Here is a 55,096-nt window from a genome sequence, read left to right on the forward strand (position 1 = left end):
TAATCTTTCTGCTTTTTTTTATTGTACAACTTTCCCTGGCTGACTAAACTACGATACAAAAAAAGCAGGTTTCACTATAGGTGAAACCTGCAATAAAATGTGACGATATGTGATTAGTGTGAATTCTTAGTAAGTTTTACAGACTTTCAGTTATAGAAATATGGTAAATCCAGTAGACAATATTATAACTGAATCAATTTTTTAGGTTGCAATCGGCCATTGAGACTCACAGCGCCGAGACCAATAAATTGTCCCTTATCATTTATGAGACAAATATCTACCGCTATCTCATGCAATAATGGTTCTTCTGTATCATTTTTACTATCATCAATACATGACTGTTGATCGATAGTCATTTTAATATAGCTTTGCAAATCATCAGTCAGCTGCTCAAATACATTTAAGCGTTGACCCATTTGTACACGTTCACACTGTTCTGTTGACAGCGTAAGCTCAGCATCAATATTGACACAAGCATCCACTGGCAATAAATGTGTCTGACGAATCGCTAATGCTAGCGCTTCTAAATCTGCTAAAGCAATGGCTTCGTCTATTTTGAAATCACCAACTTGTAGACGGCGCAATGCAGTCAAATGTCCTAGCGTGTGCAGCGTTTTAGCGATATCTTCTGCTAATACACGTACATAGGTGCCCTTGGAACAAGTCACCGTCAACTGAATCTGCTTATCATCGATAGCTTTTAGGTCGATTGCTTTGAGTACAATATCTCTTGGCGCACGCTCAATCTCTATACCCGCACGTGCATATTCATATAGCTTTTTACCGTCTTTTTTTAAGGCAGAGTACATCGGCGGAATTTGCTGCTGAGCCCCTAAAAATTGCTGAGCAACTTTGTTTAATAGTACCTCATCAAACGTTGGTATTACAGCCTGTGCAACAATTTTACCATCGGCATCACCAGTATCAGTTTGGCTACCAAGTAAAATAGTCGCTTGATAAGATTTATCAGCATCAAGCTGATAGTGACTAAATTTAGTCGCCTCTCCCAAACAAATAGGCAGTAAACCGGTTGCCATTGGGTCAAGCGTGCCAGTATGACCAGCTTTTTTACTGTCATGATTTGGTGATTTAAATAAATATTTCACCTTTGATACCACTTGCTGTGAGGTCATACCCTGAGGCTTATCTACTAATATAACGCCCGAAACTTTGGTTTTGGTGGGCGTTTTATTGGCATTCTTATCAGCTTGCGTAGAGGCTTTTGTAGAGACAATCGACATAATGGCTTTTTTACCCTTTTACTCTTGGTTTTCTTGCTCGTCAGACTCATTTAGCTCAGTTTTGGTGACGGCTTTACTAATTAAATCCATCATATAATTACCGCGAGCAGTGACTTCATCATAATGAAAACGCAAACGCGGCGTCGTACGAGTTTTTAGACTATGACTTAGTTCAGTACGCAAAAAGCCTGCTGCTTTATTGAGTACTTTAATACTCTCTTCATGATTTGACATAGTCATGGCATCATTGAGCTCTGGTTCCATAATAGTGACATAAATATCAGCATAACCTAGGTCTGGGCTGACTTTAACACTGGAGATGGTGACAAAACCAGTCAGACGCGGATCATTGACGGCGTCACGGATAAGGACAGCAAGCTCACGCTGAATCTGATCAGCTAAACGTTGTAAACGTTGGTTCATGGTATTACCTTGTTTTTAATATGGCTTATCTTTATTGATACTGAACCCAAAAAATACAATGAGCTGTATGCAACTCGCTTAGCCTGTAAAGAGTAGTACCTACACTTATTTTACTAGCTACTCTAATTTTTGGGAACGGTATTCTTAATAGATTGAATGAATAATATTTGTTAAAAAAGGCCTAGCAGGGTGTACCTGTTAGGCCTAAGTACAGCTGGATATTAAGAGGATATCGGACATGCTTAGCTGGTTAGGCGTATTGCATCATCGAATATCATTCTATCGAACAGCAACTTTAGATAGTACGTGCGAACTCTTGGATCTCAAAGACTTCGATTTTATCGCCATCTTCTACATCATAGCCACGAACGGCTAGACCACATTCCATACCAGTACGTACTTCATTGACGTCTTCTTTGTAGCGACGTAATGATTGCAATTGACCAGTAAAGATAACTTGGTCATTACGTAATACACGGATAGGCTTGTTGCGATAAATTGTACCTTCAACCACCATACAACCGGCAGCTGCACCAAACTTACTAGAGCGGAATACTTCACGAACATCCGCAACACCCAATATTTTCTCACGATGTTCAGGCGCTAACATACCACTCATGGCCGCTTTCACATCATCAATCAAGCCATAGATAACACTATAATAGCGAATATCCATGTTAGCTGCATCTGCTTTACGGCGGGCAGTTGCATCTGCACGGACGTTGAAACCTAACAATACTGCTTCACTAGATTCTGCCAATGTCACATCAGACTCAGAGATAGGGCCAACGCCTGAGCTAATGACTCTGACTTTAACTTCATCCGTTGATAATTCGTTCAGTGCTGCAAGTAACGCTTCAAGTGAACCACGAACATCTGTTTTTAAGACAATGTTTAAGAATGACACATTACCTTGTTCCATCTGATCGAACATACTCTCTAAACGCATCGCATTCTGGCGTTCCAGCTGACGCTCACGCTCACGGTTGGTTCTAAAGTCCGCAACTTCACGGGCTTTTTTCTCATCAGTGACGACTAAGAATTCGCTACCAGCAGCTGGCGTTTCAGGTAAACCTAAGATCTCTACAGGGATTGAAGGACCAGCTGATTTAATACGCTGACCATGTTCATCGGTCATCGCACGGACTTTACCATAATGCTCACCGGCTAAGACTAGATCGCCTTGTTTTAACGTTCCTTTTTTAACTAGAACACTAACGACAGGACCGCGACCTTTCTCAAGTCTTGACTCGATGACCACACCTTGAGCTGCACCATCTAACGGCGCTTCTAGCTCCATAAGCTCAGCTTGTAGGCTGATGAGTTCTAAAAGCTCGTCAATACCGTCACCGGTTTTGGCTGAGATGCGGGCCATCGGGGTATCGCCGCCCCACTCTTCTGAAACCACTTCTTTAGCCGTTAATTCATTCAGTACGCGATCAGGATCAGCACTAGGCTTATCCATTTTGTTGATAGCAACAATGATAGGTGTACCAGCGGCGCGAGCATGATCAATCGCTTCTGCAGTTTGTGGCATCATACCGTCATCAGCAGCGACAACGATTACAACGATATCCGTTGCTTGAGCACCACGTGAACGCATTGCACTAAAGGCCGCGTGACCTGGGGTATCAAGGAACGTGATAACACCACGATCCGTTTTCACATGGTAAGCACCAATATGCTGGGTAATACCGCCCGCTTCACCAGTCGCGACCTTCGTTGCGCGAATTTTATCTAATAGTGATGTTTTACCATGGTCAACGTGACCCATGATAGTGACAACCGGTGGACGCGTTTGCACGTTACTGCTGCGCTCATCAACGGCATCTTGTAAGTCGTCTTCAACTTTAGTATCACTAACTGGTACTGGGTTGTGACCCATTTCTTCTACGATTAGACTGGCTGTTGCTTGATCAATCGTATCGTTTTCGCGAGCAATCTCACCCATTTTCATGAGTAATTTAGTTACTTCACGGGCTTTCACTGCCATACGTTGAGCAAGATCAGAAACAGTGATTTGTTCGCTGATTTCTACATCATAAACAATTTTTTCGACAGGCTTTTCAAACTTATGCTGTGCCGACTGGCTTGAACGTAAACCGTTTTTACGGTTTTTAATTTCACGCTCGTCTTGATTCTTACGACGACCACGGCCACGGGCACTAGTGCTACTTGCGCCACGCTTGATTTCACGACGCTCTTTTTCAAACGATTCTTCTAGCGCATCACCCACCAAACCTTCTGCCAATGGTTCATCTTTACGAACTTCAGCAGCAGGCTGATCCGTATATTGACCGGCCATTTTACGCATTTGCTCAAGCGTACGTTTTTGCGCTTCTTCAGCTTGGGTACGACGTGTTTCTGTTTCAATCTCGCGTAAACGAGCTTCTTCTTTCTCACGCACTTCGCGAGCTTTACGCTCCGCTGCCGTTTCAACTTTTGGTTTGGTCGCAGCGACTTTCTTCTTAGGTTGTTCTTTCGGCTTGACCTCAACTGTGGTCTTACCGCCTTTTTTCACAACCACTGACGTTGAGATATCGTCGTTCTTATCATCAGACTTTTTGCTAGAGCCTAAACTTGCGCGCATCGCGGCTAGAGTAGCCGCCTGACGATCTTCAGATTTTTTCTTAGTAGCAGCACGGTCTTCAGCATCTTTAGCAGCACGCTCTTGCGATTCAATCATCGCTTGCTCACGTGCAGCCAAATCTTCAGCCATCTTTTCTGGATCAGGCTTTTCGAATACTTTCTTTTTACGCACTTCAACATTGACGCTCTTAGATTTACCTGAAGAGCCAGTCACGCGCGCGGTGCTAGTCGTCTTAGACTTAAGACTAATACGACGCTTGTCTTGCTGACCATGACTTTGCTTTAAATACGTCACCAACTTTTCCTGCTCAAGCTCGGTGACTAGGTCATCCTCTGCGCGAGCAGGCAGTCCAGCATCTACCAGTTGCTGTTTTACAGCACTTGCGGTTTTGCCTACCATATCTGCCAGTTCTTTGACGGTCTTATCTGCCATTTATTATCACCTACTGTCTATTATTTGCTATATGTTCAATTCAGTTGTTGGCTACAAATGATTGGGGTAAGGCTAGTATTTGTATTGCAGTCATACCAGCACTTTATTATCGATAGCATATCACCAAAAGACAGCGATATGCAGTTACCGCTTATTCATTGAACCAAGATTCCCGAGCTTTCATGATGAGTTTTCCTGCGGTTTCGGTATCTAAGCCTTCGATATCTTCTAAATCGAAGACGGCTTGTTCTGCCAAGTCATCAACCGTAATGATGTCTTTTTGTGCCATTTTATAAGCCCAACTGACCGTCATTCCTTCAAGATCTTGTAGTTCTTGACTTGGCTCTTTCATGTTTTGTTGTTTGACTAATTCGTCAGCGATGACCACTTCTTTAGCACGCTCTTGAATCATATCAATCGCTTCATCGTCTAAACCTTCGATATCATAAAAGGTTTCAACTGGCACATAAGCCACTTCTTCAATACTGGTAAAACCAATATCGACAAGCGCTTGTGCTAAGTCTTTATCCACTTCTAGACGTTCATAGAATAATTCGATAAAGGCTTTAGATTCGTTTTCTTGACGCTGCTGATACTCTTCTTCTAGCATCATATTAAGCTTATAGCCGGTCAGCTCAGAAGCCAAACGTACGTTTTGACCTTGTGAGCCAATCGCGCGCGCCAACTGATCATTGGTGCTAAAGATAATATCAGCGGTTTTGGTGTCTTCATCTAAAATAATACTGCTAACGTCAGCGGGCTCTAAAGAGCTGATGATAAATTGGGCTGGATCATCTGACCAAACCACCACATCAATACGCTCACCATCAAGCTCTTGCTGTACTGCTTGGATACGCGTACCACGCATACCGATACAAGCGCCAACAGGGTCGATACGATGATCGTTGGTCTTCACGGCTATTTTAGCACGAGTACCCGGCAAGCGAGCGACATTACGAATTTCAATGATTTGTTCTGCAATCTCAGGCACTTCTTTTTGCATCAGTGCCGAGAGCATTTCAGGATGGGTACGCGATAACAGTAACTGTGCGCCGCGGTTTTCACGGTTCACATGATATAAGATGGCATTGATACGTGACTTTGCACGTAGCTGCTCACGTGGCAACATTTGATCGCGTGAAAGATAACCTTCTGCGTTGTCACCTAAATCGATGATATAACCATCACGAGTCTGTTTTTTGACTTCGCCATACATCATTTCACCAACACGTGGCTCAAAAGCATCAGCGACAAGCGCACGCTCAGCTTCGCGAATTTTTTGGATGATAACTTGTTTGGCTTGTGTGGCCGCAATACGACCGAATTCGATCGACTCAATTTGCTCTTCTTTTATATCACCAATTGACCATTCGTCTTGATCAAGATCAGTAATAGCAAGCTGACAAGCAGGCATTTCATGGTCTTCGTCTGCAACCACTGTCCAGTAACGATAAGTATCATAATCGCCAGTCGTACGATCGATGGCAACCCGAACGGCCACTTCTGGCTGTTCGGTATATACTTTTTTCTTGGTCGAAACCACTAAAGCCTCTTCAATTGCTTCAAAGATATCTTCAGGATTTAAGCCCTTTTCATTACTGACAGTTTCTACTACCGTTAAGATTTCACGACTCATGCTATACCTGTCCTATCATTTTTAATTGACTTAAATTTTATAATTTGTGTATTACTGTATATTTTCACCATCAGCTATCTAAGCTATTTGGAGCGTAAAATACCAATTTATAATGAGTGACTTAACCTATCAAATTAAACTATCCATGTTTATAAATTAAACATTTTAATTAGCTAAGCATCTTCATAAATTAAATTGGCTTTATCGATATTACTTAATGCAATCTCGAACTGCTCACCGTCGGTGGCAGTTAGCTTTAAAGAGACGGCATCTATGCTATCTAATCTTCCCGTGGCTTTACGGCGCTTTTTGTCACCCTCGCCAATCGCTTGTATCAAACGCAAACTCACTGTTTGACCCACATAGCCATGCATCTGCTCATCTGAGAAAAAGGCACGGTCAAAACCAGGTGAAGATACTTCTAAAATAAACTCACCAGCAATCGGATCATGAACCTCAAGAATACCACTTACTTGGTGATTCACTGCTGCGCAATTTTCAATCGTTACCTGCTTATTCTGGGCTTGCTCTTCTGGTAACGCCTCAATATAAATACGCAACAAAGAGCGATTGCCTTGTGGTGCAAATTCTATGCCCCACAGCGCGACATCACAAGCAGCGACCGCAGGGGCAATAATACTGGTTAACTCTGTAACTTTGGTAGAAAGTTTCATAATCTATTAATAATGTCCTATTTACCTATCTGTTGTAGATGCATCGTCTTAATCGTATATCTATAACAGGCAGTATAATCGTTGTATATTGTATTTTTTACTACAAACCTAACCCGATATTATATGGATTTTGCTTCTTTATAAGGGCACAACCAATAGATATCAAGCTCAAAAGCTTAGTGCTATTATTATTCATAAAGCAAAACTATCAGCAAAAGAGTATGAAGTAGAAGATAGTGTTGCTTACGATCAATCGCGCAAATAGCGGATATCAACGTACTCTATAGGCATAGAGCTTAGCATAAATAGGATAGATACCGCGATAACACCGACTTTCAGATACAAAAAAACCCACAAGCATAATGGTGGGCTAATTGGCACTGACAGATTTAGTGTACAAAATATCAGTATAAAAAGTGGTAGCGGGGGCTGGATTTGAACCAACGACCTTCGGGTTATGAGCCCGACGAGCTACCAGACTGCTCCACCCCGCATCAATCTAGAACGCGTATTATAGGGAGGTTTTATAGAACTGTCAATCTTTATTTGAAAATAACTTAAAATAAAAATTTTACCTATATAACCACTCATTTAATACGATACAACTTTAAAAATTGGTGCGATTGGGGGGACTTGAACCCCCACAGCTTGCGCCACCACCCCCTCAAGATGGCGTGTCTACCAATTCCACCACAATCGCATTTTTCTGACTGCTCTGTTTTCTGACATCTCGTCTATCATAATTGATGCTTAAGGTAGGCATCGATAGATAAAGACTTATAAAAACAGAAAAGCATTGTAAATGTAACGTCTTAAAATAGCAAGAGCTGCCTGCTTAGAAAACGCTGTTTAAAGACGGCTACTGAGGATTTTGAGTCAAAGGACGCGGCGTTTGTGGTGCTGAAACTGGCGCATCTAGACGAAACTGATCTTCCGCTTGCTTACGAGCATGGACGGCGAGCGTCATACTGGTGATAAAAAATATGAGGGTCAGCACGGCTGTCGCACGAGTTAGGAAGTTTGCTGTGCCTGCTGCGCCGAATACTGTGCCAGAAGAGCCTGCGCCAAAAGAAGCCCCCGCGTCTGCCCCTTTGCCATGCTGTATCAAAATCAAGCCAATCATGGCTATTGCCACGATAATATGCAGGGCTAATATAAACGTATACATGGTGGCCTCTTTTGCCGCGTAATGACGACTGATAACGAAAAATAAATCGTAAGGTTTAATAGTAATAACGATCAGCGCGTGATGACGCCAAATCAATGCTATAAATAAGGCGCATTGTACACGATTGCAAGGGCACTGTTAAAGCCACTTTTGCCAACTGATAAAGACATTTTACGGATAAAGCAAATAATAAGTCTTTAATCCTTTTTTTTACTTATTAAGTATTGGCTCGACTAAAGGCGTTGGCAATCGCTAAAAAGCTCTCTGCTTTTAGTGAAGCGCCGCCAACCAATGCGCCGTCAATCATAGAATCTGCAGCAAAACTATCGGCATTATCAGCATTGACACTACCACCATATAAGACAGTAATAGCAGATAGCGACTTCGCAAAGCCTGCAACCGATTGCTTGATATGTTGGTGAGTCGCGCTAACCTCTGCCACGGTAGGCACTTTGCCAGTCCCAATTGCCCATACCGGCTCGTAGGCAATGATTAAACGAGTCGATAACGAATCAATAAGTTTTGGCTGCTGCGCGAGTAAGTCTCTGATAACCGATAATTGGCTGTCGATGACTTCCAACGTTTGCTGAGCATCATATTGTGCTTGGGTCTCACCGATACAGAATACGACGCCCAAGTCTTGCGTTAGTGCGTGAGTCACTTTTTGCAATAATTTATCATGAGACTCTTGATGATACTGACGGCGCTCAGAGTGACCAAGGATTGTCCACGTTGCGCCAGCGTCAGCAATTTGTTGCGCTGAACAATCACCTGTATATGCGCCAACAGTAGCACTATGGGCACTAATATCCTGCGCCGCGCACAGTGCTGAGGTGCCTTTTAAACGAGCACTGACAGTAGTTAAATGAATAAAACTTGGCGCTAACATTAACTGACAGCGAGCGGTAAACGCTGTATTAGCTTGCTCTGTCGCATTCATGGTAGTAAGTAAGTCATCTAGTAGCGCATTGACGTCATGGATCGTCGCTGGATTCTGCTTCCAATTTCCAATTATCCAAGCTTGCATTCTCATCTACCTTGTCTTATGTATGACTGCCAATGTGGCTAATATGCGCGCAAGTATAACAAATATTTCGCAAGTGCTATAGTATAGTGCGTCCAAAATCAAAACTGAGTTTTAACAGCTTTTTTAGTAGATTTCGCTAAGCGGATATTTTTAACTGCTCAAAAGCCCTTTACCCCTATAAAAACTTTAAGCTCACGTAAATTCCTATATGATGCTATCAATATAGAATAAAGTGCAGGCAATTAGTTATTTTTATATCTCAAACTATTTTTTAAAATCAATACCTTTAAATGAATACCTCAACATACACATCTTAAAAAAATCGCTTAAACATCATCGCTAGATTGGCTGTTATTTGAACGTGATAAACAGATAGCCTGTGGTTTAGGTAAATATATCGCATATTCGGTATCGAGTAAGGAGAAGTCTTAATGTCTATCACAACCAGTAAATACGGTGGCTTAGTGCAGCAGCTGATCAGCGAAGGTGTCGTGAGCGAAGCACATATGAAAGCGGCGCAGACTGAGTCGCAACAGCAGCAAATAGGGCTGGTGTCTTATCTGGTAGAGCATAAACTTGCCAATGCTTATCAATTGGCACAGATGCTGTCGCAAGCTTTTGGCGATCCTTTATTTGATCTTGATGCGCTAAGCTCAGATGTCATCCCAAAAGATTTGGTTGATGAGAAAATTGTCCGCAAGTTTAATGCTTTGCCAATTTTTAAGCGTGGACAACGCTTGTTTGTGGCATTAAGTGATCCAACACGTATCGACGCTATCGACGCTATTGCTTTTAACTCTCGCTTATCTATTGAAACCGTTGTGGTCGAAGAAGATAAGTTGAAAAGGCGTATGGAGAGCCTTTACGCTGATACCATGCAAAGTTTCGATAGCTTTTCTGATAGTGATTTAAATATTGGCTTTGATGATAGGGAAGAAGATGAGGGCGAAACCAAACTCTCTGATAGTGTCGAGGAAGCACCGGTAGTCAAGTTTGTCAATAAGATGCTGGTTGACGCCATTCGTATGGGAGCCTCTGACTTACATTTCGAGCCCTATGAAAAGAGTTATCGGGTCCGTTTTCGTGTCGACGGTGTGATGCAAAAAATGGCCAACCCGCCCGTACAACTTGCCAGTAAGATTGCTGCACGCCTAAAAGTGATGTCACAAATGGACATCTCAGAGCGCCGTGTCCCACAAGATGGACGGATTAAGCTTAAAATATCTAAAGATAAAGCCATCGACTTTCGGGTAAGCTGCTTGCCTACCCTATTTGGTGAGAAACTTGTTCTACGTATCTTAGATCCATCCTCAGCGATGTTGGGCATTGAAGCGCTCGGTTATGAGCCTGATCAAAAAGAGATGTTTTTAGAAGCGCTACACAAACCGCAAGGAATGCTGCTAATTACTGGCCCAACGGGTTCTGGTAAAACGGTTTCTTTATATACAGGGATTAACATACTTAATACCGGTGATACTAATATCTCAACCGCCGAAGATCCTGTCGAGATTAACCTTGAAGGGATTAACCAAGTCAACGTTAACCCGAAAGTGGGACTGACTTTTTCCAGTGCCCTTAAGTCTTTCTTACGCCAAGATCCTGATATTGTAATGGTTGGTGAGATTCGTGATCTTGAAACTGCCGAGATTGCGATCAAAGCCGCGCAAACAGGCCATATGGTACTTTCAACCCTTCATACTAACTCTGCGCCAGAGACCTTAACACGTCTACGCAATATGGGCGTGGCTTCTTTTAATATCGCGACTTCCGTGAATTTGGTCATTGCCCAGCGGTTAGCAAGGCGCTTATGCAAGAATTGTAAAAAGCCTATCAATATCCCACGTCAAAGTTTGCTTGAGCTAGGCTTTAACGATGCTGACTTAGACAATCCAGACAATACTATTTATGAACCCGTAGGCTGTAATGAATGCCGTGAAGGTTACAAGGGTCGCGTCGGTATTTATGAGGTCATGAAAGTCAGCCCTGATATTTCACGTATCATCATGGAAGACGGTAACGCGATAGATATCAAAGATGCCGCAGTTAAAAATGGTTTTAGAGACTTACGCCGTTCTGGTATTTTAAAAGTTTTACAGGGCGTCACCAGTATTCAAGAAATGATGCGCGTCACCTCTGAATAATATGCATAGCTTAAAAGTAAGCAAAAATAATGCTAAAAACAGAAAGTTTCTATCTTGCTTCTTTACCAACAGTAAAAAACAATTAGTCGTGATAGAAAATAAAACAGATATACACTGGTTTTTTGCGCTAAAATAAAGTAAGTCAGTTTCGAAAGATGAATCAGGTATATTTTTTCGAGCTTGCATTATCTATATTCGATTATATCAGACAGTTTTTGAGGGAAGGAACATGGCAAAAGCTAAGACCGACACGCTGTTAGACTTTGTCTATGATGGGGTAAACCGGCGCGGGCAAAAGGTAAAAGGCGAGACAACCAGTCGTAGCTTAGAGCTAGCAAAAGCCACTTTGCGCAAACAAGGTATCACCGTTAAAGGTATTAAGAAAAAGCCGAAACCCTTATATACCTTCAAAAAATCCATCAAGCCTATCGATATTGCTATTTTTGCCCGTCAATTGGCAACGATGATGAAAGCTGGGGTGCCGTTGACACAATCCTTTGAAATTGTTGCTGACTCCCTTGATAACCCTAGTATGAAAGATTTAGTGTTGCAAATAAAAGCGGATATTGAAGCCGGTGGCACCTTTGCATCCGCGTTACGTAAGCACCCACGCTATTTTGATGATCTTTTTTGTTCACTCGTCGACTCTGGTGAGCAATCAGGTGCGCTTGAAACCATGTTAGAACGAGTAGCGACTTATAAAGAAAAAAGTGAGCTGTTAAAAGCAAAAATAAAGAAAGCTATGAAATATCCTATCGCGGTCGTCGCAGTTGCAATAATTGTTACCATTATTCTACTAGTGAAAGTCGTTCCAGTATTTGCTGACTTATTCGGCTCTTTTGGTGCAGAGCTGCCTGCTTTTACCCAAATGGTAGTAGGCATGTCTGAGTGGATGCAGGCATGGTGGTTTCTTTTAATTGCAGCTATTGGCGGTACAATTATTGGTTTCTCAGAAGCTAAGAAACGCTCAAAGAAGTTTCGCGATTTTTTAGACCGTGCGGTATTGAAGGCACCAATATTTGGCAATATCGCTTATCAAGCGGTCATTGCGCGTTTCGCTCGTACGCTATCCACAACTTTTGCTGCTGGTGTACCACTACTTGATGCTCTAGACTCTACTGCCGGTGCGGCCAACAACGTGGTCTTTTATAATGCTATCCAACAAGTGAAAAACGACGTTTCCACGGGTCAACAACTACAGTTTTCAATGCGCTCAACCAACTTGTTTCCAAGTCTAGCCATTCAAATGGTCGGTATCGGTGAAGAGTCTGGTAGCTTAGAAGAGATGCTAGATAAAGTAGCCGTCTATTACGAAAACGAAGTTGATAACGCTGTTGATGGTCTGACCAGCTTAATGGAACCGCTAATTATGTCGGTATTAGGGGTGTTGGTCGGTGGTTTGGTTATTGCTATGTATTTACCAATATTCCAAATGGGCTCAGTAGTAGGGTAACGGCTAATTAAAGGACAGCTAATTAATGCAGTTTATACAATTATTACAAGAAAATATGGCTTTAGCTTTAATCATATTTGGTCTGCTAGGTCTTTGTGTGGGCAGTTTTTTAAATGTGGTCATTCACCGTATTCCGCTCATGATGATCTCTGCTTGGCGACAAGAATGTAGCCAGTTTATGTCTCAACAAGCAGATATGCCGCATGAACATACTGTGCCTCTAGCCGATATAGTCGCCACTGATACGCCTATTACTTTAAGTAGACCGGCATCACGCTGTCCTCACTGCGCACATAAAATCAAGTGGTACGAAAATATTCCGTTGATCAGCTGGATGGTGCTACGCGGACGCTGCTCAGATTGTAAAGCCGCTATCGGACTGCGTTATCCCATTGTTGAGCTGGTTACTGCGCTATTATCTATATTAGTTATTTATAAATTTAGCGTCAGTGCAGCTGGGATATCGGCATTAGTTTTGGTATGGACACTGGTTGCGTTAACCGGTATTGATTTTGATACTCAGCTACTACCTGACCGCTTAACGTTCCCATTAGCAGGGTTAGGATTGGCCGTAAACTCGCAGGGTTGGTTTGTATCCCCTACTCAATCCATCTGGGGCTTATTGTTTGGATTCTTATCCTTATGGATAGTGGTCAAGGTGTTCTATTTAATTACTAAAAAACATGGTATGGGACAAGGAGACTTTAAATTATTAGCAGTATTGGGTGCTTGGCTTGGACCCATGATGTTGCCGCTAATTATTCTATTATCATCCTTGCTCGGCTCAATCGTTGGAATCATTCTCATGAAAAAACAAGGCGAGAGCAGACCTTTTGCCTTTGGTCCTTATATCGCTATTGCCGGTATCGTGGCTTTACTGTACGGCTCAGACATCGTCAGCTGGTATTTAGGTATGTATACTTAAGCATTTATACCTAAGCATGTACACTTTGACCTGTATAATTAAGCGAGCAAATTAGCTATTTCTCCATAATTATCTTTAACCTTTAATAACCATTTTTCAGGTTTATGGTTTATTAATACCATTATCCTTCTATCGGTCAGATAAGTCCTTATTATGTCAAAATATGCAGAAACACCCTCACCTTATTCGCATCAACCACAACTTCATCAAACCAAAAGTAAGACTCTGGTAGTAGGTTTGACCGGCGGTATCGGCAGTGGCAAATCTGCTGCCAGTGACTGGTTTGCCCAGCAAGGGATTGATATTATTGATGCGGATGTGATTGCTCATGAAGTGGTTGCTAAAGGCAGCTCATCCCTGCGCAAAATCCAGAGAAAATTTGGTAACTGGGTGCTGAATGCTGATGGAGAGATGGACCGTGCAGCGGTACGGACGTATGTATTCACCCACCCTGAAGCTTTAATTGAGCTTGAGTCAATTACCCATCCCGCAATACGTGAAGCAGCAAAGATACAGTTGGCAGAGAGTAAGTCACCTTATGTAGTGTTGTCAGCCCCTTTACTGATTGAAGCAGCAGAAGCCGGCTTAGCTAATTTATGCCAGCGTATATTGGTAATGGATGCCACCGAAGACACGCAGCTTGCGCGTGCCAGTCAGCGTGATGCTCAAAGCGTACAGAAGATTAAAGCCATTATGGTGAATCAGCTGAGTCGTGAAGAGCGTAATCGTCATGCTGATGATGTGGTGTTAAACGAGAATGATCTTGCGGCTCTATATTTACAACTAGAGCCACTACATCAAAACTACCTTACGCTTGCCCAGCAGCTAAAGTTCGCTGCCGATTAATCTCGTATAAAGCCATGCCGGTAGCAACACTCACATTTAGGCTCTGTAGATTGCCATGCTCATTCCCTGACATCGGAATATAAACCAGCTCATCACAGCTTTCTGTTGTCAGGCGGCGCATTCCCTCTCCTTCTGAACCCATGATAAGAGCAGTTTTGCCAGTCAAATCTGCTGCATGTATTGGTTTAGCGTCCGCATTGAGCGCGGTACCAAATACAAATACCCCGGCATTTTTAATCTTCGACAGTGTACGTGCCAAATTGGTCACGCTAATAATAGGCATCATCTCTGCCGCGCCGACCGATACTTTGGCAACCGTCGGGGTCAAACTTGCCGCATGGTGCTTTGGACAAATAACGGCATCAACGCCCATCGCCACTGCTGTACGCAAGCACGCACCGAAGTTATGTGCGTCGGTGATTTGATCTAGTACCAGCAGCAAACACTCATCGCGCCCAGCAATGATGTCAAGCAAGCCTTCATCAGCAAAGCCTAACGGACGAGCGTTAAGCACCACACCTTGGTGTTGCGGGCTGCCACAAAGTTGAGTGAGGTTGTCTTTTTGCGTTGGTTGAATACTAATACCATTAGCGCTTGCTTGCGCCATAATAGCCTGTACACTGCTATCGCTTTCACGTCCTTGCTGCACAAATAAACTAAGCCCATCAAGAGGGCGATGTTCGAGCAAAGCATCAATTGCATGAATGCCATAGAAATAGGTGGGTTTTGCCATAATAGGCCTGCCGATTATAAAGTGGATATCGCGTCATGCGATAGAATAGAAAAAGATATGACGATCATTGTAGCAACAAATCAATAATTTCATAACGATAAGATAATAAAAAAAGAAATAAACCTTATCCAACCGATAGGGTTTATTTCTTTTTAAATGATAGGTTGTTAGGTGTCATAAACCATCTAATGACACCTTTACACTATTAACCTTCTAAGTGACAGATATACTGGACGATTTCTTCTGTACGTAAGTTAAAGCCACTATTGCCTTCAACCACGAATGATTGTCCGGCGCGGTAGTAGCTGAATTCTTCGTCACCGTTTATTTTGACTTCGCACTCACCGCTGATGATTTCGATACGTTCAGAAGTGTTGGTGCTAAAATGATAATGTTCGACCAAATTGTCGCAAGGCAAGATAACCCCTAAGGTTTTATGGCGACCGTCCTCGAACATAATGGTATGGCTTGAGCAACGTCCATCGTATGATATCGTGGCTTGGGCATTGACTGTTACATTGGTAAATTGCGCCGCTGTCATAGTGGCTTCCTTATCAAATAATTATTGCCAAACTAAAGAACCAAAGTAAAAAACTTAACTGAAAAACCGAGTTGAAAAACTTAACTGAAAAATAAGTAACTGAATAGATTACAGTTGTCGTACATCTTTTTTAACCATCTGTTCTATATCAGGCTTACACCGCTATACGTTGACTGTATATACAGACCAAGTTAGATTTTTCTAAAATAATGAATTATTACTGACACTTACTTATGGATAGCTTTGCATAATCATGTATGAGATACACGCTATGTACTAGGATGTATGAAAATCTGGTAGTAAGAGTTTATCATTATGTGAGATTATGCTACCACATTATATCTATAAAGTTTGTTACAGCGACTATGAAAGTTGCGCTTATTATTAAAGCAATGATGGATGTTATTGATTACCTTTAAAATTTGTATTTAAGGCTTTTTGCCACCATACTATTTGCCAATCGCATTTATATATTTAGCAGTACTAAATGAACCATTCCACTCCTTTATTTACCCTATTGTAGAGATGACCTCCCAGCATTGCATTGTATGTGAGGTTTATTGTCTGTCATGAGAGGCGTTGATGCTAATATCATTAACTTTACATCAGTTTGCGTTGATCGCTCAGCATGAGCTGAGTGTGGCTGAAGGCTTCAATGTCATCACCGGTGAAACGGGTGCTGGCAAGTCGCTATTACTTGATGCTTTATCCTTATGTGCAGGCGAGCGCGCCGACAGTGCGATGGTCAGACATGGCGCTGCGCATGCCGATATCTACGCGCAATTTGATGTGGAAAACAACAGCGTCGTCGCTGAGTGGTTCGCAAAAAACGATAGACCGCTAGAAGAACCAGAAGTATTGATTCGCCGGCAACTCAGTAATACTGGGCGCTCAAAAGCATGGCTAAATGGTACACCTGTCAGTTTGGCTGAGCTAAAAAGCTTAGGATCGTTGCTGGTCAATATTCATAGTCAGCACGCTCAGCAAGCTTTGCTAAAACCGCAGTTTGTGGTGCAATGGCTTGATGAGATGGCGCAGATAACTTCTCTTGCTAAGCAGACGGCAAGCAGTTATCAAAGCTATCAACAGCTCAAACGCCGTGCCGATGATATCGCTAACCGCGAGGCTCAACGTCAGGATAGAATTCAATTACTGCACAGCCAACTTGCCGATATTGCGCCGTTACTGGTCGTTGATTATACGGAAGTCGAAGCGGAGCATGAAGAATTATCCAATATTGAAGCGCTAATGACGGAGGCCAGTCATGGCTTACATTTACTCGACAATGATACCGACGAGCCAGATGTGATGACCATGCTAGGACAAGCGATTAAACTTTGTGATAACCAACTAGGCGTCAGTCAAACCTTTGAGCAAGCTTCTGAACAGTTGCATTTAGCGCAGCAGCAAATAATTGAGGTGACGGGCTTATTATCAGATTATGCTGAGCAGCAACTGCCTGATCCTGAGCGCTTGCAATCATTAGACAGTTTAATCAGCTTAGGTCATCGCTTATCGCGTAAACACAACTTGCCAGCTGGCGATTTGATCAATGAAGCAAAGGCGTGGCAAGCGCAATTAGAGCAGTTAGAAAATGAGCCTAGCAGTGATGCGATGGCGGCGCAAATAGAGCAGGCTTGGCAAGATTATCTCGCCTTAGCAACGCAGCTAAATAAAGAGCGCTCTAAAGCAGCACCGACTGTCAGCAAACAGCTGATTAAGCAATTACAACCCCTTGCCTTACCCAATGCACGCTGCGAATTTGTTTTTACCAAGAAAATAGAACCTAGCCAATATAATGCGCAAGGTTGCTATGATATTGATTTATTATTTAGCGCTAATGTCGGCATGCCCATGCAGCCGTTACATAAAATCGCCTCAGGCGGTGAGCTGTCACGCATGGCGCTAGTTATGCAAGTCCTGCAAGCGACCAATGCCGATAATAATGCGGCAAAACCTATGCTGGTATTTGACGAAGTCGATGTCGGTATCAGTGGTGGTACGGCACAAGTGGTCGGTGAGCTACTACGCGCACTTGGGCAAACGCAGCAATTGCTCGCTATTACCCACCAAGCACAAGTAGCGGCGCAAGCGCATCAGCATATCTTGGTGCAAAAACACCATGACCAGCAGACTGAAAGTGAGCTGCTAATCTTAACCGATAGCGCACAAATCGATGAACTGGCACGCATGTCTGGCGGTGTGATCATTACCGACGTCACCCGTGATCATGCTCGTAGTTTATTGACCGCTGTGAAATAAGCGTTAGAAGTTCCTAGTTAGAAGCTCCTAAATGTGTCTAATAGCTGCTAAATATTTGCTTTAGTTGATTTTATACTCATTATCGCCATATAGTGGTCTCTCACCTTTGTTAGTAGGTTGTGCTTGTCTCTATGTCTAAAGCTAATTTGACCCATCATTTCTTAATTGCAGCACCAGAGCTGTCAGACCCACGGTTTGAGCAGGCGCTGATTTATATCTGTCGTCATGACAAACACGGTGCGCTCGGTCTGATGGTCAACCGCCCCTTAGAGCAATCTCGGGTGGGTAAATTGCTAGAAGATTTAGATATTGAAGTTACCGATGCGCAGGTGATGGAAGATCTGGCATTAGAAGGTGGCCCTATGTATCCTGAAGTTGGCTTTGTGCTGCATACAGGGCAACCAGAATGGGCGTCATCATTTGGTATTTCAGAAAATGTCTGTATTACTACCAGCCAAGATATCCTCAAACGTATTGCCGCAGGTCAAGGCGTTGGTCATTATCAGCTGTGCTTGGGTCATGCCAGTTGGGGTAAAAAACAGCTCGAGCGTGAGCTTGATAACGGCGACTGGCTGGTATGCCCTGCTGATTTAAACTTATTATTTGATACGCCATTTGAAGAGCGCTGGCAAATTGCCGCCGATAAAATTGGTGTTAATTTTGATTATCTAAGCAGCGACATAGGTCATGCTTAGCGTTATATACTGAGCATCATAGGCTCACCTAATACAGTAATAAAAACAGGAATACCTATTACTATGGTAGATAGCCCTCTTATAACAGATAGTACAGATTTGATAAATGATGACGTCGATAACGGTGCTGATACTAGCGCTACTGAACCAGCCGTTAAGCCGCATCTTATTTTGGCCTTAGATTATGGGGTTAAAAAAATGGGCATGGCGCTGGGTAATAGTATTACCGAGACAGCGCGCGCTTTTGATATCTTGGCGATGAATAATGGTCAGCCTGATTGGGATAATCTATTAGGTATTATCAAAGTTTGGGGCGTGGCAAAGGTGGTTGTTGGACTGCCGCTAAATATGGACGGCAGCAGCTCCATGCTATCAAAAAGGGCGCATAAATTTGCCCGTCGTCTAGCACATAGAATAATGGAACAGCATTTACCTGTGACCGTATCTTTATGCGATGAGCGCTTAACATCCGTCGCAGCGCGTGAGATAGCGTGGGACAACGGCTGGATTCAGAATGAGCGCGACCCAATTGATGATATCTCTGCCTGTATCCTCATGTCGACCTATTTTGCTGATCCTAATAGCAGTATCGCCATTGACGCGATCAAAGCCGATTAATTAAGCGATAACGTTACTTCAAATGATCATCACTTTCTGATATATCATCAATCCAAACGAATAAATGACTGATTACTATGACCACTGCCTTAAACCAATCCTTGCCAAACAACTCGCAACATGGTTTTTCGCCGTTAGCTATCGCTCGAATTAAGGGCGCACAGCGAGCGAATCAAATAGCGATTTACCTCATTTATGCAGCGATTATTGCGTTTATGGTGTTTGGTACGATTGCCAGCATAAAGATGTTTCATGATAACCAACTACTCTATCGGTTATTTTTTAATCTACCGTATGCCCTAATTGCTCTCACCATTCCACTGACGCTATACGATGCATTTATTATTTATCGCTATCGTCTCAATCAGGCCTCAATGGTTGTAATGACGATTGGCGTCTCGAGTATTATCCTTATTGGCGGGCTATTATTTGCTGATACCGCTTGGCTCGGCTTGGCCTCATGGCTTGGCGTGGCATTTTTATTTAAAGTGAGCTTTAAGCGTTTCTTTAATTTTTTAGAAGTGGCAGACTTGCCTGAAGCTGATGAAGCGTTAGCAGCAGATATTGATACTGCCACTGAAGCAGAAAATACGCCATCATAAGTAAGCGTATTGGGCAGCAAAATTTTATTTAACTCATTCAATTTAAAAAAATGACTATGACAACTTCAATATTAGACATCTCTATTAATCATCATTTGGACACGCAAGGGTTAATCTGCCCTGAGCCGGTGATGATGCTACATAAGACCGTTCGCAAAGCGGATGGCGGCGATATTATCGAAATATTAGCCACCGATCCGGCGACCACACGCGACATTCCTAATTTTTGCCGTCACTTAGGGCACACGCTTGTCCATCAAGAAACGCTAAATGACGCGCCAACCTATCGCTATTTGGTTAAGAAAAAGAGCGCTTAATAGGTGGTAGTGTTATAGGCAATATCTCATCCATAATTTAAAGGCAGGCAGCGTGTTAGCAATAGAAAAGCAGTATGTGCAGTGGCACGAAAACGAAACCTTACATCATGCCCGCTGGTTGTCCCAAAGCAATCAAGTACCGCCCACGCGTATTGTTTTAGTCGATGACAAAACAACAGCAGATGAGGCTTATCGCTTGGCTTGTGAAGGTACATCATTGCTATGGCACGGTGACTTTCATAATGCACGGCAATTACTGCAAGCGCTTGGTCGGCGCATTGATCGCACTAATGAGCGCTCTGAGCAGCGTAAATTAAAAAAAGCCGCGAATAAGTCTGCGGCCAATAAATCGGTTACTCCTAAAGAAATACCCAACTTGTTCCATCAGCAACGCCAAATGCAAGCCCAGCGTTCGCGCATATTAAGCCGCTTACTATTAGAGCTTGATGCTGGATATATCAGCCAATTACGCCGTGCTCCTGATGTTAGTGCTGCCTGTACGGCGGCTTTTGGCAAGTTGGATAAGGCGATAAATGAGACATGTGTGCTGTCGTTTCGTGACCTACAAGGGGCATTAGGCGCAGAGGGCTGGCGCGAGAAAGGTGTGCCAATTACAAGTTTAGGTTTATCGGTTTTCCCTCATTATGGCGTCTTTGCGCCAACCCGTCATGAATATGTGCAACTGCTACTCGATGCGCCGCTGCCAGCTACTTGTGATATCGCTTTTGATATTGGTACCGGCACCGGTTTGCTAGCCATTATCTTAGCGCAGCGCGGTGTGAAACAAGTGATTGCAACAGATTTAAATCCTCGTGCGTTAGCTTGTGCCAGCGATAACGTTACGCGTTTAGAGTTATCTAATATACAGTTACAACAAGCAGATTTGTTTCCGACTGATGTGCCATTGGCTAATCTGATTGTCTGTAATCCACCTTGGTTGCCTGCCAAGCCAACTTCGCCCTTGGAGTACGCCGTCTATGATGCCAATAGCACAATGTTGCGTGGTTTTTTGCAGGGCGCAAAACAACACTTAGCCGAGCACGGAGAAGTTTGGTTGATTCTGTCGGATTTGGCTGAACATTTACAGCTGCGTAGCCGTGATGAGTTATTAGGCTGGTTTTCGGATGCCGGTTTAGCGGTAAAATACCGTCTCGATACCCAACCTAAACACGGTCGCAGCCAAGACGATACGGATCCACTATTTGCTGCGCGCAGTGCGGAAATCACTTCGTTATGGTGTTTAGTGCCTTTTGATAGTTGAAGTAATACCTAAATAGCACCTGAAGCATAAAAATTACTTAGCATTATCAAGTGATAAACGTTTAAATGAGCCAACCCATCCTTTCCTATACCACTACCGAGTATTGTCCTATGAGCCGTGATCGCGCCGTACAGCAGCGACAGCCAAAAGCGCTAGCCGTTGATGACGAACCGGCCTATATGACTGAGTTTCGTCAAGCGATGCTGGCGCGTGGTTTGGCAACGCGTACCCGTAATGCTTATGTGCGCGATTTGCGCTCTTGCGAGCTAACCAGTCATACAGCACTGACACTTTGGCAACCCGATGAAGTGCTGCATTGTTTATCTATGCTCACTCAAGATGGCAAAACTCCACGCACCCAAGCACGAATGCTCTCAAGTCTGCGCCAGTTTTATCTCTGGATGATTGCCAGTAATCTACGTGAAGACAATCCTTGCGAGCGTATCAAAAGCCCAAAGATTGGTCGCCCACTACCAAAAGACTTAGCAGAAGCTGATGTCGATAATCTACTGGCTGCGCCTGATAGTAGCACGGCGCTCGGACTACGTGATAAAGCTATGTTAGAGGTGCTCTATGCCTGTGGTCTGCGGGTCAGTGAGTTGGTGAATTTATCGTTAGAACAAGTGAATCTAAACTCAGGCTGGCTACAAATTACCGGTAAAGGAAATAAAACACGACTGGTGCCATTAGGAGAATACGCAGCAGACGCGTTAGAGGATTATCTAACGCATGGTCGCGGCGACTTGATTGCGCATCTAAAAGCAGGAAATTGCCAAGCGGTGTTTCTAACCGCGCAAGGCGGTTACATGACGCGGCAAAACTTTTGGTATCTACTAAAGAAATACGCCAAAGTTGCCAGTATTGATAAAGATTTATCGCCGCATACCTTACGTCACGCCTTTGCCACGCATCTATTGAATCATGGCGCGGATTTGCGTAGCGTACAATTATTGCTTGGACATAGTGATTTATCAACCACGCAGATATATACCCATGTGGCGACGGCAAGATTGCAGAAGTTACATGCTGAACATCATCCAAGGGGATGATACTGTTATTGGATGATGGTATTAAGACAAGCAACTTATATTGATTTAATAATATGCCTATAAAAACTGACAGCTTATAAATTAAAGTAAAAAAACGGCAGTATTATGCATAATACTGCCGTTTTTTCGTAATTATTAGAAACGTGATCTTATTGATATTTAAGACAACTGTCCTAACTTCTAACTTATATTTTTATAGTGATAATGAGGATAAGTTTGCGTATTCGGTGCCTTTTGACAGCACATAACGCTTATTGGTTTCACCATCGGTCAGGAAACCACCAAAAGTTTGCGATACAGCGCTAAACAGAATAATACTGACAGCGGATAATGCCTCTTCAGCCAACTCTTCAGTGTGTAATAATTCTTTAGCTTTTGCCACACTAATAACCGCGCAGCTTTCATTTTCACTAAGACGTGGTTTGGTCTCTTCATTATAGTTTTTATAACAAAAAGCGATAGACACATATTCATCAGAACCAGACAACTCAGCGAGGTAAGCTTTATCAATGGTTTTTACCGCTTCAACACATTTGACACCCGGCTGTTTCTTGAGGGGCTTAATGCGCTTACTATGTACGATATGGATAAACGTTTCTTGTGCTGGATTTATTTTCTTAGACTTCATATTTAAGCATCCTTTCTTTTTAAGTAAAGCTTAGCGAATGTAAGCTTAGTGAGCTGGTATAACTCCTATTATGACAGGAAGTCCTCATCCTAAAACGTCACTATAATGAATAGTTGACCAATGAGTTAGCTTTCTAAGTATTCCATAGCTTCAATAAGTATGCTATAGCATTTGCGATATAAATGCATAAATAAGTGATTTTAAATAGCTGAAAAACACATGCGAAAGGTAATTTTACTTTCCTTTAGCGAGTAAGCTATAGCTGAATAGATTTTTTTAGCTTTTAGTAAACTGTGAAATAGTTCTAGGGCGTGTCCCTAATCTGGAAAAGTAAGTTCAAAAGCCTTAAAATATAGAGACTATTTCAAACATGGCCCTCTACATATGGCAAGAACAGTGCTCACAGATAATACATGGGAACAACTCCAAAGTACCATGAAAGCTCATGGCTGTCATACTTGGAAAAACGACAGACAAGTTATGGAAGCCATATTGTGGAAACTTCGTACAGGCGCGCCATGGCGTGATATACCGAGTGAACTGTGTCCTTGGAAAACTGCCTGTAATCGTTTCAATAGGTTGTCGAAAAAGGGTTTGTGGGAGCAATTTTTTTTGACCTACGAGCAAGTATTGATGAAGAATGGATATTCGCAGATGGAAGCTACATCCGCTGTCATCAGCATTCAAGCGGCGCCAGACGAGGAGAGCTTCGAGCTACCGGAAAGTCACGAGGTGGAACCACCACTAAGATTCATCTCGCCGTCGATTCGCATGGAAACCCGATTGATTTTAAAATCACTGGGGGTGATGTCCACGACAGCCAAGCGGTAGATGACATTATAGAGATGCTAACGGATGCAACCTACTTTATTGCTGATAAAGCTTATGATTCTGAAACCATTAGAACTAGGCTAAAGCAAGACAACATAAGCCCTGTCATCCCTAAAAGAAAAAACGCTAAGCAACCTGACCTAGCGTTTGATCACTATTTATACAAGCTACGACACTTAGTTGAAAACACGTTTGCAAGGCTAAAACACTTTCGTAGTATTGCGACTCGCTACGAAAAACTAGCTCGAAATTATAAGTCTATGCTGTATTTGGCTTGTACTATGATCCACTGCAAACTGAATTAGGGACACGCCCTAATAGTTCTAATAGTTATTGTTTTGTGTTTGCGTATAGTGATTTATCGACGACACAAATATGTCCTCATATGGCAACGGCTAGATTTCAGGAATTGTATGCAAAGTATCATCCGCGGGGTTGATTGATAAATTAGAAGTTTTTATTTAGTGTAGGCTACTGCTCTTGCCCAGCAAGTTGTATGAGCGTAGCCATAGTTTAATGAGCTGAATATAAATATATTAACTCATTAAACTGAACTTAGGTTAGACACAAAGCATCAAACATTCTTACTCATCTTATCGACAGTATCAATTGTTAATTCTGGTTCAATTACTTCTGGTTCAATTACTTCTGGTTCAATTACTTCTGGTTCAATTACTTCTGGTTCAATTACTTCTGGTTCAATTACTTCTGGTTCAATTACTTCTGGTTCGATTACTTCTGGTTCGATTACTTCTGGTTCGATTACTTCTGGTTCGATTTCAATAATATTTTTTGTGCGCCATTCATTAAACGTTATCCACTCTTCAGTTGAGGTTTGATTGATTTTTACATTTTTGCACCAATCAGTGTCATTAGAAAAAAGTATTATTTCCTCATGATTTACAGGACCTTTAGGGGATGATTCAGGTAGCATATAAAAAAATGTGACATTTCCCGCACCATCTTGTTTTATCATTTTTTTACTAGCATTTGTCGCTTTGCCAATTGCACCTTTTGATGAGTTTGCAATTGATCTTGAGCTATCTACAATATTATTTTTAGCTGTATTTAATAAAGCATTTAAGCGCTCACCATCATCTGTTCTAAACTCCTTTAAAATCGCTCCATCATTTTCCATAGACATATCCAAATAAGGTGCATTCGAAAATCCTAAGGCATTAGCGACGAATATAGTGGGAATAGAAGCTCTAGAAGTATTATAGTCTTTCACCCTGCTATTATAATTTTTACGATATTGTGAAACTTCATTTTCAATATTTTCAATATTATCAATTAATCGGTGATACTGTTTATCAGCCTTTAAATCTGGATAGCGGTCTGCCATACTTTGCATACTTGTCATCATCATGCTGGTATCTCTAAGCGTTGACTGGACAGCACTTACGCCTGTTTCTTTAACAGCTGATAAATGGACTAAATTTTCGCTATCTTGATAGTTCTTAACCACATCCATAAGCTGATTAATAAGACCAACTTTCTTTGACATAGTCACAGAAATATTCGATAAACTTTCTCTAATTTCTTGTGCTTTACGTTGTAAAGAATTATAAGCATTTAAGAAAATATAGCCAATGCCGCCAACTATTACCAGTAAAATGATAAACCATGTCATAGAAAATACTCATTAAAATTTATTTCAAGAATTATAGCACTTTGTAACTACAAATCAACAAAGTTTCAATAATGTATACTTTGAGTTGTAATTAAGTATTTTGAATAAGTTATTCTTAATTTGGGGCATTTTAATATAATCTATAAGTAAGAAGCAGTGGGTATTGCTAGCGTTGCACTATAGCTCTTAAACTAAACCTCAACGTACTTACTTAATTTATGCAAGTCGTTCTATCGTGAACACCAATCACAATTTCTACCAATCCATAGCTGCAAACCTCCTCTTTTCTCGTTACAATACCCATCATAATATGTAAGCCGAATTTATCGACATACTGCCTTCTTAATTATCTATTATCTGAGAATCCCATGAGCCATAGACCTCCTGCTGACCTATTAGAAAAAGCAAAACACTGGCGCGAAGACATTAATTTTCGTCAAGATGTGCTGGGCAAGCCTTTCGACTTTGCAACCACGTGGGGCATTTTCTCCCCGCAAAAGCTGGATGACGGTAGCTTGATGCTACTCGATTATATTGATTTTGAGCAGGATGATGACTCGATAGATTTAGGCTGTGGCTATGGTGTGTTAGGTATGGCAGCAGCGCGCGAATGTCCAAATGGTCAGCATACTTTAATTGATAAAGACTTTATGGCAGTAGAATATGCACGCCGCAACTGTGAAAAGAATGGTCTGAATAATGTCGATGTACATTTATCAAACGGTTTTAATCATGTGGATAAAGCGAAAGATTTTAGCCTTGTAATGTCGAACTTGCCAGCAAAGGTAGGAAAAGAGCAGCATTATCTTTATTTCCTCGATGCACATGCGCGGATGCGTAAAGGTGGACGCTTTTATGTGGTGACGATTAATGGCTTACGTCAATTTATGAAACGCTCATTTACCGAAGTGTTTGGTAATAGCGAAAAAGTAAAACAGGGCAAGACTTATACTATTACCATGGCAACCAAAGATTAAACGCTAGAATCAGACAAACAAAAAAGCACGCTAGATCATGATGATTTAGCGTGCTTTTTTATGGCTAAGTTTTTAGAATGACAGCATTTTTAGAATTACATTTGCCGTTTCAGTAAATATCCACCTAATATCGCACTAGCAATAATCGGCAATAGCACCATCAGTAACGGCGAAAAGCCAGTAGCGAGCGAGACAAAGCCAACTAAATCCTGAACGTAACTAAACAGCAGGCCAAACAATAACGCGACGACAATACGCAAACCTAAGCTATGTGTTCGTAGCGAGCCAAAGACGAATGAGCAGGCGACAATCACCAGCGATAAGATGGACAACGGTGATAGCAGCTTTTGCCAAAATGCCAGCTCATGACTTAAAGAACGCTGACCTTGTTGGCGCATAAACTGACGGTGCTCATATAGCTGGGTCAACGATAAATCCTCAGCTTGGCGCGTTAGCAAATACACAGATTCAGGCGCAAACGGTAAACTTAATGTGTCTGTGGGCGATATGGCTTGGCTGCTTTCAAAGCCTTGATTGATAGTGAGCTTGGTCATATTGTTCAGTTGCCACTCGTAACGATACTGCTCGCTCGGTTTGCTGCTCGTAGTATCAAGCGGCTCGCGCCCAATATATTGCCCGCCTTCCGCATGAATAGCAGTTTGCAAGTTGCCATTATTATCCAAGTGCCAACGCTTTACCTGACCGATATTGCCTTTAACATCGGCATAATCGATATATAAAATATCGCTGCCATCCGGTTTTGTACTGCCATCTTTTGTATTCTCAAAGCGTGGTTGCACTGTCCAATAACCGCGTACTGAGGTGACTAATGAGCTGTTATCTTCACTATTAATGGCTTTCGCCAATTGATTGGAATAAGGTAAAACGAATTGGTTAATGAATAATGCTAATATCACGAAAATCAACGCAGGCTGTAATACCCAACCAACAATGCGATAGACGCTGACCCCTGCGGCGCGCATCACCACCAGCTCACTATTATTAGCCAACAAGCCCAAGCCTACCACTGCACCAAGTAACGCGCCAGTTGGCATAAACTGCTCTAAGAAGTAAGGCGAGCGATAAAAGATATATTTAATCGCCTCACCCATCGTATAGTTGTCATCTAACGAATCAAGCTCTGATAAATAAGAAAATATCAGCTGTAATGCCCACAAGCCTATGACCGCAGCGATAATCGCCAGCAAGGCATTGAGTTTTACATAGCGGCTAAGCACTTTTAAGTTGGTAGGTTTTGGGCTAAGTATCGATTTAGCATTTGGCGAATTCGGCTTCGAAGATTTAGAGAATAGAGCGCTCATTAGGATTGCCCTCCTTGTGAGCCACTGTTTTGATTATCAGCAACCGTTAAAGGTTCATGTTCTGGCTTGCGAAAGCGCAATCGATGTTGTACACGGCTACCCCAATTCATATAAAGTGCCAATGCCATAAACCCTAAAATCAGCCATACATATGCCCAAACGCTAACGCTGCCTTTGCCGACTGCATTTTTAAGCGAAATGATACCGAGCGCACAGCTGACAAATAATAAAATAGAGGGAAATAGACGCAGCCAACGACCTTGGCGCGGGCGTACTTGCGCCAGTGGCACCGCCAGCATAGGCGCGATAATCATCAACCACGGTAACGCCAAGCGATAACCAAGCTCACCTTGTGCCGCACGCATTGCATTGTTACTGCCGACTTGTGAGCTACCCGTCGCCGCTTGCCATAACGGACCAATCGCTTGCGTTTCGATATTGTCTTCGGTAATGACTGCTTCAGAAGGTTCCGTCAAGGTGATGCGATAACGATCAAAGCCCACTTGATTGTATTTTAGACTACCCGCGCCGACTTCATAACGGCGACCTTGGAATAAATCTAATTGAGTCACGCCGCTATTACCCGTCTCTACTTGCTCAGCACGTTTGGCAAGCGTAATGGTGTCTTTGCTAATGTTGCTATTATTTATAAGCGCCTTTGGCAGCTCTGGAATATTTAATTGCTCGGCAGTTTCAGGATCGATGTTGTTTTTAACATCAACGGCAGTGCTTTTATTAGTGGCAGCATTTTTAGACGTGCTGCCTTTTTTTGCAGGTTCAGACTGGATCAATATCACATCTTGCAATTGTTTTTTATCATCACTCAAGCTGCCCACATACAGATGATAATTACCACTACTGATAAATTGATTGGGGCGAATTAAATCAAAAGCGCTGGTCAAGGCTTGCTGCTGCCAAACACTCTCGGATGAACGCACCCCCCACGGTTTTCCAACGATGGATAAAGCCGCTTCTCCCACAAACAATGCCAGAATCAATGGGGTCATCAAACGCCCAAGTCTACCGCGCGACACGCCGCTGGCATTGATCACCGCCATTTCTTGGTCAACATACAGCCGCCCAAATACCAACATTAAGGCGATAAAAAATGCCAACGGTAGAATCAACTCTAAAAAATACGGCAAATTATAACCAATAATGGTAAATAACAAGCTGATGTCTAGGTTACCTTCAGCCGCGATGCCAAAGTAACGGATCAAACGACCGCCAAGCATCATCACCACTAAAAAACCCAATACCAAAGCGGTAGTAGAAGCAACTTGTTGGGTCATATAGCGGCGTAATATCACAATAGGCACTCTTAAAAAAGGGTTGGTATTCGTACAATTCATCACCGGCTTATTGACAGATGATTGATAAATGCTAGCGCGACAGCTAAGTATTATAGACGCAGCGCTGCTCAGTCAGATATTCGAACAGGCGTAACAGCAATTTAATGACTTAGTCGTTTAAGAACTGAGTCACTTATTAGCGATACCCTACTATAAATATTAACGATAAAGATAACCGCTAATCCTAGCATATTTTGCTAAAAAATGACCGTAAAATGTGTTTGGAAACATTGCGTCGATCTTGCTGATGGCGTAGTAATATGGACTGATGGTAGCTACATTAAAGAAAGGATAAAGAGACAATAAAGCATAAAATAGCCTTAGGTTAAGCAAGATTCTTAAATAAAATTTTTGCTATATTGCGTTTAGAAAGGTTTGTTTGTCGTTCGTATCATTGCCCGTGCATCTGCCATATTAATTGTTAGACTGATAAAGCCTCAGAATTCATATTCATACCGCATAACGGAGCACACCATGTCTACGCCCTCTACCTTACTCGAACTCGCAGGTGGTAAATTTGATACGCTTGATTGGTCAAATTGCGCAATCGTCCTTATCGACTATCAAAACGAATACGTCAATGGTGCGATGCCTTTAGGACAAGCAGGTGCTAAAGCTATTGAAAACGCACGCCTACTCCTTGATAAAGCCCGTCAGCAAGACATCCCTATTTTTCAAATCGCTCATCACGGCAATGAGCAAATTTTTGATCCATCCTCTTCTAATGTTGCCATTGTTGATAGCTTACAGCCAATGAACGATGAAAAAATCATCACCAAAATGCACCCTAATGCCTTTCATGAAACGCCGCTACAAGCGCTTATAAAATCTACTGGCAAACAGCAGATTATTTTTGCCGGCTTTATGAGTCATATGTGCGTCAGTTCAAGCGTTAGAGCAGCGTTTGACTTAGGTTTCCAAAATTTTGTGTGTCATGATGCTTGTGCCACTCGCGACCTGCCTAGCGTGACAGGGCAAGTCATAACGGCTAGCACTGTACATGATAGTGCAATGGCTGCACTTCAGGATAGATTTGCCGCTTTAGTAGCAACTGATAAGTTGACTAACGGCTAACTGTAAATGCTAATATAATGCAGGAAATAGCTTCAGAAACATTACCTAACCCTTGCTAACTGCGTACTTTGCGCTGATATGCTACACTACTAAGCTTGCTCGATGGGCGTGCCTATTTGACATAGGTAGCAGCTTAAACACAATGTCGAGTCAAACACGTTAGCAGTTTAAATTTAATGCCTTACTGTATTCACGCTTTTAAAATAATGCATTCATCTAATAAGGATAACAATATATGAATATTAAATTAACGCAAAGTTTACCTAAAACCCATACACAAAAAATTCTCAAAAAAGAAGCCAAAAGTAAAGACGCCGCCTGCCTCGTCGTCTTAATCGATGATAAAAAAAATATCTTAGCTGAGTCGGTATTGAGCGATTATCAAACCCGTATTGAGCAATTGATTGAAGTATCGCACTTTAATGGCAAAGCTTGTGAAACCGTTGCTGATTATGCGCTGGCTGGCGATAAAAAAACCACCAAAGAAAATCCAGTACAGCTGTTATTGGTCGGTGTGGGTAATGTTGATAAATTGCGTCATAGCGTCCTAGAAAAAATTGCTAATACCATTTATAAGAGTACCCAAAAGCGTGTTGACTCTATCACTGTGGCCTTGGGTGATACCTTAGAAGAAAACCAGTTTGGTCAATTTGCCCTGAGTTTGCTGGCAGCAAGCTATCGTTTTGACAAGTACAAATCTGAGCAGCAAACGCCTGTTTTAACGGACATCTACTTACTGGCAGAGCCGTCTTTAGAAGATTCACTAGACTTTGCACAAGCGGTCTTTACTGGTCAAAGCTTAACCCGTGATGTCGCCAATGAGCCGGGCAATATTTGTTTCCCAGCGTATATGGCTGAGCAAGCACAGGAATTGGCAGCCACTTATCCTGACCTATTAAAAGTCACCGTATTAGGTGAGAAGGAGATGTCTGCACTGGGTATGAACTGCTTCTTATCGGTCGCGCAGGGCTCTACCAAAGAAGGTAAGCTGGTGTTGATGGAATATCGTGGTCAGTCTAATTTTAGTGTCAATGCTGATGGCAATACTAGCAAAGTTACTACCAACAGCGCGAAAGTAGCTGGTGGTCTAAAAGCGTTGGCTGATAAACTACCAACCAAATCTGCTAGCAAAAAAGCCGCTAAAAAATCTGAACAAAATAGCGAAGACAATGCTCAAAATAATAATGCCCCTGCTGCAAATAATGATGCGCCTATCGTGCTTGTCGGTAAAGGTGTTACCTTCGATTCAGGTGGTATCTCAATCAAACCGGGTGCGGCGATGGATGAGATGAAATTTGATATGGGTGGCTCTGCTGCGGTACTCGGTACCCTAAAAGCACTATGTGAAGCGCGTCTACCTATCAATGTTGTCGGTGCGCTAGCTTGTGCTGAAAATATGCCATCAGGAGAGGCAACGCGTCCAGGCGATATCATCAGAGCAATGAACGGTAAGTCAGTTGAAATCCTAAATACCGACGCTGAAGGTCGTTTAGTATTGTGCGATACCTTGTGCTACGTACAGAAGTATTATCAGCCAAAAGCTATCATCGATGTCGCAACCTTGACCGGTGCTTGTGTGGTTGCGTTGGGTCACGTCCGCTCAGCGGTCTTTAGTAATGACGAAGACGTGTTGTTTGACTTAGAAAACGCTAGTCATTTATCTGGTGATCTTATCTGGCATATGCCGATGGATGACGAGTATCAAGCGCAGATTGACTCGCCTATCGCTGATATACAAAACATCGGTGGTAAAGGTGCTGGTGCAGTAACAGCAGCATGCTTCTTATCGCGCTTTATAGAAGAAGGTCAAGCATGGGCGCATTTAGATATTGCTGGTACAGCATGGATTTCAGGTCAAGACAAAGCCGCGACTGGTCGTCCAGTGCCATTATTCATGCAGTACCTAAAAAACCATGCAAATATGGCATAATATATTGATGAATCACCAATCAATGAAAACCAGTTTATGAATATTAGCTTTTATGTATTAACTGAGAGTAAAGCCCAAGATTTCTTGGGCTTTATTTGTCAGCTCACCCAAACGGCGCTCAATAAAAGCAATCAGTCCTTGTTGATTCTTATCGACGATGATGAATTGCTGTCGACGCTTGATAAGGCATTATGGGCACAAGAGGCAACTAGCTTTATACCGCATCAACGCCTCTTAGGTGCTGATACTGATGTTGCTAATACTAATGTGACTAATACTGGTTTTTCTAATGCTGATATTAATAATAAAGCATTAGCACCAGTGTTGCTGGGCAGCTATATGCCAGCCGACTTCAAAGGCATCGTACTTAACACCACCATACATCCGGTCAACACCTTTATGGCAGCAACCAATAATGCTCAACCTACTCGGGTACTTGAGCTGATAAAACCTGACGAAACTAGCATGCAAGAAGGTCGTCATAAGTATAAAAGCTATCAACAATTAGGCTATGAGCTGACCCATTTCAACGTTTAATCAATCAAATCCCTTCATTCTTCACGATAAAAATTTATTCTATTTCTCTTATATAACGCTTTTCTCTTATTTCCATAAGCCTATTCATGTGTGGGTTAAAGGTAGGCGCTTATCTGAAAAAATGCTACCATCCTTCGATTAATTTTCCTTTTTCGTTATAAGTTTCTTATTTATTGACTAAGTCGAGGGTGTATAGATGCGTTCATTGATTGCGATGTACCAGCGTATAGGGCTGGTGCCGCTCATTATTATCGGTTTAATATTAGGCGTGTTGATTGGTTGGTTAGCACCAAGTGTTGGTATTGCATTAGGATTATTAGGAACGCTATTTGTTGGTGCGCTAAAAGCTGTTGCCCCGATTTTGGTATTTATCTTGGTCATGGCAGCCATTAGCCAACACCGCAGTGGCAATGAAGTTTTTGTCAAACCAGTGCTGATTATGTATATGTTTGGCACCTTTTTGGCTGCACTGACTGCCGTAGGTGCCAGCTTCTTATTTCCAACAAAGTTGGTCTTAATCAATGCGGTTATTGAGCAAGTTCCACCGGCCAACCTCAAAGAGGTGTTGACCAACCTTCTGCTAAGTCTAGTAGCGAACCCCGTCGGTGCGATCGCTGAAGCCAATTATATTGGTATTTTAGCGTGGGCAATCATCATTGGTTTTGCACTGCGTCAAGCCAGTGATACCGCTCGTACCGTGGTCAGTGATTTTTCTGATGCCATCTCACAAGTGGTAAAATGGGTCATTGCCTTAGCGCCTTTCGGTATTTTGGGCTTGGTTGCCAATACAGTTGCTGAGACAGGTTTTGCCGCTTTGGCAGGTTACGCCCGTATCTTGATGGTATTGGTCGGCTGTATGTTATTTATAGCATTGGTGGTCAACCCACTCATCGTCCTTGTTAAGACGGGTAAGAATCCTTATCCACTGGTTTTCATTTGCCTACGTGAGTCAGGAATTACCGCATTCTTTACTCGCAGTTCAGCGGCTAACATTCCGGTCAACATGAATCTTGCACGCAAATTGGGTCTACACGAAGACACTTATTCAGTGACTATTCCATTGGGTGCAACCATTAATATGGCGGGGGCAGCGATTACTATTAACGTCTTAACCCTTGCTGCCGCCCATACGCTCGGTATCGAAGTGACGTTTGCATCAGCGCTGTTATTGAGTTTGGTGGCAACGATTAGTGCTTGCGGTGCGTCGGGTGTCGCTGGTGGTTCATTGCTGCTGATTCCGCTTGCCGCCAGTTTATTTAGTATCCCAAACGACATCGCTATGCAAGTGGTCGCCATTGGCTTTATCATCGGCGTCATACAAGACTCGGCAGAAACAGCCTTGAACTCGTCAACAGACGTGTTATTTACCGCTGCTGCTGATCCAAAATATGCGCGTTAATCTTTTATAAGACATTTATAAAACGTTTTTTTCAGACAAAAAGAGCCCATCAGGGCTCTTTTTTATTGTCTACGTTTTGCTATTTATTTGATACCCTGTCCAAAAGCTAGAGTAGCTAGGAAAACGTGTGTTAGTACTACGTCTAGTAGACTAAACGAGTTTGATACCGCTAAGTGTATTTTTTGGATTTGGTATTACTATTTTAAATGCTAGATATCTACTTCAATGACAGGTTTCTGACTATCTAGCTGATGTTTTAGTTGGCGTAATTGCTCGACCTCCTCTAATAGCTCAAGTATCAAACCAATAGCAGGGACGCTGGCTTCAAAGTCGCGACTGAGGCGTGAAGCACGGCGCACGATCGTCAGCTGATAACCAGTGAATTGCTCGTGTTCAGGCACATCGTACTCAATGATATCTTCTTCAATCAATTCGATAACCCATTGACGCTCTTGACCACAGGCAGAGACTAGCTCATCTAAGCTCATGATAATGTCGGTAAATTCAGGCGAATGTTTCATAGCTATTATCCTCGTTTGCGCTTTATTTCATCATTTCATCGTTATCGTATTCATCTGTACTTTTTATTGCTTATTGCGGTGATAAATAACTGTTATTAATGACTTCATTTAACGGTCGATACTGGTATCAGCAAAGGCTTGTTTTAACGCCTCATAAGCTTGGGTTTCCGCTTCGCTATTGATACTAGGATTGACAATATTTAAGGTTAAGTATAAATCACCCGCTTGCTTGGCTGGGATACCCTTACCTTTTAAACGTAAGTTGCTGCCTGATTTGCTGTTTTTAGGAATCGTTACACCTAGTGTACCTGCTGGTGTACTGACGTTAATTTTCTCACCCAATGCCGCTTCCCATGGCGTTATATTAACGGTTTGATAGACATCCGCACCTTCGACACGAATATTGGCCGCATGACGAATCTTAACCTTTAAGAATAAATCGCCATTTTTACCACTACCGCTACCAGCCGCGCCTTGCCCAGCTAGGCGAATCTGCTTGCCATCGGTAATGCCTTTAGGAATTTTAATTTTAAGGGTTTTATTTTCATACTCTACGCTACCGTTAGGCTGACGAACCGGCACGTTTAACTTGATACTATAGTCGTCGCCACTATAAACCGAGGCCAAATCAACGGTAATCTCTGCGTGCTGATCTTGACCTTTGCTATCTTGCGCACCAAAATCACCGTACTGCGTTTGACCGCCAGCTTGTCCACGCGCCCCGCGGCCAAAAGCAGAAAAAATATCATCGAAGCGAAAACCTCCGTCACCATAGGCTTCTCCTTCACTAAATTGACCTTTCATATCTTCCCAGCGTTGTCCACCGCCAGCCTGCCTATTAGAGCTGCCACCAAAACCACCGCCTTGACCGGCAAACGGATTGTTTAGCATCGCGTCATATTCAGCGCGCTTGTCTTTATCTCTGATGGTCTCGTAAGCGTTATTAATCTCAGCAATCTTATTATCAGCATCTGGATCGTCACTGACATCCGGATGAAATTGACGAACGAGCTTACGATATTTTTTCTTGATATCAGCGTCAGAGGCGTCTTTTTTGACCCCTAAAATGTCATAGTAGTTTTTCTCTGCCATATTGTTTTTCCTTATCGTATTTATTTCTAATAAATTCAGTTAATACCTAATATGGGGATAATGAGTCAATATTTCATTTTTTCGCTTGCTGCTGTAATTAATAAGGTGTTACCAGTAATGATGCCAAGCAAGACTCGCCGCTGAACTGTCTAAATCGCTTAAAGCCGCATTATTGGCATGTGTCACTACGATTCTGGCATCATTATTCTTTGATAACTGTTGACGTAATGTCAATTTGGTGAGAGCAATAGATGCACGACCCTCTCGTTTAGAAGCAATATAAGACCATTCAGCGCTTTGTTGGTCACGCTTAGCGCGCAAACCAAACTCGATACCGATATCGGCATGTCGGTCTTGATCGTGAACAGTCGCATTTACCATACCATAGCCAAGTAGGTGCTGACCAAATTTTGCACCCGCTCCCATGCCAGCTTGCGCATAAGGGCTGTGATGGTTACCTGTAAACAAGTCGGTGCGAGCACCTGTTTTTAATTGCCAAGATAATTTGGGCTCGCCTGATAACGGTTGTCTAAGGTCTTCAATTTGCTGCATGTCTAAAAAGACGAAGTCTGTCAGCGTCCACTTACTATCATCAAAATCATAACCCAAAGAGGCTTGTACTGCTTCAAACCGTTTATCAATATCAGTGTAAGCGTTGAGCGGATCTTTCACAAATAGTGATAGCCCTACCTCCGCTTTGTCATCATGTAAAATCACTTTAGTTTGCGTGGTTTTACTACTCAATGCCGGTGACGCTTTATTAGGCACAACCAGCTTAGCTAAACCGTTACTGGCTGGTAGCGTAAACCGTTGACTCAACAATTTGTTTTTTAATGCTTGCTGCTGTGGCGTATGCTCTTGTGATAGCTGATAGGTGCGATGCAAAATCAAAAAATCCAGCGCAAGCGCCCTATCATCGGCATTCAAAGTGGCAAGCGAAGTAGTATCCTCTGTACGAATGACACCATTAATAATACTTTGTATTGGCTTGGACAGTTGTACAAACTTCTCTCGCAGCTGCGTTTGCTCAGAAGGTAGATAACGTACCGAGGCTACTAATGGCGCTGTGCCATTATCGTGTTCTAACAACTGATCAAACACATAATCTGGTGCGTACCACGGGCCTATACGCTCAGTCATTTTTACATCGCTAATCAACTCTACTATCTCGCCTGAACGATAGCCACAATTTTGCTTGATGAAGTAATAATCAAATCGGGCTGATTTTGCTTCGTATAGATGGTAGTTCAATAACTGCGTTTCAAACGCTTCAAGATTGAGCGCATACTCCCACATATCTCGTTGCTCATTCTTAGAGTACACAGCATCTTGTTTAAAAAACTCTGTCTCCGAAAACCCAGCATCATACAGTCCAAACAGCCCTTTGATAGCATACAGTGCCCCATTTTCATTGGCTGGGATTCGCGCGCCAAAGTTATAGGAGTTATTGAGTAAATCCTCGCTTGAAAGCTCTCTCACTTCTTTAATAATACTGTCTTTATCATCTGTTGGCATACTGGTCTTCACCAATACATGACCGAACGAAGAGGCTGGATTTTTTAAGTAATTACTGACTAAGATTAGGCTTATCTCTTGGTTTGGATCTGGCAACTGTGCGCAGTTTTTGAAACTGATATTCAATTCAGGTAAATGGTGATTGAGCCATAAATATCTGGCTGGATATTTGCAAACAATGCTCTCGTTACTTGCCTGCTCTATCGTTGCCATAAGCTCTGCATAAGGATCGAAGTTGCGTTTTGAGCGTGGTTTTGGGTTGGTTAAATAGAAATTTGGTGAAACAACTTCAGCTTTGCCATTTTTATAGAATAATAAATGTTGCCACTGAGCCTGCTTAGCCAATGCTTTTAGCTTTTCGGGAGCGATAGCTAGGTCTTTATTATGCTTTCGTTTTGGCTCAAGTGTGTCTTTATCATTGAGCGGTTGTACGCCATGCTCTTCTGCTGGCGAAGTATCGAGTCCACTAACAAGCACGGGCATTTCAGCAGTTTCATTATTAATAAATGGATTACTGTCTTTTTCTTCAGTCACCACCGAATCTACGTTATAGATTTCGGCTGCATAAGCAGTTGAAACAGCAAAACAAGCCACGCACAAAAATATTTTTTGCATTTTTTCTCGACACCATAAACATATAAGCAATAAAAAACACGTAAGCACTAGGTTTACGTGTTTTTATCATTAAATAGTCAAGAGTTTAATAATTAAACCGATGACTTAATACTTCAATACTTCAATACTTACAAGCTTTAGATAGCACAGCTTGTTTTAACGATGCTGAATAGCGCTTCTGCGTTTTGATCTTGCGTAGCAGTACGATACGCAGCAGTCTGTGCATACTGACCATACTGTGCACGTACGCTAGCGGCTGAATCACAGTTAGCAACGCTTTGTAGTGCTGATAAATGAGCACCTTGGCCAGAAGCCAAATCTTTTTCAACACTTGGGAACGCTTCTTTAATCAAAACGGCCGCTCTAACATTACCACCTTGGCAAGTTTCAGGAGACATAGAGTCAGAAGTCGCAGCCGTAGTACCTAAATCCCAAGTCACGTTAGAGATGATCGCTAGGATAGGGCTAGAATTACCAAACAAAGCACCGCCAATGCCACACTGCTTGTAAATCTGCTCAATGGTGCGACCAGTGTCTGCTGACTTAAAGCTAGAACCAAGATCAGCATTAGCTGCGCCAAATGGAATCATAGCAATTACAACTGAAGCAATCGCAATTTTTTTCAACATAAAACTTCCTCAAAAGGGAATAAAAAGGGGGATAAAGAGACAAATTATCAATGCTTTTAATCAAACTTATTATAAATATTCATTCAAATATTATGAAATAATGTTTGATATTTTGTATTTTACAAAACTGTAAGAATATAGCAAGTTTTATTTACATAATTTTTTGCTTAATTTTTTATCACAACTATGACAGCGTTAAACCGTTCCGATAGAGTTAGCTAGAATCTAGCGGTAAGCGCCTTGTATAAGGGCTAAGCCTTAAGAAAATCTTGCTTGAACTGTTCCTAACACCCTTCTTAAAAAATTAATTCTTCTTTGAAATCAATACTTTATTTTGTATTTTTCTGGTCATTTAGTTGGTTTTCGATATGAAAATATTTGACCTTGGGAGTTCTTTCACAGAGCTGTAATAATCGGATAAGTTATTTCTTGTAAGATATTTTATATTATTTGTACTCACAGGGAGTATGGATAACATAGGCAAGGGTATCTGTCTATCTCATCAATAGAACACAGGTTTTAAATGTCTTATTTAATTAAGTCTTTGGTTATCACATTATCACTATTATTAAGCACCACCGTTTTTGCCGGAAACACCAGTTATTATGGTAGTAAGTTTCATGGTAAACGTACTGCTAGTGGTAGTATCTTCAATATGAACTCCCTAACCGCTGCGCATAAGACGCTGCCGTTTGGTACGAAGGTACAAGTGACCAACAAAAAGACAAAGCAGAGCGTGATCGTAAAAATTACGGATAGAGGACCTTTTATTAAAGGTCGAATTCTTGATTTATCGAAAGCCGCTGCGGGTCAAATAAACTGTCAGCTTTGTACGACCACCATGAAAATCCTCTCTTACGGGGATGGTAAATATCGTATGCAATAAGCGCATAAAATAAAAAAAAGGGAAGGCTTACGCCTTCCCTTTTTTTATGACTGACTGTTTATGGCCTGTTTTTTAATTGAACGATAACGTGATAAAACGGTGGGTTAGTTAGCCCTAGCTTGTTAGCTAATGTCTGCTTCCATTTCCTCTAACGTCGTCATCGCTAGCAATAATTTTTCTTCATTATCACTATGTTGCTGCTGTAACGCGGTTTGCTCATTAAGTAGCTTCATTAAATCAGACTTACGGCTTTCTTCATAAAACTCAGTATCGGCAAGCTTTGTCTCAAGGGTCGCTAACTTCTTATCAATATCAGCTAGGGCTTTTTCTGTATTTTCAATATCGCGGCGAATAGGCGCGGTCAACTTGCGTTGCTCAGCGGCTAATTTACGCTGGGCATCTTTACTAAGCGCAGGCTGAGACTCATTATTACCCACTTGCTTGCTCGCATGGCTGTCTGCTGAATTATCATTCGTTTCACGTGAAACAAACTTCTTACTCTCTTTTTTACTTTTTTTCTTACTGGTATTTTTATCTTGTGAGTTTTCTTGCTTACGTTTTTCAGCTAGCCATTTGCCATAGTCACTGATATCGCCATCGAACTCATCGATTTGCCCATCATGTACTAAAAACAGCTCATCACAGACGTTGGCAATCAACTCGCGGTCATGCGATACCAGTACCACTGCCCCTTCGAACCCTTGCAAAGCGATGGTCAACGCTTGACGCATTTGTAAATCTAGATGGTTAGTTGGCTCATCGAGTACCAGAACGTTTGGACGTTGCCAAACAATCAATGCTAGCGTTAAGCGCGCACGCTCACCACCTGAGAATAGCTCACTTGGGGTATCAATACGGTCGCCACGGAAATCAAAACTACCCAAAAACGATCTTAGCATCGCATCAGAAGTTTTACCTGCTAAACGACGCATCATCTCTATCGGGGTTGCCTTGGGATCAAGGATATCCATTTGATGCTGATTAAAGTAGCCAAGCTTTAGCGTGTCTGAAACATTATAACTGCCCGTTAATACGCCAAGCTCACCGACCAAGGCTTTAATCAGGGTCGATTTACCCGCGCCATTCATCCCTAGCAGACCGATACGAGTATCAGGCGTGACTTGTACATTGGCATTATAAAGTAGCGGAGTGTCGCTATAGCCAATATCTGCATCAGTCAACTCAATCAGCGGCGAGCTCATATTAGCAGGCTCATAAAAGCGGAACGAGAATGGATTGTCCGCCATCATCGGTGACAGCTCTGCCATACGTTCAAGCTGCTTGATACGGCTCTGCGCTTGCTTTGCTTTACTGGCCTTTGCACGAAAACGACGAATAAAGTCATCTAAATGCGCTTTCGTTGCTTCTTGCTTCTCAAAAGCTTGCTGCTGCTGTGCCATACGCTCATGACGGGTACGAATAAACTGCTGGTAGTTACCGGTATAAAGGGTAATTTTTTGTTGTTCAACATGCAAGATATGACCGACGGTATTATCTAAAAATGTTTGGTCATGCGAGATAACAATGACCAGACCAGTAAAGGCATTAATCCAAGTCTCAAGCCAAAGAATCGCGTCTAAGTCCAAATGGTTGGTTGGCTCATCGAGTAACATTAAATCAGCGCGGCTCATCAAGGTTTTAGCAAGGTTTAAACGCATGCGCCAGCCGCCCGAAAAGCCTTCTACCGGCAATTCATGCTGATTGGTATTAAAACCTAGACCTGCCATGATTTGTGCCGCTTTAGTCGGCGTACGATAACCATCAATTTCGTCAAACTGCTGATGCAGTATGCCAATCTGCTCGTCACTAACACTGCTCAAGTCATTCAAGGTAGCATTAATCTCGTACCACTGCTCATCACCGCTGAGTACATAATCAATCGCGGTCTGTGTGGTCGCGCCAACTTCCTGCGCCATGTGCGCCACATGCCAGCTATCAGGGATACTCACTTCACCTTTATCAAGCGTCACTTCGGTATCACCGGTACCCATTCGTGTCAACAATAAGGCAAACAAGGTCGATTTACCGGTACCGTTATTGCCCGTTAAGCCAACTTTATGGCCCGGATGTAGCTGGAAGCTTGCGCCCGCAAACAACTCACGACCATCACGGCGAACACCAACGTCTTTAAATTCGATCATATAATTTCTTCATCTCAGCGGTAATATAAAACATAAGGCAATAGGAAAAACACACGTCTGGCATGTTTACTGGCGGCTATTATTTCAAACGCCTAACCGATAGGCAAACAATTAAATAAGTATTTTAAATTCAATCCTTTATACTGCTAATTATTCTGTTCTATCAGTAAAGAATAAGTGACGCATGCTACCCTTATATAATAGCAAACGCTGCTGTCACCCTTGACAAATCAATCGTTACCCCAATTATGTTATACTAGCAAAACACTATTGACATCAGTCAGTTAAGTGCTAATAGCCTTAATGTTAGCCTAACGGCTATGCCACAGTCGCTAGCTAAAATAACCGCCACTCTCAATAATAGTACCGTCGCCTGTGATTCATTAGCAGCAGTCATTAAAAACTCCTGCTAACTCTGCATTATCCAGTATAAATAGACGACCTCGCATCAGTAAAAAATAATATCATTCGATTTTAGCAATTGAGGTAAATATGAACCAATTTGACCCAAGCTCAAGCCAACCCGTAGATCCAACGGTTTTAAATTTAACCGATAGCGCGGCGCAAAAAGTCCGTCGCTTGCGTGAAGAAGAAGGCGATAGCAACCTGATGCTACGCGTTTATGTGACCGGTGGCGGCTGCTCAGGCTTCTCTTACGGCTTTAACTTTGCTAACGAGCTCAATGAAGATGATGCCAATTTTGATAATAATGATGTGACATTAGTTGTCGATTCGCTAAGTTATCAGTACTTACAAGGCTCTACTGTTGATTATACCGAAGGGCTAGAGGGAGCACGCTTTGTGGTCACCAACCCCAATGCAACCACTACTTGTGGCTGTGGTTCGTCGTTTTCTATCTAAGTAAGTACTCATAGTCAAAACCGTTGATTTGAGAGCGGTCTATCGACGAGCTATTTATTTGAAAGCTCGTAACTTACTAGCGTCCTATAGTAGACAGCGAATCAGGTCTCGCAATGGCAACCCAAGGCTCTGATATTGACCTTGAACTTGCTTCTGCTGGCAACACTGATGTCTTGCGTTCTAAGCGTAAAGTGGCAGAATCTTTAGGTTTAAACGAAAGCATTGAAGATATTCTCATTACCCTTGGCAAGCAATAGCATTTGCTACGTCCATTGGTACGTAATGACAATTTATTTTTATACCTAGTACTTGATCGTCAAAAATCTAATCTTGCGATGGCACGCCATAATCTAAAAAGCTTTGAGACTGAACTAGAATTCTCATAAGCCAATGACGCATTGAAAACGGTTATTAATCATCATATGACTGATAAAAAACCACCATCCAGATTAACGATATTTAAAGCATCTACTTTATTAGTAGATGCTTTTTTTGTTTAAAGTAGTCCCTAAATGATGACTAAACCTCACATGCAAATGATGCGATAAGCCAATTTTTATCAGTCAAATAGCATCAAGTGAAGCTTACTGTATTTGTAATTGTACGTGGTTTTTAGACTGGCTTTGGGCTAAACTGACGTCATTATCTCACCCCTTTTTACGGTCGAATATCAACTTTGTTTCGAGCGACCATAATTAATAACAATAGATGACTATTATGAGTAATTTTGCGAGTAGCTTTGTCGATTTTGACATTCCAGGTTGGTTTGCTAGTGAGCATTTAACGGGCATGCTACGCGGTATCGAAAAAGAAGGGCTACGCGTTAAGCCTGATGGTTATTTGTCACAAACGCCGCATCCAGCCAAACTTGGCTCAAAGCTTACGCATCCGTTTATCACAACCGACTATTCAGAAAGCTTACTTGAGCTGATTACCGACCCTAAAACGTCGCCAAAAGAAACGCTTACCATGTTGCGCCAGTTGCACCTATTGGTCTATCAAGGTATGCCTGAAGATGAGCTGATGTGGCCATTATCCATGCCTTGTATGCTATCCGCGAATGATGAAGATATTCCACTGGCAGACTATGGCAGCTCTAATACCGGTAAATTAAAAACTTTGTATCGTAGTGGACTTGGTATCCGTTATGGTCGCCGAATGCAGACGATTGCTGGTCTACATTACAACCTATCGTTTGGCGATGATTTATTTTCAGCATGGCAAGCGCAAACGCCTACGGCACAAGCGCTAACTCTGACAGAGTTTAAAAACGATAAGTATTTGGGTCTTATTCGCAACTTTAAGCGTCTGACCAGTTTGGTACTTTACTTATTAGGAGCGAGTCCCAGTGTTTGCCCCTGCTTTGTCGCAGGGATTGACCATGATCTCGAACTGCTCAATGGATCAACCTATTATAAGCCAACCGCAACCAGCCTGCGTATGGGTAAACTTGGCTATACCAATAGCGTGCAAGAACACCTTGATATCCGTTATAACAATTTACCAGAGTATGTCAAAGGACTGCGCCGTGCGATTCAAACCCCGCATGAAAGCTTTGAGAAACTCGGTTTAGATGATGAGAATGGCAATCCTATTCAAATCAATAATCATATCTTACAAATAGAAAATGAATACTATAGCCCTATTCGCCCCAAGCAAATCGCCATGAGTGGCGAGACACCAACCGAAGCGCTTGAGCGTCGTGGTATTGCTTATGTTGAGTTTCGGGCGATTGATTTAGACCCTTATAGCGATATTGGTATTCGCCTATCTAGCGCCTGTTTTTTAGAAGTGATGGCGCTATATTGTCTATTAAGTGATTCGCCTGAATTGATGCCTGAGGAAGAAGAAGATCTGGCCATTAATCTGGAGCGTGTTGTCAATGAAGGTCGCCGTGAGAATTTGCAAATACTCAATAATAGCACTGAACAACCACTTGAGAGCTGGATGCTCATACATTTGAGCCGTATGCAACCCTTGGCAGCATTGCTTGACGCGCATTATGGCGGCAATGATTATCGTGCGGCCGTCGCCTTAATGCAAGGCAAAGCCGGTCACCCTGAATCGACCATATCTGCACAAGTAAACTCTGATAGTAAGCGTTTAGGCAGTTTATGGCAGCTAGGCTTTACACTGGCTCAGCAGCATCGCGACTCGCTATTACAGCAAACACTCAGTCCAAACACCCAAGCCAAATATGAAGTGCTGGCCGAAAAATCAATCTTACAACAAGCTGAGATGGAAGAAGCCGAAACAGAAGATTTTATGGAATTCTTAAAACAATATCGCTAATTCATCACCAATTTTTCCATTCATCCATAAGTATTTTATAAGAGTATTCGCCCCATGCTACAGCTGACCACTTACCGCAATCTGCAAGTTTTTTTAGTGATAATGGCCGTGATAGGTATGAGTTTTGCGCTGTTTTTCCTGCAGCGTTATATGGGATTTTCACCTTGTCCGCTTTGCATTTTTCAGCGTATTGGGCTCATGGTAATGGGCGGCTTTGCTTTAATTGCCGCTTTATTTAATCCTAAATCCATGGTCGTCAGATTACTATTATGGCTTGGTAGTCTGGCAGGTATTGGTTGGGCAGCGGCAGTAGCAGGGCGCCACGTTTGGCTACAACATTTGCCTGCCAATCAAGTTCCTTCATGTGGTCCAGGTTTGGATTATTGGCTCGATACCTTACCAATGCAGCAAGTATTAACAGAAGTGTTTGCCGGCTCTGGTGAATGCGCTTCTATCGAATGGACATTTTTGGGATTGAGTATCCCTGAGCAGTCCTTGATTCTGTTTAGCATCCTGATACTGGCTCACCTGCTGATATTATGGCGTATCGTGCGACCTGTTCCTAACCGTCACGCTTAATAAACGGCTGATGGTTATATCACTTTTGTGCTTCATAAGCGCTCATTGGTTAAAACCTTTCAAAACGATACCGTCCTTCTTAACACATAATTTAACGAAGTCAGGCTCGCACAGTTTACTTATTATCGTTAAGCTAGTCATTATCATGATTGTTTATCACAGCCTTAGGTCATGCATAATGCTGACAACATTTAAAAATACTATTTAAAAACTGTTTTTTGGTATCACTATGACATATCTTTCACCCGTCTCCTTATCTACTGTTACCGTCATCAGACGCTGTATGCGCCCACTATTGGCGGTGCCAGTATGTATACTGCTCATGAGCTGCGACAGTGCTTCATCTTCTACTAATAATAAGATGACTCAAGGTGCAACGATTAACAGTACACAGAATACTGACGTGGAAGATGATGATACTGTTTCACAAAAGAGCGATGCTAAAAATTTAGCGGATGCAGTAAGTAATCAAGAACAATCGCTCATTGCCACTGCCAACCCAAACGCGAGGTCGCATAACTCACCGATGATTTCAGCATTGAATAGCGACAGTATGCTGCAAGCCACATTAATGGGCGATTATGGTGGCATCGTGCCGTGCTCATCTTGCGAAAGCATCAATATCACTTTAAATTTATTTGCTGATGGTTCTGTACTAAAAACCAGTGTCTTAAACGATGCTGAAGCGCAGCAGCCAACCTCAGTCGAATCCGGTGTATATCGTCAAGACAATGATATGATTACGATTGTTTATGAGAGTAAAGATATTGAAACTTATCATATCCAAGACAATCATTTAGTAATGATGAATGAGGACAAAAACCCTGATGAAGACTACACGTTGTCTCGTATATAAAGACACGCGTCAATAAAACAGGTTATAACCTATATAGATGTTATAGCCTATATAAATAGTATAAGCATGAATAAGACTGTTTTACAAATTGCAAAACGCCTACTTGTTAGGCGTTTTTTATTGGTCAACGAACAGCGTTTACTTTACAATGAGCGCTGGTCTGCCACACTACGATATTAGTCACTATTGGCAACTGTTTATCAAAAATATAAGCCCGTACTAAACATAGCTGAATCAGTCTTAGCTTTATTATTAGGTAATGCTAAGTATGTAAATCTCTATATTTTACCGGCTAATTTTAGATTTTTATTCCTTTTATTTAAGCTCGTATGGAACGTCTATGCATATTCATATTCTTGGTATTTGTGGTACTTTTATGGGCTCGCTGGCATTGCTGGCGCGGGCGCTTGGACATACAGTCACGGGCTCAGATGCCAACATTTACCCTCCTATGTCTACCCAACTTGAACATGCGGGCGTCACTATTGAAGAAGGCTACCTGATAGAGCATTTGCAGCCTGCGCCGGACTTAGTGGTTGTCGGTAACGCGATGAAGCGTGGCATGGATGTGATTGAATATATGCTTGATACGGGTCTGCGCTACACCTCCGGACCACAGTTTTTATCTGAGCAGGTATTGCAGTCGCGTCATGTCATCGCGGTGGCAGGTACTCACGGTAAGACGACAACGACGACTATGCTCGCTTGGATACTGCATTATGCCGGTATTGATACTGGGTTTTTGATCGGCGGCGTGCCATTGGTCGATACCCCTGATGAGCATTTGCAGCATGTTTTTGCTCATAGCAGTTATTTAGGGGCAGAAAAAGATCCTAATGACTCAGCAAACACAGGCTATTTCGTCATCGAAGCAGACGAATATGATTCTGCGTTTTTTGATAAACGCTCAAAGTTCGTTCATTATCGCCCGCGTACGGCGATTTTAAATAACCTTGAATTTGATCACGCAGATATTTTTGCAGATTTAAATGCCATTCAAACCCAATTTCATCATATGGTGCGCATGATTCCAAGCACGGGTAAAATCATCATGCCAGCAGCAACCATTAGCCTAGAAGACACTTTGGCAAAAGGTGTTTGGACGCCCATTTGGCGTACAGCGGTTATCGGTTCAGATTTGGCTAAAGCTAATACTTTGGTTAACGCTGATATACAAGATAGCCAACCAGAAAATAGCAGCGACTGGCAAGCTAATCTCATGAGCGCAGACGGTAGCCAGTTTACTGTGAGCTTTAATGATGATAATGATGCAACGGCGCTGGTAGATTGGTCGATGAGCGGTGTGCATAACGTCAATAATGCGCTTGTTGCGGTAGCTGCTGCTTATAATGTTGGGGTTGACGTTAAAACTGCTTGCGCTGCCTTATCAGACTTCGCGGGTATTAAGCGCCGGATGGAGCTGATTGGTGATGTGAACGATATCTTAGTGTTTGATGATTTTGCTCATCACCCAACCGCCATTACCACCACGCTAGATGGTGCTAAGAAAAAGCTGGCGGGCAGACGCATTTGGGCCATCATTGAGCCGCGTAGTAACACCATGAAGATGGGTATCCATCAAGATAGCCTAGCCGAGTCTGCTGCCCTCGCCGACTATACATTATGGTATGAGCCTACTGGTCTAGAATGGGGTTTAAAGGAAGTCATCGAACATGCCAATGCCAAAAACCCCAATATTGGCAGCCAACAAGTCCTCTCTAGTGTCGATGCCATTATTGAGCATATTAGCAGCCATGCAAAAGCGGGCGATGCGATTGTCATTATGTCTAATGGTGGCTTTGAAGGGATTCACCAACGTCTATTAGCAGTCTTAAATGGCAAATAGTCTGGCTAAATAAAAGCTGCTTAAAAAATTTAAAATTGAAGCGTAGTATCGTTGTTGACGAGCTACGCTTTTTTATTTTATCGTCTATGTTTTATAGTTTCTAACGTTAATTTTAATTTGTGCTAGCCATTTATCCTTAACGGCGTTTGCGACTCTCCTACCTTTGTAACCTCCCGTTTACCTATCTCCTCTGCTAAATAGCAAATATGGCATTTTTCTCACATAGCGCATACACAGATAACATTTTTTGCTTATTTTTCAACCTAAAGAGTGACTACAATGAATCCATCACAATAAGTAAACCATTATAAATTAAAACATTTTAGGAGAGTGAATATGAGCTTTATTTGGATGATTATCGTCGGTTTGGTCGCAGGTTTATTAGCACGTGCCATTAAACCAGGCAGTGACCCTATGGGTTGGATTATGACGATCGTATTGGGTATCGTTGGTGCGATGCTTGGTGGTTTTGTTGCTGGTTTAATCGGTATCAATGCTGACGGTGGCTTTACTGGTCTTATCTTCTCAGTAATCGGCGCGATTATCTTACTGTTCATCTATGAGATGATTATGAGTAAACGCCGCATATAATTGAGCCTACCTCAATGGATGTCATATAAAAGAAAGGCCTTGCTTATTTGTGAGGCCTTTTTTCCTGTTCTATTGAAATTCTCATCTTAGTTTTTTAGAATCATGAAAAGTGATAATTGCGGGAAAGTATTGATAAGCATTACTTTTGCCCCCATTTATCTTATAATATCAAACCTATTTTATCTTTATCATTGAGGTGAGCCTTATGGCATTACTCCCTATTTTAAGCTATCCCGACCCGCGCTTGCGCACGATTGCAACGCCTGTCAAGGAAGTCACTGCTGAAATCAAAACCTTAATCACCGATATGATTGAGACGATGTATGATGCGCAAGGCATTGGTCTGGCTGCCAGTCAAGTTGATCGCCACATTCAGCTCATCGTTATGGATTTATCAGAAGATAAAGATAGCCCAAGGGTGTTTATCAATCCGAAAGTGACGCCATTAGTCGAAGAGAAACAACCCTATGAAGAAGGTTGTCTATCGGTACCGGATGTCTATGATAAAGTTGAGCGTCCAAACAAAGTACGTATAGAAGCACTTGATCAAGATGGCAATGCGATTGATGAAGAGGTAGAAGGCTTACTTGCGGTATGTATTCAACATGAGATGGATCATCTAAACGGGGTAATATTCGTCGATTATTTATCAAACCTTAAGCAAACCCGCGCTCGTGATAAAGTCCGTAAAGTGCTAAAAATACGCGAAAAACAAGAAGCGGATAAGCAGCCACAAGCGACGACTGTTTAATACCAGTCGTATTAATACCACCTGCATTCGTTATCTACCTATTTTATTGTTTTTATTAAGGGTTACCTAGCATGACCATGATCAAAATTGACCAATATTTTGACCCTGCCAGCTGGCAGAAATTCACTCAAGCTGCTGAAGGTCGTGAAACCCCTTTCTTAGTCGTTGACCTTAGCCGTATCAAAAGCAAATATAATGAAATGGTTGGACTTTTTCCTGAGGCAAAGATTCATTATGCAATGAAAGCCAGTCCTGCCGTTGAGGTGATTAACTTACTTGCCGAGCTAGGATCAAACTTTGACTGTGCATCGATTTATGAGCTCGACCGTGTGCTTGATTGCGCTGTCGATGCCAATCGTATTTCTTATGGTAATACCATTAAAAAAGCACAACATGTCAAATACGCTTATGAGAAAGGCGTGCGATTGTATGCGACCGACTCAGAAGCTGACCTTAAAAACATTGCTACCTATGCGCCCGGCTCTAATGTGTTCGTACGCATTTTGGTAGAAGGTTCGGACACTGCTGAATGGCCGCTGTCGCGCAAGTTTGGTTGTGATCCTGCTATGGCGACTAATTTGCTGATTCAAGCGCGTGACTTGGGCTTAGTACCTTATGGCGTCTCGTTTCATGTCGGCAGTCAGCAAAAATCTGTTGCGGTATGGAATGACGCCTTGATGACGGTTAAAAATATATTTGAGCAGCTGCTAAACGAGCAAGGTATCAAGCTGCAAATGATTAACTTAGGTGGTGGCTTCCCTGCTAGATACTTAAGTCAAGTCAATCCGATTAAGGAATATGCTGAAGCGGTAAAGCAGTATTTAGTGGATAGTTATGGTGTTGACGATATGCCGGAGATTATCTTGGAGCCGGGTCGCTCATTGGCGGCAAGCTCAGGGGTTTTGGTCAGTGAGGTCGTGCTGATTTCACGCAAGTCGCATGACGATACCACGCGCTGGGTTTATACCGATGTGGGCTTATTTCAAGGCTTAATCGAAACCTTGGGTGAAGCCATTAAATATCCGGTTTATACGCCTAAAATGGAAACGTCAACCAATGCAGGCAGGGTAGTATTGGCGGGTCCAACCTGTGATTCGGCCGATATTATGTATGAAGAAACCGACTATCAGCTACCAGAAGAGCTTGAGATTGGTGATAAGATATTTTGGTTAGCCACTGGCGCTTATACTAACTCTTATTCGTCAATTGAGTTCAATGGTTTTCCGCCTTTAGAAGTAGTTTATGTTGACTAGATTTTAATAAATAGTCGTTAATATAACAAGCGCGGTATTGTGAATAACAATGCCGCGCTTTTTTATGCTTATCCTTCTATAGTAGATTCATTTTAAAAACGATGCAGTGCTATTGGCTATAAATTTTTCTTGCTTGCTGTGCCTACGCAGACAGAGGCTGCAAAAAAATCATACCAGCAGTACCCTAGCGTTTTTAAGGTATTTTGACGATAGCTTACTGTACCAATAGTGAAATAGGCACGCTATTACTACTATTATTTGTGCGGTTACTCCCATAACTTGAGCTTTGGTTTTGACCGTTTTGAGAGATTTGTCCGATAGTCACCCACTGCCCGCGCGGTACGATAATCGTGCTGTCGAGCCTTTGACCTTTAACGCCACTATTATCATTCTGGCGATAAAGTGAATTGGAACGCACTAGCTTTTCTTCGACTTGTGATAATTTTACCTCAACTTGTCCATTAGGTAACAGTCTAGGCGTCACCGCTATGCCTTGCGTCGTTGGCAGTAGTATCTGCTGCTGAATAATAATCTGTCCCGATGGTCGATTATAGGTAGGATAACTATTGGCAGTATAGGTTTGGTTTAGTGAATAAAGCGTACTTGTACTAATGCTGGCAGCGCTACCAGACAAGGTTTGCACTTGGTATAAATTACTGCTTTGCTGCTGGCTATTGCGCTGATTGATAACACCTGACCCTTGAATACCGCGGTTGGTAATAATCACCTGACCTTGCTGGATATTACCTTGGCTACTGCTATTATTGCCGACACGCACAGAAACCGTTAACGCTTGCGGCTGACGGTCAATCTGTGTCAATAGCTGTTGTACCGCCTGATAATTGGCAGCACTGGTGCGAAGTACTAGCTTATCTTGATAAATGGCGACCGTACCGCCGTCACGGCTGTTATTTAATTGCTGACGAACGGCTGGTAATAAGCCTTCACCACCATAAGTATGAATAACATAAGTTTCATAACTGCTTTGATTGTTGGCAGCTTGTACTGCTAACGGTAGGAGAGTCAGAGTTAACACAAAAGCTGTTTGGCGCGCGTAGTTAGCACTTCTGACTGTAATGACAGCCCGACTAAATACTGCTATCAGATTATATCCAAACTTATCCATATCTGACTCCTAGCCGTAATCAATAATTAAAAAGCCCTTCATTTAAACCTAAAACGTCTTGCATATTGTATTGCCCAGCGGACTGCTGAACGATCCAAGTAGCGGCGCGCACTGCACCAGCCGCAAAGGTCATGCGTGCACGGGCGCGATGGGTAATCTCAACCACTTCGCCATCGGCAATAAACATCACGGTATGATCGCCAATGATTTCACCGCCACGAATCGCATGAATACCAATCGTGCCTGCTTCGCGCTCTCCAGTCTGTCCTTCACGGCCATAAACGGCGACGTCTTTTAGGTTCTGTCCACGTGCTTCTGCCACTGCCTCTGCCATCATATAAGCTGTACCGGATGGGGCATCGATTTTATGCTTATGATGCGCTTCGATGATTTCTACATCTGCCTCAATGCCAAAGGCTTTAGCAGCCATACCTAGCAATTTTAATGACAGATTAACGCCTGTTGAATAGTTACCCGCGTAAACGATAGCAACCTGCTCACTTGCTTTTGCCAGTACTTGCTCTTGCTGCTCATTAAATCCTGTCGTACCGATGACCATCGCGACGTTATTTGCCGCGCAAATCTGCATATTTTGTTCAGTAGCATCAGGCAAGCTAAAGTCAATCAATACGTCGATATCATTGATAACTGCTTTTAGGTCATCAACAATCTGTACCTCTAAGCGTCCAATAGCAGCGACTTCTCCCGCGTCTGCTCCGACAAGGCTTGAGCCTTGACGCTCAATCGCAGCGTTAAGTGTCGTTTGTGGATTGTCTTGTATCGCCTCGATAAGCATACGACCCATACGCCCGCCTGCACCGATGACACCGACCTTAATCATTTTTTTATTCTCTTTCTGACTCATATCATTACCCTAAATATTTTATTTTTGATCCGCTGTTTTTAAAATTATCCCGCTAAGTTTAGCAAATATAATGTATGAATGGTTTTTTATACCACTAACAAAAAGCCCTGTTGTTTCACGTGAAACAACAGGGCTTTAGATAACTTAGCAAATCAAATAAGTTAAATTATCAATCAAACAATTCGCCTATCTTTTTAAAGAAAGATTTTTTATGTGGCGACTGCTGATGCTTGCTATCACCATCCAGCGTATCTTGAAACTGACGTAGCAAGTCTTTTTGCTCACGGTTTAGATTCACAGGCGTCTCGATGACTACACGGCAAATCAAATCGCCTTTCATCGTGGTACGTACTGGCGTCACGCCTCTACCGCGCACACGTAGCAGCTTGCCACTTTGCGTACCTTCAGCAACCTTAATTTTTACTTTGCCATCTAAGGTTGGAATTTCAACTTCTTTACCCAATGCGGCATCGGTAATGCTAACCGGTACATCCATATATAGATCTGCACCTTGACGGGTAAAGACGTTGTGCGGTTTGACACGTACTTCGACGTATAAATCGCCGTTTTGTACGCCAGCGCCGCCCGCTTCGCCTTCTCCTGCTAAGCGCACGCGATCACCATCATCAACACCCGCTGGGATAGAAACTTCTAGCGTACGTGACTTGTCTTTGACGCCATTACCGTGACAGTCAGAACAAGGGTTTTTGATTTGTTTGCCAGTACCGCCACAATGTGGGCAGGCTTGTTGAACGGCAAAGAAGCCTTGCTGCATGCGCACTTGACCTTGACCATGACAGGTTTGACAAGTCACAATATCAGAGGCGTTTTTTGCGCCCTTACCATTACAGGTATCACAAGGCGCAGGTGCAGTAAAGCTGATTTCTTTTTTGCAGCCGCGTACTGCTTCTTCTAAGGTCAGCTCAATTACATAACGCAGGTCTGAGCCGCGACGCGAACGTCCACCGCCGCCGCCACGTGATTGACCAAAGATATCGCCAAAGTTACCAAAGATGTCGCCAAAAATATCTTGGAAATTGCCGCTACCACCACCGCCGAAACCGCCACCGCCCATGCCGTTTTCAAAGGCTGAATGACCCATACGGTCATAAGCAGAGCGCTTTTCTTCGTTGCTCAGTACTTCATAAGCCATCGACGCTTCTTTAAACTTCTCTTCGGCATCAGGATCGTCAGAGTTACGGTCTGGATGGTATTTCATGGCAAGCTTGCGGTAGGCTCGCTTGATTTCCTTGGTTTCAACGGTCTTACTGACACCTAATACTTCATAAAAATCGCGCTTACTCATGAGCTCTCCTATCGTCTTTACAGTCCACCACTCGGTCGATTCATCAACCCGATTCATTAATACATTTCATCAACGCTAGTTAACGAACGATTATCTTAATATCGTCCATCATCGTACCCAAAGGTTTCACATGAAACATAGCGGAGTATAAAGGACAGAGATGGTAATCGTATGAATCTTACAAGCAATATGGTGGGATGCTGCTTAGCCAAATCAATTATTAAAAGTTTGCGCTATTTATGGAGATGGCAGCGTCGTATATCAAGCTTTGAGGTATGGAAAGTATAAATTAGGGAGTTTTGTATATATTAAAAAGGTTTTGTTAAGGAATCAACAAAGGTTTTCATACCCTTATCAGGGTTAGCCATGCTAGTATTTATCGCCATATCCACGTATGTCTAAACTCTGTTTTCAGAGTTATATTAATAACCATTAAGTTTGTAATAAGGTATCGATTTTTATGAAAAAGCTGATTGTTTTATTAATTGTTATTGCAGTCACTGTCTATGCAGGCTCGCCTTATTACAGCGCTTATCAGCTTAAAAATGCCTATGATGCCAAAGACGGTGCCACTATCGCAGCGGCTATTGACTATGAACGAGTGCGCCCGAGTATTCAAAACCAACTAACCAGTCAATTTGCCGTGACCATGACCAAATATCCATTGGTCGCTGAGCTTGGCGGCGAGCCATTAAAAGAGGCGGCAAACGGCTTTATCACGCAAGCGGTCGCTGGTGCTATCACGCCGAAAAACATCGAAAAAGTCATCAACACCCAAGGTCAAGCCAATACCGCCACCAAAGAGCTGGCCGCAGCATGGGCAATCGCTAGTAACCAAGTCGACTTAAAAAACCTGATTCAAAACTTAATCATCCAGCGCGGTGATATCGATGCGGTGGTGAAAAATCAGATGCAGCAAATTATGGAAAAACAAGCGGATGAGCTTGAAAAGCAAGCTGCGCAAGGCTCTGATAGTGAAAAACCAAAGCTGAGCTATTGCGGTATTAATTGCTTTAATATTAGCGGGCAAGTGAAAGGCTATCCGCTTACCATA

At 42.5% G+C, this 55,096-nt stretch carries 48 protein-coding genes, 2 tRNA genes and 1 pseudogene; 28 read left to right on the top strand and 23 right to left on the bottom strand.

Annotated features, from left to right (window positions below; genetic code table 11):
- Positions 1 to 182: 182 nt before the first annotated feature.
- The 9 genes from truB to tpiA all read right to left on the bottom strand — a co-directional run bounded on the left by truB (position 183) and on the right by tpiA (position 9,191).
- Positions 183 to 1,241, bottom strand: a complete 1,059-nt coding sequence (gene truB / locus CAN34_RS10400) for a tRNA pseudouridine(55) synthase TruB (protein WP_089555603.1) — start codon at positions 1,239 to 1,241, stop codon at positions 183 to 185.
- Between the two features lie 18 nt (positions 1,242 to 1,259).
- Entirely contained in the window at positions 1,260 to 1,664 is a 405-nt protein-coding gene (locus CAN34_RS10405) for a ribosome-binding factor A (RefSeq protein WP_089555604.1), read from the bottom strand.
- Positions 1,665 to 1,959: 295 nt separating this feature from the next.
- Positions 1,960 to 4,686 (bottom strand): translation initiation factor IF-2, encoded by a 2,727-nt coding sequence (gene infB / locus CAN34_RS10410; protein WP_089555605.1) that lies wholly within the window; start codon positions 4,684 to 4,686, stop codon positions 1,960 to 1,962.
- Between the two features lie 151 nt (positions 4,687 to 4,837).
- Positions 4,838 to 6,322, bottom strand: coding sequence for a transcription termination factor NusA (gene nusA / locus CAN34_RS10415; RefSeq protein WP_079690566.1), 1,485 nt, complete (start codon positions 6,320 to 6,322; stop codon positions 4,838 to 4,840).
- A 173-nt stretch (positions 6,323 to 6,495) separates the two neighbouring features.
- Positions 6,496 to 6,996, bottom strand: coding sequence for a ribosome maturation factor RimP (gene rimP / locus CAN34_RS10420; RefSeq protein WP_079690565.1), 501 nt, complete (start codon positions 6,994 to 6,996; stop codon positions 6,496 to 6,498).
- A gap of 417 nt (positions 6,997 to 7,413) precedes the next feature.
- Positions 7,414 to 7,490 (bottom strand) — tRNA-Met (locus CAN34_RS10425).
- A 121-nt stretch (positions 7,491 to 7,611) separates the two neighbouring features.
- Positions 7,612 to 7,696: transfer RNA gene (locus tag CAN34_RS10430), tRNA-Leu, on the bottom strand.
- Positions 7,697 to 7,855: 159 nt separating this feature from the next.
- A complete protein-coding gene (gene secG / locus CAN34_RS10435; RefSeq protein ID WP_079692976.1) occupies positions 7,856 to 8,164 on the bottom strand; it encodes a preprotein translocase subunit SecG in 309 nt (102 codons plus the stop codon).
- 217 nt (positions 8,165 to 8,381) lie between these two features.
- Complete coding sequence (gene tpiA / locus CAN34_RS10440) at positions 8,382 to 9,191, bottom strand: triose-phosphate isomerase (protein ID WP_089555606.1); 810 nt, start codon at positions 9,189 to 9,191, stop codon at positions 8,382 to 8,384.
- A gap of 431 nt (positions 9,192 to 9,622) precedes the next feature.
- On the opposite strand from tpiA, the gene pilB reads away from it, so the two are divergent.
- From pilB to coaE, 4 genes are all read left to right on the top strand, one after another.
- Entirely contained in the window at positions 9,623 to 11,332 is a 1,710-nt protein-coding gene (gene pilB, locus CAN34_RS10445) for a type IV-A pilus assembly ATPase PilB (protein ID WP_089555607.1), read from the top strand.
- Between the two features lie 229 nt (positions 11,333 to 11,561).
- The gene (locus CAN34_RS10450; RefSeq protein ID WP_089555608.1) at positions 11,562 to 12,785 is read left to right on the top strand and encodes a type II secretion system F family protein; all 1,224 of its coding nucleotides are present in this window, start codon (positions 11,562 to 11,564) and stop codon (positions 12,783 to 12,785) included.
- A 25-nt stretch (positions 12,786 to 12,810) separates the two neighbouring features.
- The gene (locus CAN34_RS10455; RefSeq protein WP_089555609.1) at positions 12,811 to 13,710 is read left to right on the top strand and encodes an A24 family peptidase; all 900 of its coding nucleotides are present in this window, start codon (positions 12,811 to 12,813) and stop codon (positions 13,708 to 13,710) included.
- Between the two features lie 153 nt (positions 13,711 to 13,863).
- Entirely contained in the window at positions 13,864 to 14,556 is a 693-nt protein-coding gene (coaE, locus tag CAN34_RS10460; RefSeq protein WP_089555610.1) for a dephospho-CoA kinase, read from the top strand.
- On the opposite strand, the gene rlmB is transcribed toward coaE, so the two are convergent.
- Positions 14,519 to 15,289 carry a 23S rRNA (guanosine(2251)-2'-O)-methyltransferase RlmB gene (rlmB, locus tag CAN34_RS10465; RefSeq protein WP_089555611.1) on the bottom strand — a complete coding sequence of 257 codons (771 nt, stop codon included), beginning with the start codon at positions 15,287 to 15,289 and terminating at the stop codon, positions 14,519 to 14,521. The two genes, coaE and rlmB, sit on opposite strands and share 38 nt — an antisense overlap.
- A 205-nt stretch (positions 15,290 to 15,494) precedes the next feature.
- Positions 15,495 to 15,830 (bottom strand): pyrimidine/purine nucleoside phosphorylase, encoded by a 336-nt coding sequence (locus CAN34_RS10470; RefSeq protein WP_079690558.1) that lies wholly within the window; start codon positions 15,828 to 15,830, stop codon positions 15,495 to 15,497.
- Between the two features lie 582 nt (positions 15,831 to 16,412).
- On the opposite strand from CAN34_RS10470, the gene recN reads away from it, so the two are divergent.
- The 7 genes from recN (at position 16,413) to xerD (ending at position 22,634) form a co-directional block, all read left to right on the top strand.
- A complete protein-coding gene (gene recN / locus CAN34_RS10475; RefSeq protein WP_089555612.1) occupies positions 16,413 to 18,092 on the top strand; it encodes a DNA repair protein RecN in 1,680 nt (559 codons plus the stop codon).
- A gap of 131 nt (positions 18,093 to 18,223) precedes the next feature.
- Positions 18,224 to 18,787, top strand: a complete 564-nt coding sequence (locus tag CAN34_RS10480; protein ID WP_079690555.1) for a YqgE/AlgH family protein — start codon at positions 18,224 to 18,226, stop codon at positions 18,785 to 18,787.
- Positions 18,788 to 18,850: 63 nt separating this feature from the next.
- Positions 18,851 to 19,405, top strand: coding sequence for a Holliday junction resolvase RuvX (ruvX, locus tag CAN34_RS10485; protein WP_089555613.1), 555 nt, complete (start codon positions 18,851 to 18,853; stop codon positions 19,403 to 19,405).
- Between the two features lie 77 nt (positions 19,406 to 19,482).
- A complete protein-coding gene (locus CAN34_RS10490) occupies positions 19,483 to 20,007 on the top strand; it encodes a hypothetical protein (protein WP_089555614.1) in 525 nt (174 codons plus the stop codon).
- A gap of 56 nt (positions 20,008 to 20,063) precedes the next feature.
- On the top strand, positions 20,064 to 20,324 hold the full coding sequence (gene tusA, locus CAN34_RS10495; RefSeq protein ID WP_089555637.1) for a sulfurtransferase TusA: 261 nt from the start codon (positions 20,064 to 20,066) through the stop codon (positions 20,322 to 20,324).
- Positions 20,325 to 20,376: 52 nt separating this feature from the next.
- On the top strand, positions 20,377 to 21,585 hold the full coding sequence (locus CAN34_RS10500; protein WP_089555615.1) for a class I SAM-dependent methyltransferase: 1,209 nt from the start codon (positions 20,377 to 20,379) through the stop codon (positions 21,583 to 21,585).
- 110 nt (positions 21,586 to 21,695) lie between these two features.
- Positions 21,696 to 22,634 (top strand): site-specific tyrosine recombinase XerD, encoded by a 939-nt coding sequence (xerD, locus tag CAN34_RS10505; RefSeq protein ID WP_089555616.1) that lies wholly within the window; start codon positions 21,696 to 21,698, stop codon positions 22,632 to 22,634.
- Between the two features lie 193 nt (positions 22,635 to 22,827).
- On the opposite strand, the gene CAN34_RS10510 is transcribed toward xerD, so the two are convergent.
- Positions 22,828 to 23,262, bottom strand: coding sequence for a hypothetical protein (locus CAN34_RS10510; RefSeq protein WP_079690547.1), 435 nt, complete (start codon positions 23,260 to 23,262; stop codon positions 22,828 to 22,830).
- Positions 23,263 to 23,646: 384 nt separating this feature from the next.
- Here CAN34_RS10510 and CAN34_RS10515 point away from each other — a divergent pair.
- A protein-coding gene (locus CAN34_RS10515; RefSeq protein ID WP_217320625.1) for an IS5 family transposase occupies positions 23,647 to 24,398 on the top strand; the annotation gives its coding sequence in 2 pieces (ribosomal slippage) (positions 23,647 to 23,875 and positions 23,875 to 24,398; 753 coding nt in all).
- 269 nt (positions 24,399 to 24,667) lie between these two features.
- Here CAN34_RS10515 and CAN34_RS10520 read toward each other — a convergent pair.
- On the bottom strand, positions 24,668 to 25,726 hold the full coding sequence (locus tag CAN34_RS10520) for a LemA family protein (RefSeq protein WP_089555618.1): 1,059 nt from the start codon (positions 25,724 to 25,726) through the stop codon (positions 24,668 to 24,670).
- A gap of 368 nt (positions 25,727 to 26,094) precedes the next feature.
- On the opposite strand from CAN34_RS10520, the gene CAN34_RS10525 reads away from it, so the two are divergent.
- A complete protein-coding gene (locus CAN34_RS10525) occupies positions 26,095 to 26,703 on the top strand; it encodes a class I SAM-dependent methyltransferase (RefSeq protein WP_089555619.1) in 609 nt (202 codons plus the stop codon).
- A 95-nt stretch (positions 26,704 to 26,798) separates the two neighbouring features.
- Here CAN34_RS10525 and lptG read toward each other — a convergent pair whose 3' ends face one another.
- On the bottom strand, positions 26,799 to 28,025 hold the full coding sequence (gene lptG, locus CAN34_RS10530) for an LPS export ABC transporter permease LptG (protein ID WP_089555620.1): 1,227 nt from the start codon (positions 28,023 to 28,025) through the stop codon (positions 26,799 to 26,801).
- Complete coding sequence (gene lptF / locus CAN34_RS10535) at positions 28,025 to 29,377, bottom strand: LPS export ABC transporter permease LptF (RefSeq protein WP_368039488.1); 1,353 nt, start codon at positions 29,375 to 29,377, stop codon at positions 28,025 to 28,027. Before lptF ends, lptG begins: the two co-directional genes overlap by 1 nt.
- Before the next feature lie 474 nt (positions 29,378 to 29,851).
- Here lptF and CAN34_RS10540 point away from each other — a divergent pair, with 474 nt between their 5' ends.
- The 4 genes from CAN34_RS10540 (at position 29,852) to sstT (ending at position 34,317) form a co-directional block, all read left to right on the top strand.
- Positions 29,852 to 30,451, top strand: a complete 600-nt coding sequence (locus CAN34_RS10540) for a cysteine hydrolase family protein (RefSeq protein WP_089555621.1) — start codon at positions 29,852 to 29,854, stop codon at positions 30,449 to 30,451.
- Positions 30,452 to 30,686: 235 nt separating this feature from the next.
- Positions 30,687 to 32,381 carry a leucyl aminopeptidase gene (locus tag CAN34_RS10545; RefSeq protein ID WP_089555622.1) on the top strand — a complete coding sequence of 565 codons (1,695 nt, stop codon included), beginning with the start codon at positions 30,687 to 30,689 and terminating at the stop codon, positions 32,379 to 32,381.
- Between the two features lie 36 nt (positions 32,382 to 32,417).
- Positions 32,418 to 32,918, top strand: coding sequence for a DNA polymerase III subunit chi (locus tag CAN34_RS10550; RefSeq protein WP_089555623.1), 501 nt, complete (start codon positions 32,418 to 32,420; stop codon positions 32,916 to 32,918).
- Between the two features lie 196 nt (positions 32,919 to 33,114).
- Positions 33,115 to 34,317 carry a serine/threonine transporter SstT gene (sstT, locus tag CAN34_RS10555; RefSeq protein ID WP_079690537.1) on the top strand — a complete coding sequence of 401 codons (1,203 nt, stop codon included), beginning with the start codon at positions 33,115 to 33,117 and terminating at the stop codon, positions 34,315 to 34,317.
- Between the two features lie 209 nt (positions 34,318 to 34,526).
- On the opposite strand, the gene CAN34_RS10560 is transcribed toward sstT, so the two are convergent.
- The 4 genes from CAN34_RS10560 to CAN34_RS10575 all read right to left on the bottom strand — a co-directional run bounded on the left by CAN34_RS10560 (position 34,527) and on the right by CAN34_RS10575 (position 38,689).
- A complete protein-coding gene (locus CAN34_RS10560) occupies positions 34,527 to 34,838 on the bottom strand; it encodes a chaperone modulator CbpM (protein ID WP_079690535.1) in 312 nt (103 codons plus the stop codon).
- Between the two features lie 108 nt (positions 34,839 to 34,946).
- The gene (locus tag CAN34_RS10565; protein WP_089555624.1) at positions 34,947 to 35,930 is read right to left on the bottom strand and encodes a DnaJ C-terminal domain-containing protein; all 984 of its coding nucleotides are present in this window, start codon (positions 35,928 to 35,930) and stop codon (positions 34,947 to 34,949) included.
- 108 nt (positions 35,931 to 36,038) lie between these two features.
- On the bottom strand, positions 36,039 to 38,060 hold the full coding sequence (locus CAN34_RS10570; protein WP_089555625.1) for a DUF4105 domain-containing protein: 2,022 nt from the start codon (positions 38,058 to 38,060) through the stop codon (positions 36,039 to 36,041).
- A gap of 137 nt (positions 38,061 to 38,197) precedes the next feature.
- Positions 38,198 to 38,689 (bottom strand): DUF3015 family protein, encoded by a 492-nt coding sequence (locus CAN34_RS10575; RefSeq protein ID WP_089555626.1) that lies wholly within the window; start codon positions 38,687 to 38,689, stop codon positions 38,198 to 38,200.
- A gap of 523 nt (positions 38,690 to 39,212) precedes the next feature.
- Between CAN34_RS10575 and CAN34_RS10580 the strand changes: the two genes are divergently transcribed.
- A complete protein-coding gene (locus tag CAN34_RS10580) occupies positions 39,213 to 39,575 on the top strand; it encodes a septal ring lytic transglycosylase RlpA family protein (RefSeq protein WP_079690531.1) in 363 nt (120 codons plus the stop codon).
- 122 nt (positions 39,576 to 39,697) lie between these two features.
- Here CAN34_RS10580 and CAN34_RS10585 read toward each other — a convergent pair whose 3' ends face one another.
- Positions 39,698 to 41,716 carry an ATP-binding cassette domain-containing protein gene (locus tag CAN34_RS10585; protein WP_089555627.1) on the bottom strand — a complete coding sequence of 673 codons (2,019 nt, stop codon included), beginning with the start codon at positions 41,714 to 41,716 and terminating at the stop codon, positions 39,698 to 39,700.
- Between the two features lie 492 nt (positions 41,717 to 42,208).
- On the opposite strand from CAN34_RS10585, the gene erpA reads away from it, so the two are divergent.
- The 9 genes and pseudogenes from erpA (at position 42,209) to CAN34_RS10630 (ending at position 50,745) form a co-directional block, all read left to right on the top strand.
- Positions 42,209 to 42,577: an iron-sulfur cluster insertion protein ErpA gene (erpA, locus tag CAN34_RS10590; protein WP_089555628.1), complete on the top strand. Its 369-nt coding sequence runs from the start codon at positions 42,209 to 42,211 to the stop codon at positions 42,575 to 42,577.
- 86 nt (positions 42,578 to 42,663) lie between these two features.
- Positions 42,664 to 42,963: pseudogene (locus CAN34_RS10595) on the top strand (roadblock/LC7 domain-containing protein).
- A 331-nt stretch (positions 42,964 to 43,294) separates the two neighbouring features.
- Positions 43,295 to 44,869: a glutamate--cysteine ligase gene (gshA, locus tag CAN34_RS10600; RefSeq protein ID WP_089555629.1), complete on the top strand. Its 1,575-nt coding sequence runs from the start codon at positions 43,295 to 43,297 to the stop codon at positions 44,867 to 44,869.
- A gap of 54 nt (positions 44,870 to 44,923) precedes the next feature.
- The gene (locus CAN34_RS10605; RefSeq protein WP_089555630.1) at positions 44,924 to 45,448 is read left to right on the top strand and encodes a disulfide bond formation protein B; all 525 of its coding nucleotides are present in this window, start codon (positions 44,924 to 44,926) and stop codon (positions 45,446 to 45,448) included.
- Positions 45,449 to 45,677: 229 nt separating this feature from the next.
- A complete protein-coding gene (locus CAN34_RS10610) occupies positions 45,678 to 46,304 on the top strand; it encodes a copper resistance protein NlpE N-terminal domain-containing protein (protein WP_089555631.1) in 627 nt (208 codons plus the stop codon).
- A 340-nt stretch (positions 46,305 to 46,644) separates the two neighbouring features.
- Positions 46,645 to 48,150, top strand: coding sequence for a UDP-N-acetylmuramate:L-alanyl-gamma-D-glutamyl-meso-diaminopimelate ligase (gene mpl, locus CAN34_RS10615; RefSeq protein ID WP_089555632.1), 1,506 nt, complete (start codon positions 46,645 to 46,647; stop codon positions 48,148 to 48,150).
- Positions 48,151 to 48,486: 336 nt separating this feature from the next.
- The gene (locus CAN34_RS10620; RefSeq protein ID WP_020442437.1) at positions 48,487 to 48,741 is read left to right on the top strand and encodes a GlsB/YeaQ/YmgE family stress response membrane protein; all 255 of its coding nucleotides are present in this window, start codon (positions 48,487 to 48,489) and stop codon (positions 48,739 to 48,741) included.
- Positions 48,742 to 48,946: 205 nt separating this feature from the next.
- On the top strand, positions 48,947 to 49,492 hold the full coding sequence (gene def, locus CAN34_RS10625; RefSeq protein ID WP_089555633.1) for a peptide deformylase: 546 nt from the start codon (positions 48,947 to 48,949) through the stop codon (positions 49,490 to 49,492).
- A gap of 77 nt (positions 49,493 to 49,569) precedes the next feature.
- The gene (locus CAN34_RS10630; protein WP_089555639.1) at positions 49,570 to 50,745 is read left to right on the top strand and encodes a type III PLP-dependent enzyme; all 1,176 of its coding nucleotides are present in this window, start codon (positions 49,570 to 49,572) and stop codon (positions 50,743 to 50,745) included.
- A 214-nt stretch (positions 50,746 to 50,959) separates the two neighbouring features.
- Here CAN34_RS10630 and CAN34_RS10635 read toward each other — a convergent pair whose 3' ends face one another.
- The 3 genes from CAN34_RS10635 to dnaJ all read right to left on the bottom strand — a co-directional run bounded on the left by CAN34_RS10635 (position 50,960) and on the right by dnaJ (position 54,042).
- The gene (locus CAN34_RS10635; protein ID WP_089555634.1) at positions 50,960 to 51,871 is read right to left on the bottom strand and encodes a hypothetical protein; all 912 of its coding nucleotides are present in this window, start codon (positions 51,869 to 51,871) and stop codon (positions 50,960 to 50,962) included.
- Between the two features lie 19 nt (positions 51,872 to 51,890).
- Positions 51,891 to 52,736, bottom strand: a complete 846-nt coding sequence (gene dapB / locus CAN34_RS10640; protein ID WP_089555635.1) for a 4-hydroxy-tetrahydrodipicolinate reductase — start codon at positions 52,734 to 52,736, stop codon at positions 51,891 to 51,893.
- Between the two features lie 169 nt (positions 52,737 to 52,905).
- Positions 52,906 to 54,042 (bottom strand): molecular chaperone DnaJ, encoded by a 1,137-nt coding sequence (gene dnaJ, locus CAN34_RS10645; RefSeq protein ID WP_079690515.1) that lies wholly within the window; start codon positions 54,040 to 54,042, stop codon positions 52,906 to 52,908.
- 460 nt (positions 54,043 to 54,502) lie between these two features.
- Between dnaJ and CAN34_RS10650 the strand changes: the two genes are divergently transcribed.
- The coding region (locus CAN34_RS10650) for a DUF2939 domain-containing protein (protein WP_089555636.1) at positions 54,503 to 55,096 on the top strand (594 nt) is incomplete at its 3' end.

Source organism: Psychrobacter sp. DAB_AL32B (assembly GCF_002224105.1).
Classification (GTDB): domain Bacteria; phylum Pseudomonadota; class Gammaproteobacteria; order Pseudomonadales; family Moraxellaceae; genus Psychrobacter.

Excerpts from the sequence above, each read along its gene's own strand:
- truB (WP_089555603.1), bottom strand. The coding sequence starts at position 1,241 with ATGTCGATTGTCTCTACAAAAGCCTCTACGCAAGCTGATAAGAATGCC.
- CAN34_RS10405 (WP_089555604.1), bottom strand. The coding sequence starts at position 1,664 with ATGAACCAACGTTTACAACGTTTAGCTGATCAGATTCAGCGTGAGCTT.
- infB (WP_089555605.1), bottom strand. The coding sequence starts at position 4,686 with ATGGCAGATAAGACCGTCAAAGAACTGGCAGATATGGTAGGCAAAACC.
- nusA (WP_079690566.1), bottom strand. The coding sequence starts at position 6,322 with ATGAGTCGTGAAATCTTAACGGTAGTAGAAACTGTCAGTAATGAAAAG.
- rimP (WP_079690565.1), bottom strand. The coding sequence starts at position 6,996 with ATGAAACTTTCTACCAAAGTTACAGAGTTAACCAGTATTATTGCCCCT.
- secG (WP_079692976.1), bottom strand. The coding sequence starts at position 8,164 with ATGTATACGTTTATATTAGCCCTGCATATTATCGTGGCAATAGCCATG.
- tpiA (WP_089555606.1), bottom strand. The coding sequence starts at position 9,191 with ATGCAAGCTTGGATAATTGGAAATTGGAAGCAGAATCCAGCGACGATC.
- pilB (WP_089555607.1), top strand. The coding sequence starts at position 9,623 with ATGTCTATCACAACCAGTAAATACGGTGGCTTAGTGCAGCAGCTGATC.
- CAN34_RS10450 (WP_089555608.1), top strand. The coding sequence starts at position 11,562 with ATGGCAAAAGCTAAGACCGACACGCTGTTAGACTTTGTCTATGATGGG.
- CAN34_RS10455 (WP_089555609.1), top strand. The coding sequence starts at position 12,811 with ATGCAGTTTATACAATTATTACAAGAAAATATGGCTTTAGCTTTAATC.
- coaE (WP_089555610.1), top strand. The coding sequence starts at position 13,864 with ATGTCAAAATATGCAGAAACACCCTCACCTTATTCGCATCAACCACAA.
- rlmB (WP_089555611.1), bottom strand. The coding sequence starts at position 15,289 with ATGGCAAAACCCACCTATTTCTATGGCATTCATGCAATTGATGCTTTG.
- CAN34_RS10470 (WP_079690558.1), bottom strand. The coding sequence starts at position 15,830 with ATGACAGCGGCGCAATTTACCAATGTAACAGTCAATGCCCAAGCCACG.
- recN (WP_089555612.1), top strand. The coding sequence starts at position 16,413 with ATGCTAATATCATTAACTTTACATCAGTTTGCGTTGATCGCTCAGCAT.
- CAN34_RS10480 (WP_079690555.1), top strand. The coding sequence starts at position 18,224 with ATGTCTAAAGCTAATTTGACCCATCATTTCTTAATTGCAGCACCAGAG.
- ruvX (WP_089555613.1), top strand. The coding sequence starts at position 18,851 with ATGGTAGATAGCCCTCTTATAACAGATAGTACAGATTTGATAAATGAT.
- CAN34_RS10490 (WP_089555614.1), top strand. The coding sequence starts at position 19,483 with ATGACCACTGCCTTAAACCAATCCTTGCCAAACAACTCGCAACATGGT.
- tusA (WP_089555637.1), top strand. The coding sequence starts at position 20,064 with ATGACAACTTCAATATTAGACATCTCTATTAATCATCATTTGGACACG.
- xerD (WP_089555616.1), top strand. The coding sequence starts at position 21,696 with ATGAGCCGTGATCGCGCCGTACAGCAGCGACAGCCAAAAGCGCTAGCC.
- CAN34_RS10510 (WP_079690547.1), bottom strand. The coding sequence starts at position 23,262 with ATGAAGTCTAAGAAAATAAATCCAGCACAAGAAACGTTTATCCATATC.
- CAN34_RS10520 (WP_089555618.1), bottom strand. The coding sequence starts at position 25,726 with ATGACATGGTTTATCATTTTACTGGTAATAGTTGGCGGCATTGGCTAT.
- CAN34_RS10525 (WP_089555619.1), top strand. The coding sequence starts at position 26,095 with ATGAGCCATAGACCTCCTGCTGACCTATTAGAAAAAGCAAAACACTGG.
- lptG (WP_089555620.1), bottom strand. The coding sequence starts at position 28,025 with ATGAGCGCTCTATTCTCTAAATCTTCGAAGCCGAATTCGCCAAATGCT.
- lptF (WP_368039488.1), bottom strand. The coding sequence starts at position 29,377 with ATGAATTGTACGAATACCAACCCTTTTTTAAGAGTGCCTATTGTGATA.
- CAN34_RS10540 (WP_089555621.1), top strand. The coding sequence starts at position 29,852 with ATGTCTACGCCCTCTACCTTACTCGAACTCGCAGGTGGTAAATTTGAT.
- CAN34_RS10545 (WP_089555622.1), top strand. The coding sequence starts at position 30,687 with ATGAATATTAAATTAACGCAAAGTTTACCTAAAACCCATACACAAAAA.
- CAN34_RS10550 (WP_089555623.1), top strand. The coding sequence starts at position 32,418 with ATGAATATTAGCTTTTATGTATTAACTGAGAGTAAAGCCCAAGATTTC.
- sstT (WP_079690537.1), top strand. The coding sequence starts at position 33,115 with ATGCGTTCATTGATTGCGATGTACCAGCGTATAGGGCTGGTGCCGCTC.
- CAN34_RS10560 (WP_079690535.1), bottom strand. The coding sequence starts at position 34,838 with ATGAAACATTCGCCTGAATTTACCGACATTATCATGAGCTTAGATGAG.
- CAN34_RS10565 (WP_089555624.1), bottom strand. The coding sequence starts at position 35,930 with ATGGCAGAGAAAAACTACTATGACATTTTAGGGGTCAAAAAAGACGCC.
- CAN34_RS10570 (WP_089555625.1), bottom strand. The coding sequence starts at position 38,060 with ATGCAAAAAATATTTTTGTGCGTGGCTTGTTTTGCTGTTTCAACTGCT.
- CAN34_RS10575 (WP_089555626.1), bottom strand. The coding sequence starts at position 38,689 with ATGTTGAAAAAAATTGCGATTGCTTCAGTTGTAATTGCTATGATTCCA.
- CAN34_RS10580 (WP_079690531.1), top strand. The coding sequence starts at position 39,213 with ATGTCTTATTTAATTAAGTCTTTGGTTATCACATTATCACTATTATTA.
- CAN34_RS10585 (WP_089555627.1), bottom strand. The coding sequence starts at position 41,716 with ATGATCGAATTTAAAGACGTTGGTGTTCGCCGTGATGGTCGTGAGTTG.
- erpA (WP_089555628.1), top strand. The coding sequence starts at position 42,209 with ATGAACCAATTTGACCCAAGCTCAAGCCAACCCGTAGATCCAACGGTT.
- gshA (WP_089555629.1), top strand. The coding sequence starts at position 43,295 with ATGAGTAATTTTGCGAGTAGCTTTGTCGATTTTGACATTCCAGGTTGG.
- CAN34_RS10605 (WP_089555630.1), top strand. The coding sequence starts at position 44,924 with ATGCTACAGCTGACCACTTACCGCAATCTGCAAGTTTTTTTAGTGATA.
- CAN34_RS10610 (WP_089555631.1), top strand. The coding sequence starts at position 45,678 with ATGACATATCTTTCACCCGTCTCCTTATCTACTGTTACCGTCATCAGA.
- mpl (WP_089555632.1), top strand. The coding sequence starts at position 46,645 with ATGCATATTCATATTCTTGGTATTTGTGGTACTTTTATGGGCTCGCTG.
- CAN34_RS10620 (WP_020442437.1), top strand. The coding sequence starts at position 48,487 with ATGAGCTTTATTTGGATGATTATCGTCGGTTTGGTCGCAGGTTTATTA.
- def (WP_089555633.1), top strand. The coding sequence starts at position 48,947 with ATGGCATTACTCCCTATTTTAAGCTATCCCGACCCGCGCTTGCGCACG.
- CAN34_RS10630 (WP_089555639.1), top strand. The coding sequence starts at position 49,570 with ATGATCAAAATTGACCAATATTTTGACCCTGCCAGCTGGCAGAAATTC.
- CAN34_RS10635 (WP_089555634.1), bottom strand. The coding sequence starts at position 51,871 with ATGGATAAGTTTGGATATAATCTGATAGCAGTATTTAGTCGGGCTGTC.
- dapB (WP_089555635.1), bottom strand. The coding sequence starts at position 52,736 with ATGAGTCAGAAAGAGAATAAAAAAATGATTAAGGTCGGTGTCATCGGT.
- dnaJ (WP_079690515.1), bottom strand. The coding sequence starts at position 54,042 with ATGAGTAAGCGCGATTTTTATGAAGTATTAGGTGTCAGTAAGACCGTT.